Raw genomic sequence first — 55,385 nt, 5'->3', positions numbered from 1 at the left:
CGCCCTCGGCATGGACATCTACCGCTTCGGCTGACAGAAATCTAAATGTGGGGAGCGGGCTCGCTCCCACATTAACTTGGATACAGAGCCAAAACCTCAAATGCCAGACAAAAAAATCCCCGAACCAGTCGGGGATTTTTTATGTGCGATCAATCAGCCCAGAGGCGGATCAATCTTCGCGGTAGCGACGCAGCTTCAACTGCTTACCGGCAACGCGAGTGTCTTTCAGCTTGGCCAGCAGTTTTTCCAGACCATCTTCCGGCAGCTCCACCAGGGAGAAGCTGTCACGGACCTGGATGCGACCGATGGCTTCACGTGCCAGGCCACCCTCGTTGAGGATAGCGCCGAGCAGGTTCTTGGCAGCGATACCGTCACGCGCGCCCAGCGCGGTACGGCAACGAGCACGGCCTTCAGCCAATGGAACCGGAGCGCGACGCTCACGATCACCACGGTCTGGACGGTCGCCAGTACGCTCTGGACGATCACCGCGTGGCGCGTTGTTCGGCACCAGTGGGCGTTCTTTCTCGATGGCTGCCAGGGTCAATGCTTGACCGTTGGTCGCTTTACGCAGCAGGGCTGCAGCCAGGGCACGTGGGGTGCAACCGATATCGGCGGTCAGGCGGTCAAGCAATTCGCCGTGGGTCGATTCAGCGTCAGCCACCAGCGGCGACAGGCTGTTGGTCAGTTTCTTGATGCGAGCATCCAGAACGGCCTGGGCATCCGGCAGGCGGACTTCAGCGACTTTCTGACCGGTAACACGCTCGATCACTTGCAGCATGCGGCGCTCACGTGGAGTCACCAGCAGCAGTGCACGACCTTCGCGACCGGCACGGCCAGTACGGCCGATACGGTGAACGTAGGACTCTGGGTCGTACGGCATGTCAACGTTGAACACGTGGGTGATACGTGGAACGTCGAGACCACGCGCAGCAACGTCGGTCGCCACAACGATGTCCAGACGGCCATCCTTGAGGGAGTCGATCACGCGCTCACGTTGGTTCTGGGCGATGTCACCGTTCAGCGCAGCGGCTTTGTAGCCTTTGGCTTCCAGGGCACTGGCCAGGTCAAGGGTCGCTTGCTTGGTGCGCACGAACATGATCAGGGCGTCGAAGTCTTCGACTTCCAGCAGGCTCAATACAGCCGAGGTCTTCTGGTCAGCGTGAACCAACAGGTGAGCCTGTTCGATCGCAGTAACGGTCTGAGTCTTGGTCTGGATCTTCACGTGTTGCGGATCGCGCAGGTGGCGTTCGGCAATGGCACGGATCGACTGTGGCAGGGTGGCCGAGAACAGGACGGTCTGACGGGTCGGTGGCAGCGCCTTGAAGATGACTTCCAGGTCATCCATGAAGCCCAGCTTCAACATTTCGTCAGCTTCGTCGAGAACCAGATGGTTCACGGTCGACAGGACTTTCTCGTCGCGACGCAGGTGGTCGCACAGACGGCCCGGGGTGGCGACAACGATCTGTGCGCCGTTACGGATTGCTTTCAGTTGCGGGCCCATCGGCGCGCCGCCGTAAACAGCCACAACGGTAACGCCTGGCATTTGCTTGGCGTAGGTTTCAAAAGCGGTTGCTACTTGCAGCGCCAACTCACGAGTTGGCGCCAGGATCAGGGCTTGCGGTTCGCGCTTGGCAGGATCGATGCAGTGCAGGATAGGCAGGGCGAACGCGGCGGTTTTACCAGTACCGGTTTGCGCCTGGCCAATCATGTCCTGGCCGGCCATGATGATCGGGATCGATTGCTGCTGAATCGCCGAAGGTTCTTCGTAGCCGGTCGCGATGACGGCAGCGAGAATATTCGGGTTAAGATTAAAAGCGGCGAAGCCGCCGGTTTCCTGGGTCATGGGTCTGCCTCTAAGTGCATCCGCAAAGACCCATGCTCCAAAGCTGCGCATGCCGTGTTGAGACTCAAGAGTCGCCCTGGCTGCTTTGTCGGCGGGGATTTGCGAAAACGAATGAATGAAAAAGATTCGTCAAGGAAGAGTCCGCTGTGCGGACGTGCAGCCGAAGCTGACTTCGGGGAATTGCGCTACCTAAACGCGGCCCGGTTAAAGGCCGGCGCGCACTATACCGGAAATAGCTGAAAAAGGGAGCTTTTTTTATCGTAAAGCACTGATAAACCGCGCTGCGTCACAGTCTTTGCAGATAACACGCGTTAGGTCTATTTTTCAAAGGCCCGGCCCTGTTGGTCACAACGCTTAAACGGTTCACCCAACCCTTCCGACCCTTTGGTCTGAAACCCTTCCCCGCGCCCGAGGGCACACCCGATGAATCAAGCCAGCAGCCGCCGCGTCAGCCGAAAACTGCAGGGCCATGTCCTGCTGTTGGGCCTGGACCGGGTAGCCAAACGCAACGCTTTCGACCTGGACCTTCTCAACGAGCTGAGCCTGACATATGGTGAATTTGATCGAAATGCCGATGCGCGGGTGGCGGTGGTATTTGCCCATGGTGATCACTTCACTGCCGGGCTGGACCTGGCCAATGTCAGCGCGGTGATGGCCGTCGGCTGGCAACCACCGCTGGGTGTGCAGGCCACATTGATGTCGGCACGGCTGGCGCATATGGAAGGCGAAGCCGTCGCGGCGGCGGCTTTGCCGCCTGTGGTGGATAAATTGCTTAACAGCGAGGATGCCGAGGAAGGTGTACGGGCGATGATTGAGAAGCGGCCGGGGGTGTTCAAGGGTATATGAATAACCTGAATTAGCCGTCGACAGTGATGGCCTCTTCGACTTGCTTGCGAAAGCGTCAGAACAGGCGACTAGGTTGCCGGCCGAATCGCCTTAATCAGCGACTGCAGCGAATAGCCCAAACGCGGCGCCAAGGCTTCGGCGCGAGCGGACAGGCCCTCCCTATCCAACGCCTGATCCAGCTCCGAAGGCACCAACAGAATCACATTCCCCTCCTTCACCGGCAGTTCCCAGTAATGCCGGTGATACAACCCGCGCAACAACGCCGCACCCAACGGTTTGCCATCGTCGGTGGCCCATTGGTTGATCACCAGCCAGCCGCCGGGGTTGAGTTTTTTCTGGCAGCTTTCCAGGAAGGTCCAGGCCAGGTGCCCGACGCCGGGGCCGACGTCGGTGTAGAGGTCGACGAAAATCAGGTCGGCCGACTCAGCCGTGTCGAGCAATTGCAGCGCGTCGCCGACGCGGATATACAGCCGTGGGTCATCGTCCAGCCCCAGGTATTCGATGGCCAGGCGCGGCACGTCGGGACGCAACTCGATGGCCTCCACGTCTTCCAGCGGCAGGAACTTAAGGCACGCCTGGGTCAGCGTACCGGCGCCCAGGCCGAGGAACAGTGCGCTTTCCGGCTGTTCATGGCACAACGCGCCGATCAGCATCGCGCGGGTGTAGTCGTACTCCAGCCAGCTCGGGTCAGCCGTGAACACGCAGCTTTGCTCGATGGCATCGCCGAACTCGAGAAAACGGTAATCGGCCACTTCGAGCACACGGATCATGCCGAAATCATCATGGACTTCGGCGAGCAGGCGCTCGACACGCTCCTCGGTCATCATTACTCCTAAAGGGTTTGCTGCACGGCAAAGGCGTGATTGTCGGCCAACCGGCGGCAACAGGTCACGCACTAATTGCTGATAACATTGGCGCCCGACCGTCAATCAACAATCGAGTGCATGATGAGCCAACCCTGGAGCCCCGACAGCTGGCGCGCCCTGCCGATCCAGCAACAACCCCAGTACCCGGACGCTGCGCACCTGCTGCACGTGGAGCAGAGCCTGGCCAGCTACCCGCCGCTGGTGTTTGCCGGGGAAGCCCGCGAGTTGCGTCGCCAGTTTGCCGAAGTGACCCAGGGACGCGCGTTCCTGCTGCAAGGTGGCGACTGCGCCGAGAGCTTTGCCGAATTCTCCGCCGCGAAAATCCGCGACACCTTCAAGGTGTTGCTGCAGATGGCCATTGTGATGACCTTCGCCGCCGGCTGCCCGGTGGTCAAAGTCGGGCGCATGGCCGGCCAGTTCGCCAAGCCGCGTTCGGCCAACGACGAGACCATCGACGGCATCACCCTGCCCGCCTATCGCGGCGACATCGTCAACGGCATCGGTTTCGATGAAAAAAGCCGCGTGCCGGACCCGGACCGCTTGTTGCAGTCCTATCACCAGTCCACCGCCACCCTCAACCTGTTGCGCGCGTTTGCCCAAGGCGGGTTTGCCGACCTGCACCAGGTGCACAAGTGGAACCTGGACTTCATCGCCAACTCCGCTCTGGCCGAGAAGTACAGCCAACTGGCCGACCGCATCGATGAAACCCTGGCCTTCATGCGCGCCTGCGGCATGGACAGCTCGCCGCAACTGCGCGAAACCAGCTTCTTCACCGCCCACGAAGCACTGCTGCTCAACTACGAACAAGCCTTCGTGCGCCGTGACAGCCTGACCAACGACTACTACGACTGCTCGGCGCACATGCTGTGGATCGGCGACCGTACGCGCCAGTTGGACGGTGCCCACGTCGAATTCCTGCGCGGGGTGAACAACCCGATCGGCGTCAAGGTCGGGCCGAGCATGAACCCGTATGACTTGATCCGCTTGATCGACATCCTCAACCCGGACAACGACCCCGGCCGCCTCAACCTGATCGCGCGCATGGGCGCCGGCAAGGTCGGCGACCACCTGCCAGGCCTGATTCGTGCGGTGCAGCGCGAGGGCAAGCAGGTGCTATGGAGCTCCGATCCGATGCATGGCAACACCATCAAGGCCAGCAGCGGCTACAAGACCCGCGACTTTGCGCAGATCCTGGGCGAGGTGAAGGAATTCTTCCAGGTGCACCAGGCCGAGGGGACGTATGCCGGCGGGATTCATATCGAAATGACCGGGCAGAACGTCACCGAATGCATCGGCGGCGCGCGGCCGATTACTGAAGATGGTTTGTCGGACCGCTATCACACCCATTGCGACCCGCGGATGAATGCCGATCAGTCGCTGGAGTTGGCGTTTTTGATTGCCGAGACCTTGAAGCAGGTCAAGCGCTGAGATTTAAGTTGCCTTTAGGGCGCCATCGGGGACAAGCCCCGATAGCGCCCTAAAGCACAACATCCAAGCTGATCATTGCAACGCTTAACCGGTCGGCACTCGGCCTTTGGCAATTGAGCAGCACCTGCTCCAACCCCAGCCAATCAGCCATCTGCCGCAGATTCAGCGCCAGCGCCAACATCCCCTCCTCATCAAGCCCCGGCTCTTCCTCATACACCGCATGCACCGCCAAACGCCCATTGGCGCGCTCGGCGCGCAAGTCGATGCGCGCGGCGATCCGCTCGTTGTGCAAAAACGGCAGCACGTAATAGCCGTAGACGCGTTTGTCCTGTGGCGTGTAGATCTCCAAGCGGTAACGGAAATCAAACAAGCGCTCGGTGCGGCTGCGTTCCCAGATCAACGAATCGAATGGCGACAGCAATGCGCTGGCCGGGGCTTTGCGCGGCACTTTGGGTTCGGGCAGGCAGTACGCCGGCTGTTTCCAGCCTTGCACCTGGCAGGTCAGCAATTGGCCGTCCTCAACCAATTCGGCAAGGCGATTGCGGCTGTCGGCAGGGTCCAGGCGAAAATAATCGCGCAGGTCTTTTTCCGTACCCACACCTAACGCTGTCACACTGTGCAACAACAAGCCGCGCTGGGCTTCAGTTTCAGTCACAGAGGCTTGAAGCATCTCGCGGGGGATCACCCGTTCCGGCAAATCATAGAGCCGCTCAAACCCACGCCGCCCTGCGACAGTGACGAGGCCAGCAGCAAACAGCCATTCCAGCGCGTGTTTTTCATCACTCCAATCCCACCACGGGCCCGCGCGCTCTTCGCGGGTCGACAGGCTGCCGGCACCCAGTGCCCCCTGTTGTTCAACGGTCTGCAAAACACGCTGGATGGTGGCCTGCTGCTCCCGACCAAAACGCGCCATCTGTGAATAGATACCCTGCCCCTGCTGCGCCCGCACCATGCGCCAACGCATCAACGGGTAAAGCGCCAGCGGCAATAGTGACGCCTCATGCCCCCAGTATTCGAACAACGAACGCCGCCGGCCCTGGCTCCAGGCCGCCTGTTCAAGGAGCAAAGGGGAGTAATTGCCCAGTCGGGAAAACAGCGGCAGGTAATGCGAGCGCACCACGGCGTTCACCGAGTCGATCTGCAACACGCCGAGGCGTTCAATCATCCGGTTGAGCTGCGCAGCCTTAATCAGCGCAGGCGCCTGGCGCCCGGAAAAACCCTGGGCCGCCAGCGCCATGCGTCGAGCTTGCTTGAGTGAAAAAGACAGGTCGGCGGGCATGGAGGTCTCCGTGTGGGCGCGCCACCTACCCTACTGCATCCGCGATCATTTTCGCAGCGGGTCTTGCCAGAAATTCAGGTGTCGCTCCTGCTCTACGTCGCGGCGATTGAGCCCGATATCCTTGAGCGCCTCATCGCTCAAGGTTGCCAGCATCTGCCGCTCCGCGTGCACCACCTGCCAACGGGCGATCTTGTGAAACAGCCCGAAAAATGGACGTTTCACTAGCAATACAAAACCTCTTTGACCTTTCATCTTCTCGCCCTCCCGTGGGGATGGCGCAAGTGTGTGCCCGGGCTTATGATCAATCCAACGAATGTTTCTTATGCAATACATCTCAGAGATTGATCATTTGTCCAGCTTCCCAAGCATCGACACAGAAGTGCTGCGCACCTTCGTCGCCATCGCCGACCAGGGCGGTTTTACCCGCGCCGGGGAATTGGTCAACCGCACTCAATCGGCGGTGAGCATGCAGATGAAGCGCCTGGAAGAAGACGTGTTGCAGCGCAAGCTGTTCGAACGTGATGGTCGCCAGGTACGGCTCACACCCGAAGGCCAGGTGTTGCTGGGGTATGCGCGGCGCATCCTGAAACTGCACAGCGAAGTGTTCAACACCCTGCGTGAGCCGCACATGGTGGGGTTGGTGCGCATCGGCACGCCAGATGACTACGTGATGCGTTTCCTGCCTGGGATTCTGAAGCAGTTTTCCAAGGCCTATCCGCTGATCCAGATCGAGATGCACTGCGAATCCTCACCGGTGCTAATGCAGCGGCGGGATTTGGCGTTGACCGTTGTCAGCCGCGAGCCAGGCAATGAAATCGGTGAGCTGTTGCGCACAGAACGCATGGTGTGGGCGGCAGCGCCATGCTTTTGCACGGACGAGCATGAAGCCCTGCCACTGGCGATGTCCGGTGCCGATTGTCTCTACACCCAGTGGGCGCGGTCGGCATTGGAGGCGGCCGGGCGCGATTATCGCCTAGCCTATCACAGCTCCAACGTGGCGGCGATCCAGGCGGTGGTCAACGCCGGCCTGGCGGTGATGGTCAGCATGGAAAGCCTGGTGACTGACGACCTGCGCGTGCTTGGCAAGGACGAGGGCCTGCCACCACTGCCCTCGATGAACCTGCACTTGTTGCGCAACCCACAGATGAATTCGCCCATCACCGAATGCCTGGCGGACTACATCCTCGAAGGTTTCAGACTTTAAAGGTCAGCATCACCGCGCACACCACCAGGAAGCCACAGAACAAGCCGCGCAACACACGCTCCGGCAGCGCATGCGCCACCTTCACACCCCAACTGATACTGAGCAAACCGCCGACGGCCAACGGCACGCCGATCATCCAGTCCACTTCCTGGTGCCAGGCGTAGGTCACCAGCGTTACGCCGGTGCTGGGCAGCGCCAAGGCCAGCGACAATCCTTGCGCGATCACTTGGCTGGTGCCAAACACGCTGGTGAGTACCGGCGTGGCGACCACCGCGCCCCCCACGCCAAACAAACCGCCCATAGAGCCGGACGCCGCACCCAATACGCCCAGCCAGGGCCAGGAGTAACGCATCTGCGCGCTCGGGGGTGCGTTGCGGGTGAACATGCGCAGCAGGTTATAGGCCGCCAGCACCCCCAGAAAGACGATAAAGCCGATGCGCATCGCCCCCGCATCCAGGCCCACCGCCCAGATCGAACCGAGCCAGGCAAAACTGAACCCCATGATCGCCAACGGCAGCGCATGCCGCAGTTCGATGCGGTTACGTTGGTGATAGCGCCACAGCGCAAGCATCACGTTGGGCACCACCATCACCAGCGCCGTACCCTGGGCCAGTTGTTGATCCAGGCCGAACAATACGCCCAGCACCGGGATCGCAATCAGCCCGCCACCAATGCCAAACAGGCCACCCACCGTGCCGAGGGCTGCGCCCAAGATCAAATACATCACTACATCCAACACTGCGCGCTACTCCTCAATCCCATGCCTTGCATGCTACGCAGTCGGCTATGGCGTGGAAACGCACAGCAACGCACAATGGCTGTGCCAATCTCGCATAAGCGTTTGTGTAATGAACCCGAATACCTTGACCGATCAGCTTGGCCTGTTTCTCGATGTACTGGAGACCGGCAGCTTTTCCGCCGCCGCACGTCGCCACCCGCTGACGCCCTCAGCGGTGGCACGGCGCATCGACAGCCTGGAAAGCTCAGTGGGCAGCCGCCTGTTCCAGCGCAGCACCCACGCGGTGGTGCCGACCCCGGCAGGCCTGGCATTTGCCGAGCGGGCGCGACGGATTGTCAACGAGTTGCAATTGGCGCGCGCCGAAGCGGTGTCCCTCAGCCATGCGCCGGAAGGCTTGATTCGCGTGGACGCGCCGGCAGCGTTTGGGCGACGGCATCTGGCACCGGTGATTGCAGATTTTCTCAATGTGTATCCGGGGCTGGACGTGCACCTGCATTTGATCGACAGCTTTGTGGATATGCAGGGCGCGCACCTGGGCAAGGTCGATCTGGTGCTGCGCGCCGGGCATATCGTCGACACCCGGCTGATTGCCACGCCCCTGGCAAGCATCGTACGCATCGCCTGCGCCAGCCCGGCCTATCTGAAAAGCCGTGGCACGCCGCTGCATCCTCGCGAGTTAAGCGAACACGACGGGCTGGACTGGGATGGCTTGGCGCCGATGTTCGCCTGGCGCTTTGAGCTGGATGGGCGCCGCGCGACCTATCGCCCGCAGCGCATCCGCATGAGCGCCAACAACGCTGAAGCCTTGCTGTCCGGCGCGTTGGCGGGGCTGGGGATTGCCCATCTGCCCACATGGCTCGCCAGTGAGTACCTGGTGCGCGGCGAGCTGTTACCGTTGTTTTGCGAAAACGGCCTGCCCAGCCCCGAGACCACCGGGATCTATGCGCTGCGCCTGGAGCAGCAACCCAATGCACGTAGCCGCTTGTTGCTGGAATACCTCAAAACCCGTTTCAGCCCAGTGCCGCCCTGGGATCTGGCATTGCAAAGTGGCTTGGTCTGACCGCCCGCACGGAATTATCTGGCGCATTAAAGAATTGCCCGCTAGATTCCAGCCCAGACACGCTTTTTCGAGGCCCCGCCATGAGTAAAAACCCTGATCCGTGCGAATCGCTGATGCTGGACAACCAGTTGTGCTTCGCCCTGCACTCCACCTCGCTGCTGATGACCAAGGTCTACAAGCCTTTGTTGCAGGCCCTGGGCCTGACCTACCCGCAATACCTGGCGATGATGGTGCTATGGGAACAGGATGGTTTGACCGTCGGCGAAATCAGCAGCCGCTTGCTGACTGATCCGGGCTCCCTCACCCCGCTGCTCAAGCGCCTGGAGGTCGAAGGCCTGCTCAGCCGAACACGCAGTCGTGAAGATGAGCGCGTGGTGGTGGTGGAATTGACCGACGCCGGCCGGGCGTTACAGGACAAGGCCATGGGGATTCCTCAGTGCATTCTGGGCGCCAGCGGCTTGGAATTGGACCAGTTGCGCAAGCTGCAAGGCGACTTGATTGCGTTGCGTGCCAACCTGCAAGCCAGCCTCTAACGCGGTAGACCCGCCATCAAAAATCTAAAATGTGGGAGCGGGCCTGCTCGCGAAAGCGGTATGTCAGTCGATTGATTCAGTGACTGATCCACCGCTATCGCAGGCAAGCCAGCTCCCACATTTGGTTTGTGGCGCCAGAAAACGTCGCATTGCGAACTTTTTTAAAAATTTATCTTGCGCGCTAAACATTAGCGCTATACATTCACCTCACCAACTACTTAGCGCGCAAACATTTAGCGCTGAAAGCCAAGAGGAAAACACCATGCAAACGCTCTATACCGCAGTAGCCACCGCCACCGGCGGTCGTGATGGTCGTGCTGTTTCCAACGACAACATCCTCGACGTCAAACTCTCCACGCCCAAAGAACTCGGCGGTGCCGGTGGCCAAGCCACTAACCCTGAACAACTGTTCGCTGCCGGCTACTCGGCCTGCTTTATCGGCGCGCTGAAATTCGTCGCCAGCCAGACCAAACGCAAGATCCCGGATGATGCCTCGATCACTGCCCACGTCGGCATTGGCCAGATCCCCGGTGGTTTCGGCCTGGATATCGACCTGCACATCAGCCTGCCGGGCCTGGCCCAGGACGACGCGCAAAGCCTGGTCGACGCGGCTCACGACGTCTGCCCGTACTCCAACGCCACCCGTGGCAACGTCGATGTGCGCCTGCACGTGACCGTCTAATGACCTTGGCCGCCCCTGGAGAAAGACATGAACACAATGGGTAAAGCGCTCACCGGAACCCTGCTCGCCCTGTCCATCACCCACGCCTTTGCTGCGACGGGTGATGTGGAACACAACACCCAGGCCTTCCTGGATGCGTTGAACGCCGGCACCGGTAAACCGATAGAGCAACTGACGCCAAAGGACGCCCGTGCCGTACTCACTGGCGCCCAGGCCGGTGTCAAGCTGACCTTGCCCACTGCGGATGTGAGCCAGAAGACCATTCAGGTCGATGGAAAGCCGCTGGACCTGACCATCGTGCGTCCGGCCGGGGTCAAGGGCACATTGCCGGTATTCATGTTCTTCCACGGTGGCGGCTGGGTGCTGGGGGATTACCCGACCCACGAACGCCTGGTGAGGGATTTGGTGGCGGGCTCGGGTGCGGTGGCGGTGTTCGTCAACTACACGCCTTCGCCGGAAGCGCATTATCCGGTGGCGATCAACCAGGCCTACGGCGCTACTAAATGGGTGGCCGAGCACGGCAAAGAGATCAATGTCGATGGCAAGCGCCTGGCGGTAGCCGGCAACAGTGTCGGCGGCAATATGGCGGCCGTGGTCAGCCTGATGGCCAAGGACAAGGGCACGCCGGCGATCAGATTCCAGCTGCTGCTGTGGCCGGTGACCGACGCCAGCTTCGACACGGGGTCCTACAACGAGTACGCCGAAGGGCACTTCCTCACCCGCAACATGATGAAGTGGTTCTGGGACAACTACACCACCGACGCCAACCAACGCGCCGAGATCTATGCCTCGCCGCTGCGGGCCACCACTGCTCAGCTCGAAGGCTTGCCGCCCGCGCTGATCCAGACGGCCGGCGCCGATGTGCTGCGTGATGAAGGCGAGGCCTATGCCCGCAAGTTGGACCAGGCAGGTGTGCCGGTAACCGCCGTGCGCTACAACGGCATGATCCACGACTACGGTTTGCTCAATGTGGTCAGCCAGGTGCCAGCGGTGCGTTCAGCCCTGCTGCAAGCGTCGGACGAACTGAAGCAACACCTGAAGTAATCAATACGACGCGCACGAAAAAGCCCGACACAAGGTCGGGCTTTTTTTCGTATCGGCTGGGCCAGAATTACTTCTTGGCGCGACCTTTGTACGAACCGCCTTCGCGGGTATCGATCTCGATCAGGTCGTCGATTTCGATGAAATCGGCCACTTGCAGTTCGGTACCGTTGCTCAGCTTGGCAGGCTTCATCACCTTGCCGGAAGTGTCGCCGCGAGCGGAACCTTCGGTGTAGGCCACTTTACGCACGATGGTGGTCGGCAGCTCTACGGAAACCAGGCGCTCTTCGAAGAAAATAGCTTCGCAGACGTCTTCCATGCCTTCTTCGATGAACGGCAGAACGGCTTCGATATCTTCAGCGTTCAGCTCGTACATGGTGTAGTCGGTGGTGTCCATGAACGTGTAGGTGTCGCCGCTGATGAAGGACAGGGTCGCTTCTTTGCGGTCGAGGATCACGTCGTCCAGTTTGTCATCGGCGCTGTAGACGATCTCGGTCTTGTAACCGGTCAGCAGGTTCTTCAGCTTGGTCTTCATGATTGCGCTGTTACGACCAGACTTGGTGAACTCAGCTTTCTGAACCAGCCAAGGGTCGTTTTCGAGACGGATCACTGTACCGGGTTTCAGTTCTTTACCAGTTTTCATTGCATATATCCGAAATTTGGATGGGATTTACAAAATTCAAGGTGGCGTATCATATCCAACTTTCATAAAACTTCACCAGCGCCGTCGCAAGATCGGCCTGCAAGCCTTGTTCCAGACACCATGTTTCGGCGTGCCGGCTCACCTCCGGCCCGTGTTCCAGCAACATTTTCCACGGTTGTGCCATATCGCCCTCCGTGTTCCAGGCTTGCCAGAGTCCGATCAAGGCAGCCTTTGCCGCCGCTGATAAGCCGGCCGTGTACAGCGCCAGGAAGGCATCGAGCTTGTCGAGATGGATGTCTTCGTCCTGGCGATAGATGTGCCACAGCAACGGCCTGCCGGCCCATTGGGCGCGTACGAACGAGTCTTCGCCGCGTACGGCATTGAAGTCGCAGCACCACAGCAGGCGGTCATATTGCTCTTGGCGTACGAACGCGATGACCTGCACCGTCAGCGCTCCGCGTTGCTGGATGTCCCCCGCTGCCAGCCGGTCCAGGCCCAGCCAGCGCTGCACATCACCCAGAATCCGGCCCTCCGGAACCAACAGATGAGTGGCACGCCCATCCGTCGATAACACGTCCAGCCAACTGGCCAGCCCGGGATTTTCGTAGGCAAACAGTGAGATCAACCGCGCATCGGCTGCGGGAAATATGCCCAAGGCTTGCAGGAAGTCTCGCTGCGCACTGGCATCCTGCTGAAAGGCCCGACGCTGCTCCAGCAGCCCCGCCTCGCGCAACAAGCCGCCGGTGCCGGGACGAAACCCGGGAAAGAAAAAGTACTTCTGCACGCCTTTGAATTTCACCGACGGTAGCCCGTGACACCCCACCACCCAGTCTTCCGCGCTGAGGTAATCCAGGTTCATCCATAACGGCGTACGCTCGCATTCGGCCATGGCCTCCATATAGCCGGGCGGCAACTGGCAGGCGAAGGCGGCGATCACTACATCTGCCGCTGGCGCACCCACCCACTCGACCGGCCAATGACACACTTCGACGCCTTCCTGCCATTGCAGGTCTTGCTGCACATCAATTTCCGGGCACATGCGCTCGAAGGCGCGCAGGTCATCGACCCACAAACGCACAGCGCAAGCATGCTCCGCCACCAATTGCCGGGCCAGGCGCCAGGTCACGCCGATGTCGCCGTAGTTGTCGACGACGCTGCAAAAAATATCCCAGCGGGCTTTCATTCCGGGCTCCAACGATCAAAGGCTCGATTGTCCGCATAAATGCACCGATGCAGAAGGCTTGATCGCGATTATTCTGCACAGTGGCTGTGCGACAATCGCCACCACGCCGCAAATGCCTGCCAGGAGGCCGCCATGTCTGATCGTTCGTTATCGCTGCTCAAGCTCAGTGTTTCTATCGCGTTTGGCGTGTGGCTGGGGTTTATCGCCATCGTGCTGACCACTTGGCTGGCTTCGCGCTATCTGTTCCCGCAGAGCCTGGCGCCGGTGGCCCAGGCGGTCCAGCAATTGGGCAAGCCTGCGGTTGTGGAACCTGAGCCGCCGAACCGCCTGTTCGAGCAATATCAGCAGAACCTGCAGAAGCAGGAACAGGAGCAAACCCTGGATCAGGCCCGCAGCAATGCACGCAACCTGTCCAACCCCAAATGCCAGTTCTGGCTGCAACAGGACCAGAACGCTCCCAACGAAAAGACTCGGGCCAATGTCCTGCAATTCTGCGATTGATCACTATGAATAAACACGCTGTCCACCCGTTGGTCCTGGAAAAGCTCAGCGTCGACCTCGACATTGCCCAACGTGCCGCGCAGACCGCCTACGAAACGGCGACCCACGAAGAAAACATCGCCGAAAACAAATACGACACTCTGGGGCTGGAGGCGTCCTACCTGGCAGCCGGGCAAGCCAAGCGTGTAGAGGAAATCAAGCAGTCACTGGCGCGGTGCCAGAACATGGCACTGCGTGCCTACGATGATCAGCGGGGCATAGAAATCGGCGCGCTACTGGGCCTGACTGATGAGAGCGGTCGCCAGCAGTGGCTGTTTTTGGCGCCGGACGCGGCGGGTTTGAAAGTGGACGTGGTGGGGCAACCGGTGACCGTCATCACCCCGCGCTCGCCGCTGGGCAAAAGCCTGCTGGGCAAGTTTGAAGGTGATGAGGTGGAGATTCTGGTGGCAGGCGCTCGGCAACTGTTTACGGTTACCGAGGCCAAATAAACCACTCAGTGAACGGGCAGTTCAACGCCGTCGAACAGCTCTTCCAGTTCCTGCTTGTTGTGGCACTGGATCGCCTTGGCCATGACGTCACGGGTCAGGTGCGGCGCAAACTTCTCGATGAAATCGCACATGAACCCACGCAGGAAAGTGCCGCGACGGAAACCTATCTTGGTCACACTCGACTCGAACAGCTCGCTCGCATCAAGCACCACCAGGTCTTTGTCGAGGGCAGTGTCGACCGCCATCTTGGCGACGATACCGACGCCCAGGCCCAGGCGCACGTAAGTCTTGATCACGTCGGCGTCGGCCGCAGTGAACACCACTTTCGGCGTAAGGCCACGATGGCTGAAGGCTTCGTCGAGTTTGGAACGGCCGGTAAAACCGAATACGTAGGTCACGATCGGGTATTCAGCCAGGGCTTCCAGGGTCAGTTTCGGCAGCTTGGCCAACGGGTGACCTTGCGGCACGACCACGCAGCGGTTCCAGCGGTAGCACGGCATCATCACCAGGTCACCGAACAACTCAAGGGCTTCGGTGGCGATAGCGAAATCGACGGTGCCGTCAGCGGCCATCTCGGCGATCTGCATCGGCGACCCCTGGTGCATGTGCAGGGCCACGTCGGGGTACTGCTTGATGAAATCACGGATCACCGGCGGCAACGCATAACGTGCCTGGGTGTGGGTGGTTGCGATGGACAGGGTACCCTTCTTCTCGTTGGAGAATTCCTGGGCAATCTGCTTGATGCTCTCGACTTTGCGCAGGATCTCGCCAGCGGTGGTGATGATGCGTTCACCGGCCGGGGTGACACGGGTGAGGTGCTTGCCGCTGCGGGCGAACACTTCGACGCCCAACTCATCTTCGAGCAGGCGGATCTGCTTGCTGATACCAGGTTGCGAGGTGTACAGGCTTTGAGCGGTAGCGGAAACGTTGAGGTCGTGGTGCGCCACTTCCCAGATGTACCGCAGTTGTTGAAGCTTCATATGTGTCCCTCAAAGCAGATAGACGCCACGGGTATCAGCGACGTTATATAACTATATTAAAGGTTCGATGGATAAATCTAGAACTTTTTATTGGTTTACCCATCACGCATTATCACTGCGTCGACGCTGTAACGAAGGCACCAGGTACACCGGCACCGTAGACAACTGCAGCACCCGTGCAGCAGTGCGCCCCAACGGGGTGGCCGCCGCGATCGCGTGGCTATGACTGCCTACAATCAACAGGTCTACGGACAGTTTGCGCAGCTCGTCGAGTATCACCTCGCACGGGTCCCCCTGGATCACCCGCACCGAACGGATCAACTTCAGGTCTTGCTCCCCTTCCCCCAACTCCTCGCGAAAACTGTCCAGTACCCGCTGCTCAATCGTCGCCATCACCGTGGTCAGCCCCTGACTCTGCCACTCACTCAGGGCCTTCTCATCAAGGTAGCTCTGTAACACCGATTCGGCGAACAACCCGATGGGCTCGACCACATGGATCACATACAAATCTGCCTTGAACGTTCGGGCCAGCGCCAGCGCGTGCTGCATCACATAAGGTGCGTACAGACCAAGGTCCGTGGCGTACAGCATCGAACGAATCATAGAACCCCCCCGGAACTGCCAGGATGGCGGAGATGAAATGAGCTTAGCAGTGCCCGGGCGAATACGATTGGCTTAGATCTTCACCTCATTACTAATGCCATGGGGCACATGCCCGGTCGCTACAAACTCCCTGGCTTTCTCGCAATGCCCGGCCTGGTCATCGAAAAACACATCGGCAGCAAACGCCTCCAGAAACGCGGATTTTTGCAGGCCGCCGAGGAACAACGACTCGTCCAGGCGGATATCCCACTCACGCAAGGTGCGAATCACTCGCTCGTGCGACGGCGCCGAGCGCGCGGTGACCAAGGCCGTACGGATCGGGCAGGACTCATCGGAAAACTCGCGCTGCAGCAGGTTGAGCGCCGCCAAAAAACCCTTGAAAGGACCGCCGTGCAAAGGCCGGCGCGCCGACTCCCGCTCATTGGCCTGGAACGCTTCCAACCCACCAGCCTGGTAAACACGCTCCGACTCATCGGAAAACAACACGGCGTCACCGTCGAAGGCGATGCGCAGCTCTTCGCTGGAGGCACGGTTTGGACCGCCGGACAAAATCGTCGCCGCCGCAAAACCGGCATCCAAGGCACTGCGCACATCTTCAGCATGGGTCGACAGAAACAGATGGCAGCCAAACGCCGCCAAATAAGGATAAGGACTACGCCCGCCTACGAAAGCGGCGCGGGAAATATCCAGGCCGTAATGCTGGATCGAGTTGAATACGCGCAGGCCGGTATCGGCACTGTTGCGCGACACCAGCACCACTTCGACCCGGGCACGGCCCAGGCTGGCGTTGAGACTCAGCAGCTTCTTGACCAACGGAAAGGCATCGCCGGTTTCGAGGATTTCTTCCTCGTGTTCGATCTGGTATTTGCGGTAGGCCTCGACGCCCTGGGCGAGGTAGACCTTGTGGCTGTCGCTCAGGTCGAACAGGGCCCGCGACGAGATCGCCAGCACCAGCTTGTCGCCCAATTCCTTTGCCATGGTGTGTCCCCCGACTCAGCGGTTATGCCGATCAATAAAACTCAAGGCCTGGTACAGCGCCTGCATCCGCGGCAGTTCGCAACCGGCAGCTTTTGCCGCTGCGAGTGGCCGCGCATAGATCGCCGCCAGTTCCAGCGGGCGTTTGTGCACGTGGTCGTGGTACATGCTCGGCAGGTAGTCGACCATCGTTTCGGTCATGGCGAACATCTGCTCAGCGTAACTCTTGGGGATTTCATGGCCGCAGGCGTGGGCGCCTTGTACCACTTCGGCCATCAACGCCTGAATCAGCTCGCGGCTGGATTCATCCGCCATCATCGCCGTGGTGCCCGCGCCCAATAACACCGAGAGGCCGTTGTAGGGCACATTCCACACCAACTTATGCCAACGGGCCTGATGCACGTTCGCCATGGCCTGGGACTCGATACCCGCCTTGTGAAACAACGCGGCGCCGGCTTCGACGATCGCCTTTTGGCGGGCTTCATCATTGGCCGCCGAGCCACTGTGATAACCCAGGTTGACCCGGCCCAACGCCTGATGCTCGATAACGCCGGGGGCAGAACGATGCACGCCGATGTAGCACAGGCCGCCGAGCAAATGCAGCGATGCGGGCAGGTGCTCACGCAGGCTGTCTTCCACATCGAGGCCATTTTGCAGCAACACCACCTTGGCATCCGGCGCCGCAACCTGGGCGATGGTCGGGGCCAGGTCGACGTTGCCGGTGGACTTGGTGCCCACCAGAAGCCAGTCGCACGGTGGCATATCGGCAGCCCGGGCGTAGGCCTGCACCGGGTGCAGGTGCAAGGGGCCATGCACGCGGCTGTTAAGGTGAAGGCCGGTCTCGCTGACCGCTGCGTACTCACTGCGCAACAGGAAGTGCACATCAAAACCGGCGCGTGCCAGCATCAAACCGTAGAAACCACCGATGGCGCCGGTGCCGATGATGCCAATGCGGGTTGATTGTGCGGTCATGGCAGATCCTCTGGAGTGCGGGTAAGCGCATGTTTTATAGAGTCAGCAAGGTCAGAAGGTGTAAGACGCGTCTGTAATTGCCCGAGGAATTGACCCTCGCACACCACGAACAACGCCGGCAAATGAAAGATCTGGTAGCGTTCGACCGCACCGCCGTTGTGCCCGGCATCCACCCAGCACACCCGGTCCAGCGGCAACGTCCAGCCTGGTAATTGCTGGCGCGCCCAACGACAACTGGAACACCCTACGCTTGTGAACACGACAAGCGAAATACCTGGCAATCCCAGCAATTGCTGGTCAATATCCAGGTCGGTCAATTCCAGTTCCTTCACTATACTGCTGCTGCCGCCGTCAACTGGACGGTACTCGGAGTCCGTGTACATGGGTCGTTTTTTACCTCACCCTGATGATGTCGCTGTCGAGTTAATCCAACGCCCCTCTCCTGCCATCCCCCGCCAACGCCTGCACACTACCGGCCTGGGCGGTGTTGCCTGCCATTGGCCACGCGCCTGGCGCGAGGGCACGGCGGTTGATCTGCACATCCCTTCCCTGGGCGCCAGCGCGCGTTATCCAGGCTATGTGGCGTGGTGCCGCAAGGTGGAAAACGGCTACCGCGTCGGTGTCTCGTTTACCGATGAACATGCGCTGTTCGGTGCGCGAATGGGTGAGCAAGCATGCCGGATAGAGCGCTATTGCCGCCAGCACGACAACGCAGAACCCACCGCCCAGCAATTCGAAGCACTGGCCCGCGAGTGGGTATCGCGCCATGCCTGTGAGTTCTCCCATGAGGCGTTTGTGGCGCCAACGCTGGATTAAAGCGGGCTTTGCCCATTGTCGCGGGCCGGTGTTACGCGCTAAGGTTCCCTCCCCCTGCATCCAAATCATGCTGTGCTCCGCCGCACGGGGATGGCTGGCGGCCAGCACCCGTGACCCTGACGAGTAACACGATGGCTGATTTACCGATCAATGACCTAAACGTCGAATCCAACGAGACCCTGATCACACCTGATCAGCTCAAGCGCGAAATCCCTTTGAGCGACGCTGCCCTGCAGACCGTCACCAAGGGCCGCGAAGTCATCCGTGACATTCTCGACGGCACCGACCACCGCCTGTTCGTCGTCATCGGGCCCTGCTCGATCCATGACCTCAAGGCTGCCCACGAGTACGCCGAGCGCCTCAAAGTACTGGCGGCGGAAGTGTCAGACACCCTGTACCTGGTGATGCGCGTCTATTTCGAAAAACCGCGTACCACCGTCGGCTGGAAAGGCTTGATCAACGATCCGTACCTGGACGACTCGTTCAAGATCCAGGATGGCCTGCACATCGGTCGTCAATTGCTGCTGGACCTGGCTGAAATGGGCCTGCCCACCGCCACTGAAGCCCTGGACCCGATCTCCCCGCAGTACCTGCAGGACCTGATCAGCTGGTCGGCCATCGGCGCACGCACCACTGAATCCCAGACTCACCGAGAAATGGCGTCCGGCCTTTCCTCGGCCGTGGGCTTCAAGAACGGCACCGACGGTGGCCTGACCGTGGCGATCAACGCGCTGCAATCGGTCTCCAGCCCGCACCGCTTCCTGGGTATCAACCAGGAAGGTGGCGTGTCCATCGTCACCACCAAGGGCAACGCCTACGGCCACGTGGTGCTGCGCGGCGGCAACGGCAAGCCCAACTATGATTCGGTCAGCGTTGCGCTGTGCGAACAGGCGCTGAACAAGGCCAAGATCAAGCCGAACATCATGGTCGACTGCAGCCACGCCAACTCCAACAAGGACCCGGCCCTGCAACCGCTGGTGATGGAAAACGTCGCCAACCAGATCCTCGAAGGCAACCAATCAATCATCGGCCTGATGGTCGAGAGCCACCTGAACTGGGGTTGCCAGGCGATTCCAAAAGACCTGGCCGACTTGCAATATGGCGTTTCGATCACTGATGCCTGCATCGATTGGGCCGCCACTGAAAACACTCTGCGCAGCATGCACGCCAAGCTCAAGGACGTATTGCCGAAACGCAAACGCACCTGACACAACACTGCGCACACAAAAACGCCGGGCTGAGCCCGGCGTTTTTTATGGTGCTATTTGTGCCTTACAGCTTCGCGGCATGGCGCTGGTGGCGCTCCATGTAGCGTTCGACGTAGGAGCAGGACGGGATCACCGTATAGCCTGCCTGTTCGGCGAACTTCAAGGCTTCCTCGGTCAATGCCGCCGCAATACCACGACCCCGCAGTGCGTTGGGCACGAAGGTCCGATAGATATCCAGGGTCTGTTTGCCGAGGTCCATGTAGGTCAGATAGGCACGATAACCGTCCACATTGGTCTCGAACTGATGACCAGCCTGGTCATGGTGGATGGACAACGCCTCGCTCATCACTACTCCTCGCGGGTCTTGGTTTCTGACCCTACCTTACCGATGTTTTTCCGGCGAAGGAACATCTACGCCACCCCGTGCCGGTTCCGACAACGAGAAAACCCTGAGCGCTCACAACCAGCACGCAGGAAATAGTAGGCACCAATCCTGCGATTGCTCAAGGCGCACCTGCCATCCCCTGCCGCTGGTAGATATAGAAAGGGCCTCGATCAACCGATGATCGAAAGCCTGTACATTGCCGGCAGTTGAACCTTGAGACGAACAGGCGCTCTTAAAGTCACCTCTACATGCGCAAAAGATGCCGGGCAACGCAAAGCCGTGCTGAACGAAAGTGTCAGCTGTATATATAAATTTTCATCTATTTACAGCGCTTGACACATGCCGGCCGGCCTTTCCAGCCTGGATCCAATTGTCGCCTGATTGAAAAAAATTGGACGCTTTTTATACAAACCTTCAAAAGGTTAGCCAAAATAGATTCGGCACGAGAATTTTTTTTGCTTCTTGCGCTACGTCAGTTTACTTACTACAAGTAATGGGTAGTATGTACGCCGGCTATTAGCTCACTCTGGGCGAACTAGCCATCTAATAGAAAGTCCTTGAAGGGGAACACGATGAACAACGTTCTGAAATTCTCTGCTCTGGCTCTGGCCGCAGTTCTGGCTACCGGTTGCAGCAGCGTCTCCAAAGAAACCGAAGCTCGTCTGACTGCAACTGAAGACGCAGCAGCTCGCTCCCAGGCTCGTGCAGACGAAGCCTACCGTAAAGCTGATGAAGCGCTGGCTGCTGCTCAAAAAGCACAACAGACTGCTGACGAAGCTAACGAGCGCGCACTGCGTATGCTTGAAAAAGCTAGCCGCAAGTAATAATCCTTCGGGGTTGTTATCAAGCCGATCCATTTATGGGTCGGCTTTTTTATTGCCTGGTATGTGTATCTGAATAACGCGCAATAAAAAGCCCGCCGAGGCGCAAGGCCTTGACGGGCTTTTGAATGAACGCCTTATTGCTGCAGGTCGATCGGCGCGCTGGAGGCGATCGGTGCCGGGCCCGGCACACCGATTTCCGTCGGCAAACCGTCTTCCGCCGCGACGACGTCACGCACCTGATCCCAGTTCACTCGAAGTTGATTGGCCAAGTCTTCACGCTTGAGCAAGGCGTTGATCACCGCCGTGTGCTTGTCGACCACCGATGGCGTCCCGTCATCATTCAATGGCGTATGCGCTTCCAGATAGACCTTGCCGCCACTGCGACCGAACTTGTAGGCCTCGCTGATGATGCGCACCGACGTGCCCACCGGCACCATGCCGGCCATCTCCAGCACGTTGTTGTTGAACATACGGAAGCAGCCGTGACTGGTACGGGTGCCGATGCCGAACTTCGCGTTGGAGCCGTGGATCAGGTAACCCGGAGTACCCAGGGTGAACTTGAACGGGCCCAAGGGGTTGTCCGGGCCGGCCGGCACCACGTTGGGCAGCGGGTCACCGTTGGCGGCGTGCTCGGCCTTGATTGAGGCGGGCGGCGTCCAAGTCGGGTTCGGCGTTTTGGCAATGATGCTGGTATGGGCGATAGGCGAACCCCAGCCTTCACGACCAATGCCCAGCGGGAAGGTGTAGACCACGTTCTGGCCCTTGGGGTAGTAGTAGAGCCGGTACTCCGCCAGGTTGATCACAATACCTTCGCGCGGGCCCGGCGGCAGGATGAACCGCGTCGGCAGCACGATCTCGGTGCCCGCCCCCGGCAACCAGGCATCCACGCCCGGGTTCGCCGCGACCATCTCCGAATAGCCCAGGTCATAGGTGGTGCCCAGGTCGGCAAAGGTGTCCTCGTACTTGGCCTTGATCACTTGGACCTGACCGACGATGTCTTCACCCGGCGGTGGCAAGGGCAACTGCAAAGCTGACGCAGAACCGGCCGCACAGAGTGCGGCGAGAGACAGGCAGCAGGTGACGACGGAAAGGCGCGACAACATCCGGAAAATCCTTCGCAGAACGACGGGAGATAAAGATAGATTGTATACGTGAAGCGCGCTTCTAGCTGCCCCTTACAGCTCGAAACGCAGCTCCGGCCAGATCGGCGGCGTGCCACGCTTCTGGGATTCCAGGATCGCACGACACAACGGGCACAGGCGCTGGTCCTGGAAGATCGAGCGATCAACCCGCGACCAACGCGGTTGCGCCGGCAGCAGCGTGCCGCACAGGGTACGATCGATGGTGCCGCCCAGTTCCAGTTGACGCGTCACCAGATGCACCCGCACTTCCTGGCAGGCGAACAGATCCAGCTGCTCGTCCGGCTCGATCAGTTGGTAATTAAACAGGGACCAGGCAGGACGCGACATCAGGGGCTCCAAATCGGGGGGGCGCCACCTTAGCCGAAAGCCTGCCGGTAGAAAAGCGTCAAAGCAGCGGTTTTAGCGTCGGCCAGACATTTTCCAGCAACTTGCCCTGGGCGCCGACGGCCGGGTGCAGTTGATCGGCCTGCATCAGCTCCGGGTGCCCACCCACGCCTTCGAGGAAAAACGGCACCAGCGGGACGTTTTTTTCCTTGGCCAGTGCGCCAAAGACTTCGGCAAATGCCGTGGTGTAGCGCGGGCCATAGTTGGGCGGTAATTGCATCCCCAACAACAACACCTTGGCACCACCGGCCTTGGACTGGTCAATCATCGACGCAAGATTTTGTTTCAATTGCGCCGGGGGTTGTCCACGCAATCCATCATTGCCGCCCAACTCGATCACCACCACGTCTGGCTTATGCTCTGCAAGCGCCGCCGGCAGCCGCGCCAAGCCCCCGGCACTGGTATCCCCGCTGATGGAGGCGTTGATCACTTTATCGTCGAAACCTTCCTGCTTGAGCCGTTGCTCCAGCAGGGCAACCCACCCCTTGCGGGTATCCAGGCCGAAACCGGCACTGATACTATCGCCAACGATCAGGACTGTACCCGCCGCTGCGTTCTGGGCCATGCACATCAAGGCCAGGCCAGCACTCAAAAACCACATTCGCATCGGATTCTCCATGGGCGCAAGCATTCTCACCGCGCGGAACCTTAGCAAAGTGGTTCCCAGCGCGGAAGGTGAACTGACTATCCTGCACGAACTGAGCCTGGAACTGAACAAGGGCGATAGCCTGGCTATCGTCGGCAGCTCCGGTTCCGGCAAATCTACCCTCCTCGGCCTGCTGGCCGGCCTCGACCTGCCCAGCAGCGGCGAAGTCACCCTCGCCGGGCAAGCCTTGAGCACTCTCGACGAAGACCAGCGCGCGCGCATCCGTGCCGAGCACGTAGGGTTCGTGTTCCAGTCCTTCCAACTGCTCGACAGCCTCAACGCGCTGGAGAACGTCATGCTGCCGTTGGAACTGGACGGCCGCAAAGACGCCCGCGAGCGCGCCCGGCACCTGCTCGAACGTGTCGGCCTGGGCCAGCGCCTGACCCACTCACCACGCCAACTCTCAGGTGGCGAGCAACAACGCGTGGCGATTGCCCGCGCCTTTGCCGCCGAACCGGACGTACTGTTTGCCGACGAACCTACCGGCAACCTCGACAGCCACACCGGCGAGCGCATCAGCGACCTGCTGTTCGAACTCAATAAAGAGAGCGGCACGACCCTGGTGCTGGTCACCCACGACGAGCGCCTGGCCCACCGTTGCCGACGCCTGATCCGCCTTGAAGCCGGCCTGATGGTCGCGCCCCTGGAGCCTTGATGGCACGTTTGCCGCTGTTGCGCCTATTCAGCCTTGCCATGCGCCAATTGCTGCGCGATGCCCGCGCGGGCGAATTGCGTGTGTTGTTCTTCGCCCTGTTGGTGGCCGTGGCCGCCAGTACCGCCATCGGCTACTTCGGCGCTCGCCTCAATGGCGCCATGCTGTTGCGCGCCACCGAGTTTCTGGGCGCCGACCTGGTGCTGGAAGGCAGCTCGCCGGCCCGCCCCGAGCAAATCCAGTCCGGCACCGAACTGGGCCTCGATCACGCTCGCGTCGTGGAGTTCTCCAGCGTTATAGCCACTGATAACGGCATCCAGCTCTCCAGCATCAAGGCGGTCAACGAGCAGTACCCGCTGCGCGGCGAACTGAAAAGCGCTGCTGCGCCCTTCGGCGAGGAGACCCCTGGCGGCGGGCCCAAACCCGGGGAAGCCTGGGTTGAAGCCCGGCTGCTGACAGCACTGGACCTCAAGGTCGGCGACAGCATTGATGTGGGCATGAAAACCCTGCGCCTGGCCCGCGTGCTCACCTATGAGCCGGACCGCGCCGGCAACTTCTACAGCCTTACGCCCAGGGTGATGATCAACCTGGCGGACCTGGACGCCACCGGCGTCGTCCAGCCCGGCAGCCGCGTCAGCTATCGCGAACTGTGGCGCGGGCCACAGGGCAGCACGGTACTGCAAACCTATCGTGACCTGGTCAAGCCAGGACTCGCCGCCAACCAGCGGCTGCAGGATTCACGGGACGGCAACCAACAGATCGGCGGCGCGCTGGGCAAGGCCGAACGCTACCTGAACATGGCCAGCCTGGTCGCGGTGCTGCTGGCCGGTGTGGCCGTGGCGCTGTCGGCCAATCGCTTCGCCACCCGGCGCTTTGACGCCAGTGCCTTGCTGCGCTGCCTGGGATTGTCACGGCGCGAAGCCATGTTGCTGTTCAGTCTGCAACTGAGCGTACTGGGGCTGCTGGCAAGCCTGACCGGCGCCCTGCTCGGCTGGCTGGCGCAGTTTGGCCTGTTCTACTTTCTCCATGACCTGCTGCCGGCGGACGTTCCTCCCGGCGGGCTGTTACCGGCAATTGCGGGCATCGGCACCGGCCTGGTCGCCCTCGCCGGTTTCGCCCTGCCGCCCTTGGCCGCCCTGGGTCGTGTGCCGCCACTAAGGGTATTGCGTCGCGACCTGCTGCCGATTCCTTCCAGCACCTGGATGGTCTACGGCGCAGCATTGTTTGCATTGGGCCTTATCATGTGGCGCCTGAGCCTCGACCTGGTGCTGACCTTCGCCCTGCTGGGCGGTGGCGTGGTGGCTGCGCTGGTCCTCGGCGGCTTGCTCCTGCTGCTGTTGCAAAGCCTGCGCCGCCTGCTGGCACGCGCCTCCCTGCCGTGGCGCCTGGGCCTGGGCCAATTGCTGCGCCACCCGTTGGCGGCGGCCGGTCAATCCCTGGCGTTTGGCCTGATCCTGCTGTCCATGGGCTTGATCGCCCTGCTGCGTGGCGAGTTGCTCGACACCTGGCAAAACCAGCTGCCTAAGGATGCGCCCAACTATTTCGCGTTGAATATCCTGCCGGCCGACAAGGAGGCCTTTGGCGCCCGCCTGCTGGAACTGCAAGCGCAATCCGCGCCGCTTTATCCGGTGGTGCCGGGTCGCCTGATCAGTATCAACGGTGAACCGGTACAGGAAATCGTCAGCAAGGACTCAAGCGGCGATCGTGCGGTACAACGCGACCTGAGCCTGACCTGGGCTGCCGACCTGCCACCGGGTAATGCCCTGACGGCGGGCTCATGGTGGTCACAGCAGCCCACCGATGAAATCCCTGGCGTCTCCGTAGAAGCCAAGGTAGCGGAAAGCCTCAAGCTCAAGCTCAATGACCACTTGGTGTTCACGGTGGGCGGCGAAAATCGTGAAGCGCGGGTGACCAGCCTGCGGACCATCAACTGGGATAACTTCCAGCCCAACTTCTTCATGATTTTCCAGCCAGGCACCTTGAAGGACCTGCCGACCACCTACCTGACCAGCTTCTACCTGGCACCCGGGCATGACCAGCAAATCGTCGACCTGTCCCGGGCGTTCCCGGCGGTAACCATCCTGCAGGTCGAGGCGCTGCTGGAGCAGTTGCGCAGCATCCTCGCCCAAGTGACCCTGGCGGTGGAGTACGTGCTGCTGTTTGTCCTGGCAGCGGGGATGGCGGTGTTGTTCTCGGGCCTGCAGGCCACGCTGGACGAACGTATCCGCCAAGGCGCGCTATTACGCGCACTGGGCGCCGAACGCAAGCTGCTGGTCAAGGCCAGGCGTATCGAGTTCGGCTTGCTGGGTGCTGTCAGTGGGCTGTTGGCGGCACTGGGGACTGAACTGGTGACCTTTGTGCTGTACCGCTATGCATTTGACCTGGCCTGGCAGCCTCACCCATGGTTGTTGTTGCTGCCGGTGATTGGCGCCGTGCTGATCGGCGGTGCGGGTGTGTTTGGCACCCGCCGTGCACTGAACGCAAGCCCGCTGACTGTGTTGCGCGAAGGTTGAAGCGCCGTGTGGGAGCGCTTTAGCAACGCGGCGAAGGGATCACCGCGCGGTCTTTGCCAGACCGCAGCGCCGGCATCGCAGCCTCGCTAAAGCTCGACAGCTCCCACATTTGATCTCTGGTGTTTTCGCAGCCCCGCTCACTTCACATACTCGATCCCGGTGATCCACCAGCACACTTCACCACTCGGGGTCTGCACGAGGGCCTCGTCGTCTACTTCCTTGCGCAGCAGCGCACGGGCCATGGGTGAGTCGATGGAGATGTAGTCCATCCGATCATAGATCTCGTCATAGCCGACGATACGAAAACGCTTGGTCTCACCCTGTTCGTTTTCGATGTCCACCCAGGCGCCAAAAAATACCTTGCCCTCCTGCTCGGGCATGTACTCCACCACACGCATGTCTTCCAGGCGCTTGCGCAGGTAGCGCACGCGACGGTCGATCTCGCGCAGCAACTTCTTGTTGTACTGGTAATCGGCATTTTCGCTGCGGTCCCCCAACGAGGCCGCCCACGTTACTTTGCGCGTGGTGTCGGGGCGCTTCTCACGCCAGAGGTAATCCAGCTCCTTCTTCAGCGCTTCATGGCCTTCTTTGGTAATCAGCTTGGTACTCAAACGCTTGCATCCCCAGGCAATGTCCATAGGTGCCGATACGCCTGGGTTTCAGCCCCGGCGTTGGCTGGCTGGCGTTGATGATAAATGAACCCGGGAAAGTAGCCAGGCCAGTCTAGCTATCCAACGCCCGATCCAGCTCAAGCAGCATGCCTCTCAGGCTTTGCCGCAGGCCCGCCACCTGCGACGTCATCACCTTCAGGGCTTCGGTCCTCTGGCTGACCGCTAGCGACTGATCATGCAATTGAGCGGTGCGTTGTTCCAGTTCTCGAACCTTCTCGTCCAACTGGCTTTGCCCCTGCTGCAACCGCGCCTGCCATTGCTCAAGTGCCGTCTCCTGCTCGATTGCCGCGAGTTTTTGCTGGGTCAGCTCCTGGGCGACACGGGCAAGGTTGGTCAACGTACTGTCCACCTCGAACAACGTACTGTGGTCAGTTGACGCAGGGGGTTGCGGTTGTGCCGGTGCAACGGGTGCACGTGGGATTGCAGGTGGCGGCGGCGCCATGATCACGGGCGTTTCGACGGAAGCTGGCAGTGGCTCCTCAACCAGATGCTCATGCATCGGCCGGGGTGGCTCTGAGGGGCCCGCCCCTTTGGCCGGGGAGCTCATTTGCGACGAAAAACGAATGGACGGCACGATCAATGAAGCACTTTCGATAGCCGGCAGTGTCGAGGCCGACATGCCCAGGGTGATCACTTTCATCACCAGCGCTTTCTTGATAATCACCGAGTGATGATCCTCGGGCCTGGCGGGCGGCAGCTTGCAACCTTTCAAATCGACAAAATGATAGGGCTCCTGAGTCTCAGTAACGCCGCCCGCCTTAACCCCCGAAGCGGCCAATGTCAGTATTTGCTTAAAAACATGTAAGGCCACCTGCAAGTCTTCCTTGGACTCGACCCCGCCCAGGAAATACCGGTCAAGTTTCTTACGCAAGGCCGCGATATAGACCCTGGAACTTCCCGGCTCTACCTCCTCATCCAAACTGTAAACAAGAAAGTTGGAGGCCGTCTGACCTACAGCAAACCCACAGAGCAGTGCACCGTTAACCGGGGCATCTTGACCGTCGCGTTCAAGCACAAGGGTACGTAGCAGCATCATGGCATTCAGGCCTCATTATGCGGGGCAGAAAGTTTACATAAACAACAAATAAACATTCGAAAATTGGACACTTTTAAACACAACACATTGTTTCAGTGGCTTGACTGCCTCGCACGTAGGACTTGTCTTATTAATAGTTATCGGCGTTCCCAAAAACGGTCATTACCCGTACCCTTTTTTCACGCCCCCTACGTCATGCCAAACTTATTCGGTACAAAAATGATCGAAATAAGCAATCTGACAAAACACACGGGTAACACAACTCTAATCAGCGACTTTTCATTTAGCGCCCATCCACAAGAATGCCTGGGTTTATTCGGAGAGGATCATACGGTCAAAACAGCCCTGCTCAATCTAATAGCCGGTTCGACGCAGCCGTCCAGCGGTTATATAAATATCCAGGGCTTCAATACTCAAAGCCATGCACTTAAAGCGAGAAAACTCGTCGGCTACCAACTGTCAAAAGACCTCGGCCATCCAACAATGTCCGTCAACACATTCCTTGGCTTCATCGCGGCCGTGCGCGGCCTCCACGGCGCCGAAAAGCGCGCACGGTTGGAACACGTTGTTGCAAGACTGGAACTGTTTCCGGTGCTCAATGCCCCCCTCGACGCGCTCTCCATTGCCTGGAAACGCAAAGTCGCTATTGCCCAAGCCATCCTGCATGGTCCAGCCCTGTTACTGCTGGATGAGCCAACGGAAGGGTTCGCACCTGATCAGAAACATACATTCAGGGCGCTTATCCAATCACTGACGCAAGAAATGACAGTGATCATCGCCTCTCGTCACTGCGATGAATTGTCCGAATGGTGTACACGCGCGTTGGTCATAGCCGGCGGTCGCCTGGTGGCCGATACCCCACTGCCCGATCTACAGCGCGGCTCCCGTCACTTCCAGGCCGTCACACTTGCTGCCGACACACCATTGGATCTACTGGCCCTCGCCGTACTGCCAGGCGTGGCAGGCATCGAGGAGCATCGGCACGCACCCGGCACGGTGACCGTTCTCGCCATGCCGGGGCACACCATCTATCCCCATATCAGCACGCTGATTGCCAGTCGTCGCTGGAAAATCAACTCACTGAACCTGGAACCAGGTCGCCTCAATGATGTAGTCCACCAACTGAGCCAGGAGGCGTCGCTTTGAAACTATTGCCCATCATATTAAAGCGTCAACTTGCCAGCTTTGCCTGCACACCCAGTATTTACCTGAGCATTGCGATCTTCCTGATACTGTCAGTGACGTTGGGCATGGACATAAGCTCGTGGCCGGAACAAAACGACAGCGACTTGCAGGTCTTTTTCCAGTTCCACCCCTGGCTGTACTTACTGTTGATTCCCGCCCTGGCCACGCAACTATGGTCGGATGAGGCCAATGCAGGTTTTTTCGGCCTGATGAAAACCATGCCCATCACGACACTTGAATGGGTTATCGGGAAATTCCTAGCCGCTTGGTTCGTCGCAGGCACCACGCTGCTCCTGATGTTTCCTCTCGTCATCATTGCCAACTACTTGGGCAGGGCAGACAACAGCGTTATCGCTTCACAATTTTTGTCGAGTTGGCTGCTCGCGGGCAGCTACCTGTCCGCCGGTTGCTTTATTTGCACACTTGTATGCCAGCGCACTGTCATTTTCGTACTGACCCTTGTCTTGCTGCTAACAGCCAGTGGGCTCTCTACTGTATTGGATGCGCTTGAGCATCAAGCCCCGATAGGATTGATCGACAGCCTGGCCACCCTCAGCCCTGCTTTACGATTCAGCAGTATCGATGATGGAAAACTTACACTTCGCGACACGCTTTACTTCATTAGCATGATCCTCGCCTTTCTCGCTGCGGCGACCGTCACACTCAACTACAAACACAGCTGAGAAGGGAAACCCTTAATGCGGTCCACTCTGCGCACCGGCATGACACTCACCGTCACCTTGTTGCTTTTTCTGGCGTTCAATCTGGTTTGGATAGGTAAACTTCCTGATATTCAGTGGGATTTTTCTCAACAAAAAGTTCACACTTTATCGTCTTCAGCACAACATCTAGCTTCCACATTGGAAAGCCCCGTCGACCTGTATTACTTCAACTCGAACAACGCCCCTAAAAGAAGCAACGCCGTGCAACGCTACAGCAAGCGTATTGAGGAACTGCTCAAGGCGTACGAAAAAACCGCCAATGGCATGATTAACCTGCACCTTATTAAACCTGCACCTTTTTCCGAGGACGCCTACAAAGCGCGGCTATCCGGACTCGACCACACCGCTGGGTTTCTCGGCCTTATCGGCACCCGCGCCGGTCACAGTGTGCGCCGTATTGGTTCCTTCAGCCTCGACCGGGAGCCTTTGCTCGAGTATGAAATCAGCCACCTGCTCTATAAGTTGCAGCACCCGGAGCGCCCGGTCGTTGCACTGCTGTCGGGGCTGGCGATGGACGAAGCTGCAGGTCGGCTGTTGCAGGATCTACGACGTGAATTTGATCTGGTCAACCTGGAGTCGACTGCCGCGCACGTCCCCGAGCGCATAAAAACGCTGATGGTTGTGCACCCACAGGCGTTATCTGAGCGAACCCTGTATGGGATTGAACAATTTGTATTGAAGGGCGGCAGATTGATGATGTTTATTGATCCCTTGAGCGAGCAACGCTCGACCGCAGCCCCTGCGAACACTCGCCTGGACCAATTACTGGCTGCCTGGGGTATCCAGATGCCAGCGGACAAGCTGCTGGCCGACGACCTCTATACGCCTTGGGAAACGCCAGGGGCGCCCACTCAGGTCCGATTGAATCTGCCTCGGCAGGCGATGAACACAAACGATATCAGCACATGGAACCTCAACAGGGTGACGGTATCGAGCAGTGGTGCCCTCTCACGACTGAGTAAAAGTCGCACGACCTTCACCCCTCTCCTGCACAGCTCCGAGCAATCGGTGCTGCTGGATGCCAATAGTTTCACACGCGCAACCACGGTCGACTCATTGATTGAACAGGCATCGGGCCAAGCGCGACGTCATGTGATAGCCGCACGTATCGAGGGGCCGAGCTATTCTGTCTTTCCAGATGGCCTCAAGGGGCAACCGCCCGGTGTGCAGAAAGCAGCGCAGATACAGGTCGTGGTCATTGCTGACACGGACTTGCTTACGGACAAGGTCAGCAATTCGGCACCTGACAGCAACGCGTTGTTTGTCTTGAATACATTGGACAACCTGTCCGCCCCCGACACACTCGCCGCAATCCGCCCTCGCGTGCCGCAGGACCGGGAGCCGACAGTGCTGGAGCGCATGCGCGAGGTCGCGAAGCACGCCTATCGCGCGAAGGCCAGCGACCTGGAACGACGCCTGCAACGAACGGAGCAGAAATGGCAACGGCTGAACCCGTGGTCCACTGCCCTCGGCACCCAGGCGGTGGACACCACCACCCAGTTGCAAGCCCTCAACAAGGAACGCCTGCGCTTGCCCATGGAGCTGCATGCCTTACAACGCGAAGCCTATGCCCAGGTGCGTGACCTGGAACTGGCGATAAAACTGGTCGTGACCTTTGCCATTCCGCTGACGTTATGCCTGATCGCCTGGGGGGTCTTCCGGGGTCATCGCCGTCGTCGGCTGCACGCTGGCAGCCTGATTCACTGAACGATTAACGTCGGGCGATCAGCCCTTGTCGAGCGATGCGGGTCAATTGGCGGATGACTTCTTCGGCGTCGCCGGCGCTGGGGGCCTGGATGACAGCGAGGTCAAAGCTGTTGCTGGCAAAACGCGCAAGGGAATCGCCATCTTCGACAAACTGGATCAGGAACGCTGAGGGTCGGCCAGTGCGGCGCGGCCAGCCATCCAAGTAACGCAAGAGCGTAGGCTGGTGCTTGCCGCCAAGGAGAATTTTAGGATTGCGTTGAGTGAGGTCCGCGGTGATCGGGGCCAGGCGTATCAGGGGGCGTAGTGCATTCATCGTGTCGTGTCTCTGCCTCAAAAGTCTGCGGGCAGGTGAGAGGCAACACCGAACCAGCGCTTTAGCGGAATTTCAAAGCATGGAACATGCTTCTGTCGGGACCGATAACGATCACCCATGGCGCCCCGCAATTAGCTGTTTAAATCGGCGCATGAACGGCATCCTAGAGAAGCCGATGGGGCGGTGTCAACAATCCCGAGCAACGAAAAGGCCCGCACATGGCGGGCCGATTCAAGGTTTTGCAGAACGATCAGTTGGCGATAGCGCGGTCGGCAGACAGTTTGCCCGCACCTTCCAACAACACCGCCAGGGTGCCGCCGAGCAAGGCCAGTGCGAACTCATAACCGTTGTTGGCCATGAACAGACCGTTATGGATGTGCACCGAGAAGATCGCCACCAGCGTCAGGATGGTCAAGCCGAGTGCCGCCGGACGCGCCAGCAGACCAACGATCAGTGCCAGGCCAGCGAAGAACTCGGTACCACCCGACAGCAGCGCCATCAGCGTACCCGGCGCCAGGCCGATGCTTTCCATCCACTGGGCAGTGCCCGCCAGGCCATAGCCGCCAAACCAGCCAAAGAGTTTTTGCGAACCGTGGGCGGCGAAGATAATGCCGACAATAATACGCAGGATGGTCAGGCCGTAACCGGCACGGGTGGACAGGACGCTTTTGATCAGTGGGCTCATGGTGATAATCCTTTTCAAAGTAGGGGTTGGTTGGCCGCTATATTAATCAGTTTAAACAATGATAAAAGCCGAAAAAATGCCTGATTAATATCGATGAAATCGATTACTTCCGTGAAATGATTTTCGGCGCTGGCGGTTCCAGGGACTCCCGCTCCCGATCGAACGCCAAATAGTACTTGTTGACGCTATTAACATAGCTGACGCCGCCCATGCCTACTTGCTCCATGGCAATGCGTTCAACCTGGAAGAACCACTGGTTGGGGTTGAGCCCCCGGCGCTTGGCCTCTGTGCGCATGCCCTGCACCCGCTCTGGCCCCATGTTGTACGCCGCCAGCACAAAGGCCATCCGCTCGCGCTCGTTGAGCTTGGGGCTGGCGAAGAACTTGCGGCGGATCATCGCCAGGTAGCGCGCACCCGCCTGCACATTATTGTCGAGACTTTCGATATTGTTGATCCCCACGCGCTGCGCTGCCGAGGGCGTGATCTGCATCAGGCCGGTGGGCCCGCCGCTGTTGCGTGCGCCAGGGTCAAGTGCGGATTCCTTGAAGGCCAGCGCGGCAAGGTTCAACCAATCCATGCCCTGCTCGCGGGCATGTTTTTGCAACACCGGGCGCAATTTTTCCAGGCGCTGGCGGTCGGCGCGGGCCAGCGGATTACGTACTTGGTAGAGGCGACGGTAGATGCGTTGAAACGCCACATCCTGGTCTGCGGGGGTTCGATAGGTCTTGAGGAAGCGATCAATGCTGGCCCGCAGCATCGAGGCATCCTGGCGCACAAACCAATACTCGTCGCCCGGCTCGCTGATGACCACCTGTTTATCGAAACGCAACTTGGGCAGGATCTTCGACCAGCGCTCGGCAATCGGCTTTTCGACAATGGTCAGGTGGAAAATGCCAGCCTGGACCATCTCCAGCACATCCTCCACCGCCAGGGTCGGGTCAACCCACTCCACCTTGATGGGTGGTTGCTTGTGCAGGGCCAGTTTCTGATTAACCTGGCTGATGGCGTCCGCCGCCGCACTCCCGGTGGTCAGCGCCAGGGTGCGTCCGGACAGCTGCTCAACCTTGGTAAACCGCCGCTCGCCTTTCACACCCACCAGCCATAGCGGCACACCGCTGGCAATCGGATCGCTGGTGCTGATCTTGTGCGCAGCCTTGACATCCAGCAGCTCACCGGGCGCCACCAGGTCACCTTCACCACGGGCCAGCGCGCCGAGCAACTGGTCCTTGGCCTTGGGAATGATCTTGAGGTTGATTTCCTGGCCGTTACGAGCATGGCCATTGAGGTATTGCTCGAAGGCGCGCAAACGATGGTATTCCACACCGATGGCCTGACCCTGAACCTCGCCGGAACTGTTACGGCTCTGGTTGACCAATACACGCAGGGTGCGGCTGGAGCGGATCTGCGCCAGGTCGCGCACTTTGCCGGGCTTGGTCACTTCCAGCGGCCCGTCCAGACGCGCAACCGCGGCCATGGGCAGCAGCAGCGTCAGGCACAACATAAGCAACGCCGAGGGTCGGATCATCCGCTCTCCGGAAAAGAATACTGGCCAACATCCTCGCGAAAAACGAGGCGGTGGGGTCAGAAACAGAGCGCTTTAAGCGCAGGCTTTGCGCGCAACGGTGGCACAGGGCAAGGCGTTCGACCAAGCCCAGTGTCACTTGCGACGTTCAAAGACAGCTATAACTCGTTGTAGTTCTTAGTTTTTCTTATAAATCTACAGCTCTGATATGCTTTCCGGCCGCAGGCGGAGGTAGCACCATGCAACTCATTGATATCGGCGTCAACCTGACCAACCCCAGTTTCGACGAGAAACACCAGGCTGTGCTTGAGCGTGCCTATGCCGCCGGCGTGCAACAATTGGTGCTCACCGGCACCAGCGTCGAGGGCAGCGAACACGCCCTGGAGCTGTGCGTAAAACTCGATGAAAGCGGCCAGCGCCTGTTCAGCACCGCCGGTATTCACCCCCACTCTGCCAGTGACTGGAACGGCGACAGCGCCCAACGCTTGCGCGGTTTGCTCAGCGAAAGCCGCGTGCGAGCAGTGGGTGAATGCGGGCTGGACTTCAACCGGGATTTTTCACCGCGCCCGCAGCAGGAAAAAGTACTGGAAGAGCACCTGGCACTGGCCGTCGAGCTGAAACTGCCAGTGTTTCTCCACGAGCGTGACGCCAACGTGCGCCTGCTGGAAATCCTCAAGGACTACCGCGACCAACTCACCGCCGCCGTGGTGCATTGCTTCACCGGCGAACAAACGGCGCTGTTCAGTTATCTCGACCTCGACCTGCACATTGGCATCACCGGCTGGATTTGTGACGAACGCCGTGGGACACACCTGCACCCACTGGTCAGGGAAATTCCCCGTGGCCGTCTGATGCTGGAAAGCGATGCGCCCTACCTGCTGCCACGTACGCTGCGCCCCAAGCCGAAAAATGGCCGAAATGAACCTGCGTATCTGCCGGAAGTGCTGCGCGAAGTCGCCCTGCATCGCAACGAGAGCGTGGAAGATCTGGCCCGGCACAGCACTGCCTGCGCCCGCACCTTTTTCGGGCTGCCTGAAGTGGATTGATGCGGCGCGTTGACCCATGTCAAAACCGGTTTCCTCGATAGCGGCACAATAATGGCACCTTGCCAATGCTGTTTCCGCTATCAGAGAAAACCTTCCATGGGTGCCTGGCTTAGCAATATCTCGCTGAAGTACAAATTCTGGGCCGTCAACGCGGTCGCCTTCATTACCACCCTGTTGCTGGTGCTGTACGCCCTGCAGCTTGAACAACAGGCCCGCAGCAGCGCGTCCCATGCCTCGGCGCAGGCCCAAGCACGGTTGCTCAGCGCCTGGCCGGCTGGCGAAGCGCTGCCCAAGGGCGAGCAATGGCTGACGTTCAAGCGCGGCCAAGTCCCACAAATGGCCGACCAGGACCTGTCAGCCCTGGGTAGCAGCGTTGGCTGGGTCGAACTCAATCACATGCCGTTATTCGGCGAGAACGTACTGATGGGGGCTGAAGTCATCGCCCGCACTGACGGTCAATACGTGGCCGTACTCGCTTACGCGCCAAGCCTGAGCCAGGTGTTCGGCGAACGCTTCGCCAACTATGCGGTGGCGGTATTGATCCTGATGCTCGCGATGCTCGGTGCCTCGCAATTGCTGATCCGCTTCCTGCTCAGCCAACTCAACACCCTCAAGGACGTGATGCTGCACGTTGAGAAAACCGGCGACCTGTCGGCCCGTGTGCCTTTGGCGTGCAAAGACGAAGTCGGCCAGATGGCCAGCGCCTTCAACGCCATGCAAGCGGGCTATCAACGTGTGGTCAACACCGTCGCGCGTACCGCCAAGCAACTCGATGATGGCGCCGCGCGCCTGGCCAGCAGCATGAACGAGGTGCAGCACGGCATGCTCGGCCAGCAGAGCGAAACCGACCAGGCCGCCACCGCCATCAACGAGATGACCGCCACCGTCCACCATATTGCCCAGCACGCCGGCGCCACCCGGGATCTGTCGCAGACCGCCGACACCCTTGCCGGCAGCGGCCGGGAAGTGGTCACCCGCGTACAACGCTCGATTGCCGGCCTGTCGACCGGCGTGCAGCAAACCGCCGAAATGATCCAGAGACTCGCCGAGGACAGCCAGAAAATCAACGGCGTGGTCAGCGTGATCCACAGCATCGCCGAGCAGACCAACCTGCTCGCCCTCAACGCCGCCATCGAAGCGGCCCGAGCCGGCGAAATGGGTCGGGGGTTCGCCGTGGTTGCCGACGAAGTGCGCAACCTCGCCAAACGCGTCCAAACCTCCACCGACGAAATCACCCGCATGGTCTCAGCCCTGCAAGCCGGCACCCGCGACGCGGTGGACTTCATGCAGGAAAGCTCGTTCAAGGCCGACGACTGCGTCCAACAAGCCCAGGAAGCCGGCGCCGCCCTCGCCGAAATCACCGGTGCTGTGGCGCAGATGCGCGAAAGCAACACCCAGATCGCCGTCGCCGCGGAACAACAAAGCCACGTCGCCGAAGAGATGAACCGCGCGGTCGTGAGCATTCGTGACGTGACCGAGAACACCGTGCAGCAGACTGTGGACTCGGCGACTACCAGCAATGAACTGGCGGCCTTGGCCGGGGAGCTGAGCAAAGCGATTGGACTGTTGAAGCTGTAGGAATGATCAGCCTGTAATCCCTTGCCTACAACGAAGCCTCGGTTTGCCCGAGGTTTTGGTGAAACTTCCTAGCTATCCCGGCGAATAACGCCGACTTCTTTTCACTACCAACCTCTCCAAAGTCTCTCGCCTGATCAATCAGCGCGAGGGACCGCCGATGTACTTCTCCGTTAACACCGTGCCCCGTTGGACGGCCTCTTGATTCCGGTCATTGGCAAGTTTGTCCTGTCGCCGATGAATGCCAAAGCGCCAGACGTCGAAAGCGTCTTTCGTGACTTTCGGGATTGCCTGAATACTTTTGACGAATGGGCCGAGAGCGTCTGGAGTGGCTCGTCGCTGGAAGTCGAGCAGGTATTCAAGGTGGGGGAAGAGGTTTCTCTCGTCGCTCCGGCGTCCTCCAAAAAACCCAATCGCACGGTTGCCGTCTGCAAAGCCCAGGGCGCGTTGACCTTGGTGCATATGTTCGAGAGCACACGCTTTGTGCCCATCGGCAATACGCCGGTGATGCTACAAGCGATTGCTCCCGATGGCCGCCCATCAGCAAAACCATCGACGGCCTAACCACCGAGTTCTTCTGGCAAGGCGACAAACTCATCGCCGAACACCACGCGGACCGCCACCGCAGTTACCTCTACGAACCCGACAGCTTTCGCCCGTTGGCGCTGCTGGAAGGTTTCGGTCCAAAAGAAACGAAGCCCTACCATTACCAACTCGACCACATCGGCACGCCACAAGAACTCACCGCCCCAGATGGCGAAATCATCTGGTCCGCGCACTACCGCGCCTACGGTGAAATCAGCCGCCTGGACATAGGAAAAGTCGACAACCCGCTGCGCTTCCAAGGCCAATACTTCGATCAAGAAAGCGGGCTGCACTACAACCGCCATCGCTATTACAATCCGGATGTTGGTCGCTACCTGACGCCAGATCCAGTTAAGTTGGCGGGTGGGATTAACGCCTACCAGTACGTGCCCAACCCTACGGGTTGGGTGGATCCGCTAGGGCTGAGCAGGTGTCCGGGGGAGGATGGATGTAAACCCACAAATCGCCCAGAAAATCCGGGGGAAAACGTTGAAATCAATGAGGGTGACGTTGAGCTACCCAAAGGCTTTGATACCAGACTTTCTAGAAATGGAGCTTTTAAAAGAGCAAAAGCAATCGGAGGTGTACCTAAGACTCAGCATCCCAAAAATGTTTACCGAGAAACCATCACCGATCAAGATCGCTACATTCAAGGAAGGGTTTACGAATTCGAATTACTTTATAGAGATGTAGAAATTCGTGAGCATTCATTAGGTCATGAAAAAGGCAATCATGCTCCACACTTCAATACCGAGGTTACCGTTGAGGGGTAAAAGTTCCGTTAACCATCGGCAATGACTCCCATACGCATTTTAAAAGGTGATTAATGGACACAGTCTTCATACACGAAACCGGCATACACCCCTGGGCACACCTACACCCTACAGAAGAACGAGGGTATGCCACGTTTACACTCCTTAATCCAGACTTTGAAAATGTGTGGAACACTTGGCTCGCCCTCGCATCGCTGTTGACACATGAATGGCCACTGATACTAACTTGGTATACCACTAGGACTCCCAAGTACAACAAGACACAGGAGTACCTAGCGTTAAGGCGCTTTGCGAAAAACTCAGGCCCCAAAGACATATTCAGAAAAAATGAAGCAACCTCAATTTATTCTGGAGTAGAGTATTTGGACACCCGTCCAGACCATATAGATCCAAACAAACTAAAGGCATACCGTAGCCGTGCAACTTTAATGACAAGACAAGACTACCAACCAGAGTCGTTATGGCAACGACTAAGCCATTTAGAGTACATATCCACAACGGACGACTTTAAATTAATATTGGCAGACGAAGAAAATCTGTTATTCAAATTTCATGACACTGAAACGCATGGCGTCGCTCAAATCATATGTCACGCTATACATTCAGAGAAATTAGAGTTTGCGATCAGCACCTTAGACATCAGGAAAATCTTCTATCCAGAGGTATACGAGTACATTCACAGCTAGACTCGCCCAGAACATTTAGCCTCGACATCCGCTAAAAAATGCTCTTGCAGACTTTAGGTGAGTATTCCCTATGCCCCCCATAGGCAACCCCAATTCGCCCACTCGCCCCGCCCCACCTAAACTCTGTCCATAGCATTTCAACGGACAGAGGATTCACCATCATGGGCAAACGTCACCCCAACCTCCCCGCCTGGCAATGGCGTAGTTACCCGCAGAACCACCAGCACCCGACCAACCAGGCATTGCGCCTGATTGCGGTGCCGCTGTTCATTATCGGGTTTCTGTTGATCGTATCCGGGGTATTCAGCACAAGCCCTGCCAGTGTCGCCGTCGGCATTGTCGGTGTCCTGGCTGGTCTGGCCTTGCAGCGGCAGGGTCATAGCGTGGAAGTCCAAGCCAGTTTGTGTTGAACAGCAACGCCACCGACATTTAGGTCAGGCGAAGACCACTACGGTCTGGCGGCTGATGGCGATCAACTCGCCGGTGGGGCTCCATAGCGCGGCAGCGGCATGGCCGTAGCCGTCGCGGGCGTGCTCGATGTTGACATGGTACTGGCACCAGTCGAGCGTCGTGAGATTTTGCAAAGGTTGGATGAACTCGATGGTCCAGGTCAGGGTGCTGCCCGGTGCCGGCTTTTTCAGGTGCGGCAGTAGGGCCGGTGGCCAGGCGTCGACCAAGGCGAGGATATGCGCCTCGGTCAGTGGCTCTTCTTTTACATCCCCGCGTAAACGTACCCACCCGCCCATGTCGCGGGATTTGTTGCCGGTAAATGGCAAGCCGCCGACGCTCCATCGCATCGCCAGGTGGCGCATGAATTCAGGGGTGACCCCCTTGATATAGGGCAGTTCCTGACACTCATCCCAGTGTTTGAACACGGGCGGTGCTTCACTCTCGACAGCGATTTCCGACGCTCGCGACGCGCCGAAACTGGCTTGTACCAGTGTCGCCACTTCACCGTTCTGCGTCACGCGGCCGAGCAATTGGCTAACGGCCTTGCCTTCGCGCAACACTTCGACTTGATAACTGGCAGAAACGTCCGGCGCTACCGGGCCAACAAAGGTGATTGCCATTGATCGTAAAGGCCGATCGGCTGGCACCTGGGCGCGCAGGGCTTCGTATTGCAATGCGGCGACCAGCCCACCAAACGTTGCGCGGCCCTGGGCCCATTCCGCGGGGATGGTTACATCCAGCGGGTTGCTTCGTGCGGCGTCGAGCAAATCACTAAAGCGCATGGCGCGTCTCACATCAGAAGGAACAGATGGGTGATCTTAATCATCGGGCCCGTGACGTGCAGCGCCTATTCCGGCCAAAAGCCGGACCGGCTCAGAAACAATCGGCGCTGAATTTGGCGAGCACGCGATCGGCCTGCCCTTGCGCCTTGGCCATGGTGCGATGCCATACCGCAACACAAGGTTGCAGATCGGCCTGGTGCTCGGCCAGGGCCAACCACTGCCAGCAGTCATGCCAATCCCCGAGGGCAGCTTGGGCTTTTTTCAAGCGTGACAGGGCGTTGGCAGGCAATTTGTCCAGCTCGGGATACGCTTGCGCAGCGTAGCGCACGCGCTTGATCAGCAACCGCAGGCGGTGACGATCATGGTCGGGGTCTTTCAACGCTTCACCGAGTTTCTGCCATTGCTTGGCCAGACGTTTCTCGATGCGCGGGCGCAGGCCTTTGAGCAGTTTCTGGTGTTCAGAGGCACGAATAAAACGTGGGAAGGCGTCGAGTATCTGCAGCAAATGGGCAACTTCCGGGCTTTGCGCCACCTGGCGATAGGCATCGGGTTGCAAACGCAGGCGCCGGCTCGCGGCTTCGTGATGGCCATGCTGATGCAAATACGCCGCCAGCACCTCGCGGTCGCGTAGCGGCGTAGTCAGTTGGCCGACCTTGCTGGCTGCCAATTCAAGCTGTTCTACCCCAGGTAGACCGCGCAAGGGACGCAACAGGCTGCGCAGTCGGCGCACGGTGGTGCGCAAGTCATGCAAGGCTTCATCGTCGGTGACGGCGGCGAGGCGAGCCTGGCAGCTCAGTAACCCTACTTCCAGGCTAATGACCTGAGCGACTAACTGATCGACCAAAGCTGACATCCCTTCCTCCCCCTGACGACGAAAATTCCCAGATAACTCATGGCCGCCGATGCAGCCTCGTTGCACTCGACAGCCGCTACGCGTCAACGCCCGGCGCGAGACTCACGAATATAGAACCGCGCTTTCTCGGCTTTAGTGGAGCAGCCTTCGAACGCTTCAAATTGTTGCTGGGTTTTGGCGCCGGTCAACAAAGACAAGGCCTTGGAGTAGCTCACCGTGCCGGCAAAACCCTCAGCCTTGGCCAGGTCGAGCTCCTTCCAGGCAGCGTCCAATTGCGAGCCGCAACTGTCGCGGTACGCGGTTTTACCGGCACAACCGGCCAGGGCCAACACGATCACAGGCACACACATCCAAGCTTTCATCGATGACACCTCAAGATAAAGAAAAAACAGTCGTACGTTGTAGACGTTGCCTACATGGAAAAGTGCCTAATCCTTAGCCTGAAATCGACAGTACCTATACACCCGAGCATACCCGAGCGCCGCGAGTATTCAGGAAAAATATTACATGCCTAGCGAAGATTGAAGCTGCCACCTCAATGGGTGCATTGTGGGCGCCTGCATTAGGAAGGACATGGACCATGAAAAAACGTGTTGCCTTGGTGCTGGGCTCCGGCGGGGCCCGGGGCTACGCCCATATTGGGGTTATCGAGGAAATCGAACGGCGCGGCTACGACATCGCCTGTATCGCCGGGTGCTCCATGGGGGCCGTGGTCGGCGGGATCTACGCCGCCGGCAAGCTGGAGGCGTATCGAAACTGGATTGAAAGCCTCGACTATCTCGACGTGCTGCGCCTGGTCGACGTGAGTTTTCGCCTGGGGGCAATTCGCGGCGAGAAGGTCTTCGGGCAGATCCGCAAGATCGTCGGTGAGATCAATATCGAAGAACTGCGCATCCCCTACACCGCCGTCGCCACCGACCTGACCAACCAACAGGAAATCTGGTTCCAGGAAGGCTGCCTGCACCAGGCCATGCGCGCTTCCGCGGCGATTCCCAGCCTGTTTACCCCGGTGATGCAAGGCAACCGCATGCTGGTGGACGGCGGCCTGCTCAACCCACTGCCCATCGTGCCGGTGGTGTCGAGTCATTGTGACTTGATCATCGCGGTCAACCTCAACGCCACCAACCAGAAGCAGTACCGGTTGCCGGTGATCCAACGCCCGCCAGCGTTCAAGAGTCGGTTCAACAACCTGGCCAAATCACTCGGTTCGCACCTGCCGTTTCGCCGCAAGCAGGCCGAACAATTGCTGAAGCTGGAGCAAGAGGCATTGGAGGCGCAAGCGGCAGAGATCAACCCGTGGCTGGACTCGGCCGAGCCGGAATCCCAACAACCCAACGCCGCACCGGAAAAACCCGGTGCACCGAAGTCGGCGACCGGGTCTTTCATCATCGATAACGTCGGCCCGGCGTCGCTGCTGGACCTGATCAACCAGAGCTTCGAGGTGATGCAAACCTCGCTGGCTCAGTACAAAATCGCCGGCTACCCGCCGGATGTGCTGATCAACGTGCCGAAGCGGGTGTGCCGGTTTTTCGAGTTCTACAAAGCGCCGGAGTTGATTGCGCTGGGGCGAGAGATTGCCAGTGATACGTTGGATCGGTATGAGCGTGAGCAGAGTTGAGGGTTAAGGTGCTGCTGATGACACCATCGCAGGCAAGCCAGCTCCAACCTTTGGAATGCACTCCCCTGTGGGAGCCGGGCTTGCCCGCGATGGCCTCGGAGCCGACGCCAAACATCTAAGCACTCAACAACCGATACCCTACCCCCGCCTCGGTCACGATAAACCTCGGCTGTGTCGGATCATCCGCCAGTTTCTGCCGCAGATGCCCCACCACAATACGCAGATAGTGGCTGTCCTCAGTATGGGTCGGCCCCCAGATATCCTTGAGCAATTGCTGCTGGGTAATCACCCGCCCCGGATGCCGGGCGAGCTGCGCGAGCACCGCATACTCCTTGCGCGTCAGCGCCACTTCGGCACCGTCCAGCAGCACGCGGCGATAGGCCAGGTCGACCGTCAATGGGCCAAACCGCAAGGCCGCTTCCTGGGCTTCACCCGCGGGCGCCTGGCGCAGCAGCGCACGTACCCGGGCGAGAAACTCCTGGATGCCGAAGGGTTTGGTCACATAGTCATTGGCGCCACCGTCGAGCGCCTCGACTTTTTGCCCTTCACTGGCGCGGACTGACAGCACCAACACCGGCACCGTCGACCACTCACGGAATTCGCGCAGCACTTGCTGGCCGTCCATGTCCGGCAAGCCAAGGTCGAGTACCAGCAGGTCCGGCTTGCTCAGTGCCGCCTGGGCCAGGCCTTCGTTGCCGGTGCCGGCCTCAATCACTTTGTAGCCCTGGGAGGCCAGGCTGATGCGCAGAAATTTGCGGATCTGCGGTTCGTCATCAATGACCAAAATCGTCGCGGTCTGGCTCATGGTGTCCAATCAAAATCCGTGAAGAAAACAGGGTAGCTCATGCCTCGCGCTCCAGGCCAGGCTGTGTCGGCAAGGGCAGGAACAAGGTGATGCAGGTGCCGCGCCCGTCAATGCCGTCGGCCACGCTGATATGCCCGCCGTGGGCACCGACCATGCCCTGGCAGATTGCCAGGCCCAAGCCTGTGCCCTGCCCGCCTCGATCACCCCGTGCGGCGGTGTAGAACATGTCGAAAATCTTTGCGCGCTCGTCTTCGGGAATGCCTGGGCCTTCATCAGCGACGGCAAAAAACAGCTGGTTATCCAGCACGCCCGCGCTCAGTTGCAAACGCCCTTGAGACGGTGAAAAACGCGCGGCGTTTTCCAGCACATTAACCAGCGCTTGTTCGATCAGCGCAGCATGCACATACAACAGTGGCAACTCAGGCGGCACGTCGGTACTCACCTTCAACGGCGCCAGCACCGCACGCAAACGACCGAGGGCGCTGCCGACGATATCGCCCGGCGACACCCAATCCCGCGCCAGTTTCAAAGCGCCATGGCCGAGGCGCGTCATGTCGAGCAAGTTCTGGATATAGCGATCGAGACGTTCGGCCTCATCGCGGGTGCCTTCAAGCAACTCGCGGCGATCTTCCAGCGGGATGGCCTCACCGAGCGCCAACAGGCTGTCGATGCTGCCGCGCATGGAGGTCAGCGGCGTACGCAAATCGTGAGACACCGAGGCCAGCAAGGCGCTGCGCAGTTGCTCGGTCTCACCGTGCAACCGCGCGGACTCCAACTCCTGGGCCAGTTGCGCCCGCGCCAGCGCCTGGGCCAATGGCTGGCTCAAGGCAGTCAGCAAGCGACGGCGTTGGCCGCCCAGTTCCTGGCCGGGTTTTGGACTGACGCCCAGCAAACCCAACGGGCCCTCTTCGGCTGACAACGGCCACCACCACCAACGCCCGAACGGCAAGGTGCCAGTGCCCATGCCCGCCGGTTGGTCATGCTGCCAGGCCCAATCAGCAGCGGCGCGCTCGGCTTCGGTAAGCGTCAGCGGGCCGCCGGTCTCAATCGCCCAACCGCCCTGGCCATCGCGGTTGACCAGGCACAGGTCCAGGTCACTCCAGCCTTCCAGGTGATGCGCCGCGGCGCTGATCACCGCCTGGCGATCGGTGGCGGCGGTCAGTTTGCGTGACAGGTCGAGCAGTTCGCTGGTTTCTTCCTGGGTGTCGCGCAACGCCTGCAACTGACGGCGTTGACGTGCGGCGAGGTTGCCGGTCAACGCCGCCATCAACAGGAAGAACAACAGGGTCAGCACGTCCTCTTCGCGCTGGATGGCGAAGGAAAATTTCGGTGGGATAAACAGGAAGTCGTAGGTTATGAACGACAACGCCGCACACACCAGCGACGGCCCCAGGCTGCTGCGCACGGCCACCAGCAATACCGCCGCCAGGAACACCAGCGAGATATTCGGCAGCGGCAAGACGCTGGACACCGCCCAAGCCAATGCCGCAGCAACCACCGTCGCCACGACCGCAAGCGCATAGTCGAACCACACCAGGCCGCGCACGTCCGGCAAGCGTGACGGTGCGGGGATGTCATCGCTGTCGAGGACGTTGATTTCCAAGCTACGGGCATTACGCAGCAAACGCGCAGCCAGGCCGCCACCGAACAACCGACGCCGCCAACGCATCCGCGACTGCCCCACCAACACCAGGCTGGCGCGGCGTTCGGCGGCATGCTGGATCAGCGTTTTGGCCACCTCGCCGGCTCGCAGCAACACCACTTCACCGCCAAGGCGTTCGGCCAGTTGCTGGGCATTTTGCAGGCGCAATCGGAACTGCTCATCCCGCGCACGGCCGTTATCGATGTGCACCAGGCTCCACGGCAAATGCCGGCGTTGGGCAACACGGCTGGCATGGCGCACCAGGCGTTCGGCCTGTGCATCGCCGTCCACGCCGACCAACAAACGCCCACGTACTGCCGGCGCGGCCTGGCCGAGTTGGCGGTAGCCTTGGGCCAAATCATCGTCGACATGGGCGGCGGCGGTTTGCATCGCCAACTCGCGCAAGGCCATGAGGTTGGTCTGGGTGAAGAATGCATCAATGGCCGCGCGGGCCTGCTCCGGCACATAGACCTTGCCGTCGCGCAGGCGCTCCAGCAACTCGCGAGAGGGCAGATCGATCAGCAGCAGTTCGTCGGCCTCTTGCAGCACCCAGTCCGGCAGGGTTTCACGCACCTGCACGCCGGTGATGCCGCGTACTTGGTCGTTGAGGCTTTCCAGGTGCTGGACGTTGACCGTGGTGAACACGTTGATGCCGGCGGCGAGCAGTTCCTGGATGTCTTGCCAGCGCTTTTCATGGCGGCTGCCGGGGGCGTTGCTGTGGGCCAGCTCGTCCACCAGCACCAGCTTGGGCTGGGCGGCGAGCAGGCCGTCGAGGTCCATTTCTTCAAGCATCACGCCGCGATATTCGGTGCGCAGCGACGGTTGCTGCGGCAGGCCGCTGAGCAAGGCTTCGGTCTCGGCGCGGCCGTGGGTCTCGACCACGCCGGCGATCAACTTCACGCCCTGGCGCAACTGGGTATGGGCGGCCTGGAGCATGGCGTAGGTCTTGCCCACGCCGGGCGCGGCGCCAAGGAAGACTTTGAGCCGGCCACGGCCGTTGCGGGGCAGATCGGCTAGCAGGGCATCGGCGCGGCCGGAGTCGCTCATGCTTGGGGGTTCCTTCAGGTATTCAAGTATTCAGGCCCACTGACGATCCAATGTGGGAGCGGGCTTGCTCGCGAAGGCGGTCTATCAGTAACAGATACATTGGCTGATACACCGCTTTCGCGAGCAAGCCCGCTCCCACAGGGGGTTACAGTTTTTCCAGAGCCATGTTCAATGCCAGCACATTCACCACCGGCGGCCCTACCAACGGGCTTTCGATATGCTCATCCAGCAACCGCTGCAAGGTTGACACCGGCACACTCCGCGCCGCCGCCACCCGCGCCAGTTGATAGGCAATCGCTTCCGGTGGCAAGTGTGGATCAAGACCGCTGCCAGAGGTAGTCAGCGACGCCAAAGGCACCGGCCCTTGGCTGGGCACGCGCTGTTTATTCGCATCATCAAAGATGCGCGTCGCCAGCGCCGGGTTACTTGGGCCAAGGTTGCTGGCGCTGCTGGAAACCGTCGCGAAAGCGCCGGCCGAGGGGCGCGGGTGGAACCAGCTGTCACCGGTAAAGTCCTGGGCGATCAAGCTGGAGCCGCGCACTTTGCCGCTGGCGTCGCGTACCAGGCTGCCATTGGCTTGATCCGGGAAGGCGACTTGGGCGACGCCGGTCACCACCAGTGGGTAAGCGACGCCGGTGATCAGGGTCATGAGCACCAGCAGGCTCAGGGCCGGACGGATTAGGTTGGACATTTTGGATTCCTCAATTTGTGGGACGCTCTGCCGTGTTGCAATGGGGCTGCTTCGCAGCCCGGCGCGGGGCAAGCCCGCTCACTACAAAGAGCAGGTTCGGTTACACCAGGTGCAACGCCGTCAGCAGCATGTCGATCGCCTTGATGCCCACGAACGGCACCCCAAGCCCGCCCAGCCCGTAGATCAGCAGGTTGCGCCGCAGCAAGGCCGCCGCGCTCGCCGCCTGCACGCGCACACCGCGCAGCGCCAGCGGGATCAGCACCACGATGATCAGCGCGTTGAACACGATGGCCGAGAGAATCGCGCTTTGCGGGCTCTGCAAGTGCATCACGTTGAGCACGCCGAGTTGCGGGTAGATCGAAGCGAACAGCGCCGGCAAAATCGCAAAGTACTTGGCCACGTCGTTGGCGATGGAAAAGGTGGTCAGCGCACCGCGCGTCACCAGCAATTCCTTGCCGATCTGCACCACGTCCAGCAACTTGGTGGGGTCGCTGTCGAGGTCGACCATGTTGGCGGCTTCGCGAGCGGCCTGGGTGCCATCGTTCATCGCCATGCCAACGTCCGCCTGGGCCAGGGCCGGAGCATCGTTGGCGCCGTCGCCGCACATCGCCACCAGGCGACCGTCGTTCTGCTCATGACGAATACGGGCGAGTTTTTTCTCCGGCGTGGCTTCGGCCAGCACGTCGTCCACGCCGGCTTCGGCAGCAATCGCAGCAGCGGTCAGCGGGTTGTCGCCCGTCACCATCACGGTCCGAATGCCCAGTTTGCGCAACTCGGCGAAACGCTCGCGGATGCCGGGCTTGACCACGTCCTTCAGGTGAATCGCACCGAGCAACTTGCCATCGGCACACACCAGCAATGGCGTGCCACCGCTCTGGGCGATCTTGTCGATTTCCCGCGACAGTGCTGGTTGCAGGTCGCTGCGTTGTTGGCCGATAAACGCCAGCAGCGAATCCACGGCGCCTTTGCGGAACACACGGCCCTGATAATCGACGCCAGACAAGCGGGTTTCAGCACTGAACGGCACGGCCGTCAGCTCATCCGCAGTCGGCTCGGCTTGCGGGTGCAAGGCGCGCAGGTATTCGACGATGGATTTACCTTCCGCCGTGTCATCCGCCAGGGAGGCAAACAACGCGCCTTCGGCCACTTCCTTGCCGCTGACGCCAGGCGCCGCGACCACCGCCGTACAGCGACGGTTACCAAAGGTGATGGTGCCGGTCTTGTCCAGCAGCAGCACATGCACGTCCCCCGCCGCTTCCACGGCGCGGCCGGACTTGGCGATCACATTGAGGCGCACCAGGCGGTCCATACCGGCGATACCGATCGCCGACAATAAGCCGCCAATGGTCGTAGGAATCAGCGTCACCAACAGTGCGACCAAGAACACCAACGGCAAGCTGCCATTGGCAAAGTGGGCGAACGGTTGCAGGGTCACCACCACCAGCAGGAAGATCAGGGTCAGGCCGATCAGCAGGATATCCAGCGCGACTTCGTTGGGGGTTTTCTGGCGTTTGGCGCCTTCCACCAGGGCGATCATGCGGTCCAGGGTCGACTCACCCGGGTTGGCGGTGATGCGGATCAGCAGCCAGTCCGATACCAGCCGGGTGTTGCCGGTGACGGCCGAACGGTCGCCACCGGACTCGCGGATCACGGGGGCGGATTCGCCAGTGATCGCCGCTTCGTTAACCGCCGCGATGCCTTCAACGACTTCGCCGTCACCGGGGATCATTTCCCCAGCGGTAACGCGCACCACATCACCTTTGCGCAGGCTGGTGGCCGGCACCACTTTGAAGCTGCCATCGGCCTCTTTGCGGCATGCGCTCAGGCCTTCGCTGCCGGCCTTGAGGCTGTCGGCACGGGCTTTGCCACGCCCTTCGGCCAAGGCTTCGGCGAAGTTGGCGAACAGCACGGTGAACCACAGCCACACAGCGATTTGCACCGCGACGTAAGTCGGCACCGTCGTGTCCGGCACAAAGCACAGCACGGTGGTGAGGATGGCGGTCAGCTCGACCACCAGCATCACTGGCGAGCGTTGCAGTTGGCGCGGGTCCAGCTTCACGAACGCCTGGACCAGCGCCGGGCGCCACAGGGCGGAAATCGCGGTTTTGGCGGGCTCTTGGGTTTGCACCGGAGCCGCGTTTTTTGCAGGCATATTCATTTTCATATCCCCTTCGCTCTTCATTTAGAAGCAGCCATGCTCAGATGTTCAGCAATAGGGCCCAGTGCCAGCGTCGGCAGGAAGGTCAAGCCGCCCACCAGCAAAATGGTCACGGTCAACAGGGTCACGAACAGCGGGCCATGGGTAGGGAAGCTGTTCTGACCAATCGGTGCGGCCTTCTTCATCGCCAGGCTGCCGGCCAGGGCCAGTACCGGAAGGATGTAGCCGAAGCGACCGATCAACATGCCCAGGCCCAGCATCAGGTTGTGGAACGGTGTGTTGGCGCTGAAGCCACCGAACGCCGAGCCGTTGTTGGCACTGGCCGAGGTGTAGGCGTAGAGCAACTGGCTGAAGCCGTGCGGACCTGGGTTGCTGATGGCACCGGCCGGGCCTGGCAGGCTCGCGGCGATGGCACCGAGCACGAGCACGCCAACCGGCATGACCAGCAGCGTCACCACCAGCAATTGCACTTCCTTGGCCTGCAGCTTCTTGCCGAGGTATTCCGGGGTGCGGCCGATCATCAGGCCGGCGAGGAACACCGCGATCAACACATTGAGCAACATGCTGTACATGCCGGCACCGACGCCGCCGAAGATCACTTCGCCGACCATCATGTTGACCAGCGCGACCATCCCACTGAGAGGGCTGAGGCTGTCCTGCATGCCGTTGACCGAACCGTTGGACGCTGCGGTGGTGGTCACCGACCACAGCACCGTGCCGGTGGTGCCGAAGCGCGCTTCCTTACCTTCCAGCGGCGCGGCCTGCTCCACGGCAGGGTTGTTCAGGGTCGGGTTGGGCTGGTATTCGGACCACAACGAGGTCGCGCCACCGATCAGGAACAACGCCAGCATGCAGCCGAGAATCGCACGGCTCTGACGCAGGTCTTTCACGTAGTGGCCGAAGGTGAACACCAGCGCCACCGGGATCAGGATGATCGATGCCACTTCGAAGAGGTTGGCCCAGGCAGTCGGGTCTTCGAACGGGTGCGCCGAGTTGACACCAAAGAAGCCACCGCCGTTGGTACCCAACTGCTTGATCGCAATCTGGCTGGCCGCCGGGCCCAGGGGGATCACTTGATCCACGCCTTGTATCGTCACGGCATCGACGTAATGGGCGAAGGTTTGCGGAACGCCCTGCCACACCAGGAACAACGCCAGCACCAGGCACAACGGCAACAGGCCGTAGAGGGTGGCGCGGGTCATGTCGACCCAGAAGTTACCCAATGTCTGCGCCGATTTGCGACCGATCCCACGGCAAAGAGCAACCAGGACTGACAGGCCAGTGGCAGCGCTGACGAAGTTCTGCACGGTCAGGCCGGCCATCTGGCTGAGGTAGCTTAAAGACGCCTCACCGCTGTAGGACTGCCAGTTGGTGTTGGTCATGAAACTGACCGCCGTGTTGAAGGCCTGCGTCCATTCCTGACCCGGCAACTTCTGCGGGTTCAGTGGGAGATAGTCCTGGAACAACAGGATCGTGAACAACAGCAAAAAGCTCGCTAGATTGAACGCGAGCAAGGCCAGCATGTATTTCTGCCAGCTTTGTTCCTGCTGCTCGTCCACGCCCGCCAGGCGATAACAGGCTTTCTCCACAGGCCCCAGAACCGGGCTCAGCCAGGTGCGCTGCCCTTCCATCACTTTGTAATAGAACCGCCCCAGGAACGGGGCCGGCACCAGCACCAAGGCAAAAAAGGCAATGATCAGCCAATAGTCATAACTGTGCATGGCCAGCTCCTAGTTCCGATCCGCGCGTAACAGCGCAACCAGCAGATAAATGAACAGCGCCACGGCCAATACCAGTGACACCCCGTCCAGAACGCTCATGGAAGTCTCTCCGTTTAGCGGCGAGTGCCGCGTGTGGGTCAATTGTCGGCAGGAGTGGTGTAAAGGAACGAGAGCGAGGGTATGGGCGGGGCGTAAAGACGGCGTAAAGAGTGGGTTTATGCGGGGTTTACAGCGGGATTTGCCGTGGATGGGAGGGCCTCATCGCGGGCCAGCTCAGTCAACACAGCACTTATCTGGTGCAACGCAGGGCAAATTCAAACGCCAAACCGTTCCCATGGCGACAGTTGCACGGCTTTACGACAATGATTCTCAAGCTGGCATGCACGCTGCAACACCTTGAATCATTCAAAACCGTTCAGGGAGCAGCACAATGAACACACAACTCAAACCCACCTTGGGCACCCTGCACTTGTGGGGCATCGCCGTCGGCCTGGTGATTTCCGGCGAATACTTCGGCTGGAGCTATGGCTGGGGCGTCGCCGGGACCTTGGGCTTTTTGGTGACCTCGTTGATGGTCGCCGCCATGTACACCTGCTTCATCTTCAGTTTCACCGAGCTGACCACCGCGATTCCTCACGCGGGTGGGCCGTTTGCCTACAGCCGTCGTGCCTTTGGTGAGAAAGGCGGTTTGATCGCGGGGCTCGCGACCTTGATCGAGTTTGTCTTCGCGCCGCCTGCGATCGCCTTGGCCATCGGCGCATATCTGAACGTGCAATTCCCGGCGCTGGACCCGAAACACGCGGCCGTCGGCGCGTACATCGTGTTCATGGGCCTGAACATCCTTGGTGTGAAACTCGCCGCCACCTTCGAATTGGTGGTATGCGTACTCGCCGTCGCCGAGTTGCTGGTGTTTATGGGCGTCGTAGCGCCCGCCTTCAGCTTCAGCAACTTCGCCCTGAACGGCTGGGCCGGTTCCGACACCTTTGGCGCCCCGGCGATTGCCGGCATGTTTGCCGCGATTCCCTTTGCCATCTGGTTCTTCCTCGCCATCGAAGGCGCCGCCATGGCCGCCGAAGAAGCGAAAGATCCGAAACGCACCATTCCAAAAGCCTACATCAGCGGCATCCTGACCCTGGTGATCCTGGCCATGGGCGTGATGTTCTTTGCCGGCGGTGTGGGCGACTGGCGCACCCTCTCCAATATCAACGACCCATTGCCACAAGCCATGAAAACCGTGGTCGGCGACAGCTCCGGCTGGTTGCACATGCTGGTGTGGATCGGCTTGTTTGGCCTGGTAGCGAGTTTTCACGGCATCATCCTGGGCTATTCGCGCCAGTTCTTCGCCCTGGCCCGCGCCGGATACCTGCCGTCTTTCCTCGCCAAACTGTCGCGTTTTCAGACACCGCACCGGGCAATCATCGCCGGCGGCGTGGTCGGCATCGCCGCGATCTACAGCGACGGCCTGATCAACCTGGGCGGCATGACACTGACCGCAGCGATGATCACCATGGCCGTATTCGGCGCCATTGTGATGTACATCATGAGCATGCTCAGCCTGTTCAAACTGCGTAAGACCGAACCGTTGCTGAAACGCACCTTCCGCGCACCGGGCTACCCCATCGTGCCGGGCATTGCGCTGGTGCTGGCGGTGGTGTGCCTGGTGGCCATGGCGTGGTTTAACACGCTGATCGGGCTGATCTTCCTGGGCTTTATGGCCGTTGGGTTCGTTTACTTCCAGATGACCGCGCAAGACCGCGCGGATGCACCTGCGGATGCGATGTTGACCGGACTCTGAGGTTAACGAGGCGGAATAGGCCTACACTGAACTCCTGAGAAAGCCTGTTACTCAAAGCAGTTATCCCCGTGGGAAAATTCTCCCACGGTGATCTGCCTCAAGGAGAGCCTTATGCCGTGGTATGCGTGGTTGATTATGGTGGTCGCGATCGGGTCGATCGTCGGTGGGCTGATGATGCTGCGAGACAGCGCCAACAAGGTCGAACTCACCGACGAACAACGCAAACGCGTGGCCGAGCGTAACGCCCAAGCGGATGCGAAGGACGCGCAGGATCGCTGAGCCTTGGGTTACTCCCAAGCCGCCTTGGCAATCTGCAAACCGTGCTGCCCCTTGTAGGCAGCACGCTCCGGCTGGCTCCAGCCGTTCAGCAACTCATCTTCCAACTTATAAATTTCAACCCCCAACGGACGGCATACCGTCAGAGGGTCCTGCGCCTCCGGCCCCCACATCGGCAACGATAAATCCCCGCCCGGGCACGTCGACAGCGCACACAGCAAATCAATCTCTGCAAAGAACTCCAGGTAATCGCCCTTCTGCGCCGGGCAAGCCTTCATGAAATACATGTCGTCATGATTCAGGCCCGTGCACTGGAAAATGTTCAGCACGTCATGCACGTCGAACTCCGTCAGACCGTGGGGTAAAACCGCGCGCGTCAGGTTCGAATGGCAATGGTGATGGAAGTCCTCGCCGGTGAGCATCCGATTCACATACGGATCGCAACGCGTGCCGAGCAAATCATGCAAGCGCCCGCCATGCTCATCGGTGCCGTAACTGGCCAGGCTGTCATCGGTGATCGTCACCAGCGGTCTTAAAAATGGCAGATTCGACCACAACCGGTCATGCGTGCTCACATGGGCACCCTGCAATTGACGCGTGCGCGCTGCCCACAGGCGTTCGCGAGGGTCGTTGGCGTTCCACACATTGAAGTCACCCACCTGTGGACCGACCGGCGTGGTCACACGAAACACATGCCCGGCCGGCACCTTCCACGCCCTGCCCGTTCGGATCGGCACCTCGAACTGCTCGATCAACGTACGTTGCTGTTTATGGTCACGGATGCGCTCGTATAAGCGGCCGGATAGTCTTTGTACATGGTGCGGATCCTCGATCAGGGGTGATTAAACAAGGCCAACGACAAGCGTTCCGAATCAGCCAGGTACAGGCTCATCGCCTGCCCTGCCGCAGCCTTATTATTTTCGAGCAGAAGCTGGTAAATCTCACGATCACGCTCCAGCCAAGGCGACTGGAAACGCTGCTCATCCGGCGCCGCACTGCGCGATGACCTGCGCGAAAAACCCATCGAATAGCGGGCTGCGCATCAACCCCGACAATCTGCTGATGAAATATCAGACATGCCGGGCAACAGCCGCCCGCCGATGATGTCGGCGCGCAGTTCCAGAGCGATTTGGTCGGCCAGGGATAGGCTGAGGTCATGATTACCTCGGGATTGTTGAACAATCTATTTTGTAGAGGTAATCACGTTTCATGCCAAGGCGTTTTGAATTTGACCTGCAGGATTCTGAGTAAGAAAAAGGCCGGTCACTGACCGGCCTCCTCGGCCGCTTAATTGAGCACCAGCCTCTCGCGGTTCTTTTCCAGCAACGCTTTGCCGATCCCCTTCACTTCCAACAATTCATCCACTGCCGTGAACGGGCCATTGCTCTCGCGGTAGGCCACGATCGCCTTGGCTTTCGCGGCACCGATGCCGAAGAGATCACGGCGCAGAGTTTCGGCGTCGGCGGCGTTGAGGCTAACCTTGGCGGGTTGCTCGGCCTTGGACATCTGGGCGGTGATGGGGGTTGGGGCTTCGGGTTTGATGGACGGGGCTGCGGTGGTGGTGACGGAGAGGCTGGTGAGGAAGGCGAAGATTAGAGAGGTGAGGTAGGTGTTTTGCATTGGTGACGCTCCATGACATGGGTGAGGAAAAAGCAGCTTTTCCGAAGCTGCTTTTCAAACTTAGGTCATGTTGGAGATTCGTCAAAAATGCTTGAGTAACAGGGTGTGAAGGGAGTATCAGTTTTTTTGTGTTCGGGCTGGTTAGGGCCTGCCGTCAGGCAGGCCGTTGTTTTACCAGCTCGGTCTGGTAAATCGGTCTCCGTACAGGATCGCAAATTGATTCATTGCCACTTTCCAGTCGTGTGCCGCGTGGCCCCAATTGGCTGTGATGTTGCGCAACCCGCCGGGAAGACAAAAAAAGGTATAACCCGATCCCAGGCTCGACGCCATGCAGCAACTACAGTCGGATACTGCTTACCCCAAGGCCCCGCTTCAAAGGCGTTAAGCTCTTGCTCGGCCACATCGGCATTGATTGCCTGGTAGATAGGCTTGAGCGCTTTGGCCAATGCCCGACGCTTATCCTAAGCGGCATAGTCCAAGCTGTTGCGGATCAGATGCACGATGCAGGTTTGCAGCGTCGTGGCAGGAAAAACCGCTTCCAAGGCCTCCGGTATCCCTTTGAGGCCATCCGTGACGGCGATCAGAACATCTTCTATCCCAGGGGTTTTAAGGTCGTTGAAGACCTTCATCCAAAACTTGGCCCCCTCGGTGTTCTCGATCCAGATTCCCAGAATGTCGCGCGTGCCATCGGGTAATACGCCCAGCGCCAGATAAATAGCCTTGTTACGCACTAACCCCTCGTCCCGGATTTTGACCCGTAGCGCATCAAAGAAGATGACCGGATACATAGGCTCCAAGGGACGCTGCTGCCAGGCGCCGACTTCTTCCATGACTGCATCGGTGACTGAGCTGATGAAGTGTAAGCGATCCACCATGTACACATTCAAAACTGCCCGTTGAAGCCTGATGCTGTGCTCCCGATTCCCATCAGGAGCCCGCAGTTATGATGCGCCCCGACGCCAAAGTTGAAAAAGTCTACCTCTAC

Annotated in this window: 55 protein-coding genes and 4 pseudogenes (1 of these 59 running past the window's edge); 26 read left to right on the top strand and 33 right to left on the bottom strand. The window is 59.7% G+C overall.

What is annotated here, in order from left to right:
• Positions 1-34, top strand: the end of a protein-coding gene (locus tag AACY36_RS18200) for a DODA-type extradiol aromatic ring-opening family dioxygenase (RefSeq protein ID WP_339414759.1). 734 nt of this gene lie to the left of the window's left edge; only the last 34 of its 768 coding nucleotides appear in the window; the start codon falls outside the window, past its left edge; the stop codon is at positions 32-34.
• Positions 35-169: 135 nt separating this feature from the next.
• Here AACY36_RS18200 and AACY36_RS18195 read toward each other — a convergent pair whose 3' ends face one another.
• Positions 170-1,843 (bottom strand): DEAD/DEAH box helicase, encoded by a 1,674-nt coding sequence (locus AACY36_RS18195; RefSeq protein WP_053255160.1) that lies wholly within the window; start codon positions 1,841-1,843, stop codon positions 170-172.
• A gap of 423 nt (positions 1,844-2,266) precedes the next feature.
• Here AACY36_RS18195 and AACY36_RS18190 point away from each other — a divergent pair, with 423 nt between their 5' ends.
• On the top strand, positions 2,267-2,689 hold the full coding sequence (locus AACY36_RS18190; protein WP_339414760.1) for a hypothetical protein: 423 nt from the start codon (positions 2,267-2,269) through the stop codon (positions 2,687-2,689).
• Between the two features lie 68 nt (positions 2,690-2,757).
• Here the strand turns inward: AACY36_RS18190 and AACY36_RS18185 are convergent, their stop codons facing one another.
• The gene (locus AACY36_RS18185) at positions 2,758-3,513 is read right to left on the bottom strand and encodes a spermidine synthase (RefSeq protein WP_339414761.1); all 756 of its coding nucleotides are present in this window, start codon (positions 3,511-3,513) and stop codon (positions 2,758-2,760) included.
• Positions 3,514-3,636: 123 nt separating this feature from the next.
• Between AACY36_RS18185 and AACY36_RS18180 the strand changes: the two genes are divergently transcribed.
• Positions 3,637-4,983: a class II 3-deoxy-7-phosphoheptulonate synthase gene (locus tag AACY36_RS18180; protein ID WP_339497400.1), complete on the top strand. Its 1,347-nt coding sequence runs from the start codon at positions 3,637-3,639 to the stop codon at positions 4,981-4,983.
• Between the two features lie 49 nt (positions 4,984-5,032).
• Here AACY36_RS18180 and AACY36_RS18175 read toward each other — a convergent pair whose 3' ends face one another.
• A complete protein-coding gene (locus AACY36_RS18175) occupies positions 5,033-6,262 on the bottom strand; it encodes a winged helix-turn-helix domain-containing protein (protein ID WP_339456901.1) in 1,230 nt (409 codons plus the stop codon).
• A 45-nt stretch (positions 6,263-6,307) separates the two neighbouring features.
• Positions 6,308-6,514 (bottom strand): DUF1127 domain-containing protein, encoded by a 207-nt coding sequence (locus AACY36_RS18170; RefSeq protein WP_339427785.1) that lies wholly within the window; start codon positions 6,512-6,514, stop codon positions 6,308-6,310.
• Positions 6,515-6,584: 70 nt separating this feature from the next.
• Between AACY36_RS18170 and AACY36_RS18165 the strand changes: the two genes are divergently transcribed.
• The gene (locus AACY36_RS18165; protein ID WP_339414767.1) at positions 6,585-7,466 is read left to right on the top strand and encodes a LysR substrate-binding domain-containing protein; all 882 of its coding nucleotides are present in this window, start codon (positions 6,585-6,587) and stop codon (positions 7,464-7,466) included.
• Here the strand turns inward: AACY36_RS18165 and AACY36_RS18160 are convergent.
• On the bottom strand, positions 7,456-8,205 hold the full coding sequence (locus AACY36_RS18160) for a sulfite exporter TauE/SafE family protein (protein WP_339414768.1): 750 nt from the start codon (positions 8,203-8,205) through the stop codon (positions 7,456-7,458). The genes AACY36_RS18165 and AACY36_RS18160 overlap by 11 nt on opposite strands.
• Before the next feature lie 109 nt (positions 8,206-8,314).
• Here AACY36_RS18160 and AACY36_RS18155 point away from each other — a divergent pair, with 109 nt between their 5' ends.
• From AACY36_RS18155 to AACY36_RS18140, 4 genes are all read left to right on the top strand, one after another.
• Positions 8,315-9,265, top strand: a complete 951-nt coding sequence (locus AACY36_RS18155) for a LysR family transcriptional regulator (protein ID WP_339414769.1) — start codon at positions 8,315-8,317, stop codon at positions 9,263-9,265.
• Positions 9,266-9,345: 80 nt separating this feature from the next.
• Positions 9,346-9,798, top strand: coding sequence for a MarR family winged helix-turn-helix transcriptional regulator (locus AACY36_RS18150; RefSeq protein ID WP_339456899.1), 453 nt, complete (start codon positions 9,346-9,348; stop codon positions 9,796-9,798).
• A gap of 262 nt (positions 9,799-10,060) precedes the next feature.
• Positions 10,061-10,480: an organic hydroperoxide resistance protein gene (locus AACY36_RS18145; protein ID WP_339456897.1), complete on the top strand. Its 420-nt coding sequence runs from the start codon at positions 10,061-10,063 to the stop codon at positions 10,478-10,480.
• 27 nt (positions 10,481-10,507) lie between these two features.
• The gene (locus AACY36_RS18140) at positions 10,508-11,524 is read left to right on the top strand and encodes an alpha/beta hydrolase (RefSeq protein WP_339414772.1); all 1,017 of its coding nucleotides are present in this window, start codon (positions 10,508-10,510) and stop codon (positions 11,522-11,524) included.
• Between the two features lie 67 nt (positions 11,525-11,591).
• On the opposite strand, the gene AACY36_RS18135 is transcribed toward AACY36_RS18140, so the two are convergent.
• Together AACY36_RS18135 and earP are read right to left on the bottom strand one after the other, a co-directional pair.
• The gene (locus AACY36_RS18135; RefSeq protein WP_003172723.1) at positions 11,592-12,164 is read right to left on the bottom strand and encodes an elongation factor P; all 573 of its coding nucleotides are present in this window, start codon (positions 12,162-12,164) and stop codon (positions 11,592-11,594) included.
• A 49-nt stretch (positions 12,165-12,213) separates the two neighbouring features.
• Positions 12,214-13,347: an elongation factor P maturation arginine rhamnosyltransferase EarP gene (gene earP / locus AACY36_RS18130; RefSeq protein ID WP_339414773.1), complete on the bottom strand. Its 1,134-nt coding sequence runs from the start codon at positions 13,345-13,347 to the stop codon at positions 12,214-12,216.
• Between the two features lie 132 nt (positions 13,348-13,479).
• On the opposite strand from earP, the gene AACY36_RS18125 reads away from it, so the two are divergent.
• Positions 13,480-13,848, top strand: coding sequence for a hypothetical protein (locus AACY36_RS18125; RefSeq protein WP_339414774.1), 369 nt, complete (start codon positions 13,480-13,482; stop codon positions 13,846-13,848).
• A gap of 5 nt (positions 13,849-13,853) precedes the next feature.
• A complete protein-coding gene (locus tag AACY36_RS18120) occupies positions 13,854-14,336 on the top strand; it encodes a GreA/GreB family elongation factor (protein WP_339414775.1) in 483 nt (160 codons plus the stop codon).
• 5 nt (positions 14,337-14,341) lie between these two features.
• Here the strand turns inward: AACY36_RS18120 and cysB are convergent, their stop codons facing one another.
• The 5 genes from cysB to AACY36_RS18095 all read right to left on the bottom strand — a co-directional run bounded on the left by cysB (position 14,342) and on the right by AACY36_RS18095 (position 18,249).
• Entirely contained in the window at positions 14,342-15,316 is a 975-nt protein-coding gene (gene cysB / locus AACY36_RS18115) for an HTH-type transcriptional regulator CysB (RefSeq protein ID WP_339414776.1), read from the bottom strand.
• A 102-nt stretch (positions 15,317-15,418) separates the two neighbouring features.
• On the bottom strand, positions 15,419-15,919 hold the full coding sequence (locus AACY36_RS18110; RefSeq protein WP_339414777.1) for a universal stress protein: 501 nt from the start codon (positions 15,917-15,919) through the stop codon (positions 15,419-15,421).
• 72 nt (positions 15,920-15,991) lie between these two features.
• Positions 15,992-16,897: a 5'-nucleotidase gene (locus tag AACY36_RS18105; RefSeq protein ID WP_339414778.1), complete on the bottom strand. Its 906-nt coding sequence runs from the start codon at positions 16,895-16,897 to the stop codon at positions 15,992-15,994.
• 15 nt (positions 16,898-16,912) lie between these two features.
• The gene (locus AACY36_RS18100; RefSeq protein WP_339414779.1) at positions 16,913-17,866 is read right to left on the bottom strand and encodes a putative 2-dehydropantoate 2-reductase; all 954 of its coding nucleotides are present in this window, start codon (positions 17,864-17,866) and stop codon (positions 16,913-16,915) included.
• Positions 17,863-18,249, bottom strand: a complete 387-nt coding sequence (locus AACY36_RS18095; RefSeq protein WP_339414780.1) for a thioredoxin — start codon at positions 18,247-18,249, stop codon at positions 17,863-17,865. Before AACY36_RS18095 ends, AACY36_RS18100 begins: the two co-directional genes overlap by 4 nt.
• Between AACY36_RS18095 and AACY36_RS18090 the strand changes: the two genes are divergently transcribed.
• Together AACY36_RS18090 and AACY36_RS18085 are read left to right on the top strand one after the other, a co-directional pair.
• Entirely contained in the window at positions 18,248-18,682 is a 435-nt protein-coding gene (locus AACY36_RS18090) for a PilZ domain-containing protein (RefSeq protein WP_339414781.1), read from the top strand. The two genes, AACY36_RS18095 and AACY36_RS18090, sit on opposite strands and share 2 nt — an antisense overlap.
• 131 nt (positions 18,683-18,813) lie before the next feature.
• Positions 18,814-19,890 (top strand): 3-deoxy-7-phosphoheptulonate synthase, encoded by a 1,077-nt coding sequence (locus AACY36_RS18085; RefSeq protein ID WP_016975370.1) that lies wholly within the window; start codon positions 18,814-18,816, stop codon positions 19,888-19,890.
• A 64-nt stretch (positions 19,891-19,954) separates the two neighbouring features.
• Here the strand turns inward: AACY36_RS18085 and AACY36_RS18080 are convergent, their stop codons facing one another.
• Positions 19,955-20,236, bottom strand: coding sequence for a GNAT family N-acetyltransferase (locus AACY36_RS18080; protein WP_339414782.1), 282 nt, complete (start codon positions 20,234-20,236; stop codon positions 19,955-19,957).
• A gap of 611 nt (positions 20,237-20,847) precedes the next feature.
• Here AACY36_RS18080 and oprI point away from each other — a divergent pair.
• Positions 20,848-21,099 carry an outer membrane lipoprotei OprI gene (gene oprI, locus AACY36_RS18075; protein WP_003172710.1) on the top strand — a complete coding sequence of 84 codons (252 nt, stop codon included), beginning with the start codon at positions 20,848-20,850 and terminating at the stop codon, positions 21,097-21,099.
• 134 nt (positions 21,100-21,233) lie between these two features.
• Here the strand turns inward: oprI and AACY36_RS18070 are convergent, their stop codons facing one another.
• The 3 genes from AACY36_RS18070 to AACY36_RS18060 all read right to left on the bottom strand — a co-directional run bounded on the left by AACY36_RS18070 (position 21,234) and on the right by AACY36_RS18060 (position 23,232).
• Positions 21,234-22,202 carry a L,D-transpeptidase family protein gene (locus AACY36_RS18070; protein WP_339437445.1) on the bottom strand — a complete coding sequence of 323 codons (969 nt, stop codon included), beginning with the start codon at positions 22,200-22,202 and terminating at the stop codon, positions 21,234-21,236.
• 72 nt (positions 22,203-22,274) lie between these two features.
• Entirely contained in the window at positions 22,275-22,568 is a 294-nt protein-coding gene (locus tag AACY36_RS18065) for a hypothetical protein (RefSeq protein ID WP_065872740.1), read from the bottom strand.
• A 58-nt stretch (positions 22,569-22,626) separates the two neighbouring features.
• On the bottom strand, positions 22,627-23,232 hold the full coding sequence (locus AACY36_RS18060; RefSeq protein ID WP_339414784.1) for an arylesterase: 606 nt from the start codon (positions 23,230-23,232) through the stop codon (positions 22,627-22,629).
• A 10-nt stretch (positions 23,233-23,242) separates the two neighbouring features.
• On the opposite strand from AACY36_RS18060, the gene AACY36_RS18055 reads away from it, so the two are divergent.
• Positions 23,243-23,926 carry an ABC transporter ATP-binding protein gene (locus tag AACY36_RS18055; protein ID WP_005786391.1) on the top strand — a complete coding sequence of 228 codons (684 nt, stop codon included), beginning with the start codon at positions 23,243-23,245 and terminating at the stop codon, positions 23,924-23,926.
• A complete protein-coding gene (locus AACY36_RS18050; protein WP_339437443.1) occupies positions 23,926-26,436 on the top strand; it encodes an ABC transporter permease in 2,511 nt (836 codons plus the stop codon). The genes AACY36_RS18055 and AACY36_RS18050 overlap by 1 nt, the downstream gene beginning before the upstream one ends.
• Before the next feature lie 137 nt (positions 26,437-26,573).
• Here the strand turns inward: AACY36_RS18050 and greB are convergent, their stop codons facing one another.
• Both greB and AACY36_RS18040 read right to left on the bottom strand, forming a co-directional pair.
• On the bottom strand, positions 26,574-27,047 hold the full coding sequence (gene greB / locus AACY36_RS18045; protein WP_192298729.1) for a transcription elongation factor GreB: 474 nt from the start codon (positions 27,045-27,047) through the stop codon (positions 26,574-26,576).
• Positions 27,048-27,159: 112 nt separating this feature from the next.
• Complete coding sequence (locus AACY36_RS18040) at positions 27,160-28,143, bottom strand: hypothetical protein (RefSeq protein ID WP_339437442.1); 984 nt, start codon at positions 28,141-28,143, stop codon at positions 27,160-27,162.
• Positions 28,144-28,362: 219 nt separating this feature from the next.
• On the opposite strand from AACY36_RS18040, the gene AACY36_RS18035 reads away from it, so the two are divergent.
• The 3 genes from AACY36_RS18035 to AACY36_RS18025 are packed head-to-tail and all read left to right on the top strand — an operon-like array spanning position 28,363 to position 31,757.
• On the top strand, positions 28,363-29,289 hold the full coding sequence (locus AACY36_RS18035) for an ABC transporter ATP-binding protein (RefSeq protein ID WP_339414787.1): 927 nt from the start codon (positions 28,363-28,365) through the stop codon (positions 29,287-29,289).
• Positions 29,286-30,011: an ABC transporter permease gene (locus tag AACY36_RS18030; protein ID WP_339427777.1), complete on the top strand. Its 726-nt coding sequence runs from the start codon at positions 29,286-29,288 to the stop codon at positions 30,009-30,011. Before AACY36_RS18035 ends, AACY36_RS18030 begins: the two co-directional genes overlap by 4 nt.
• Positions 30,012-30,026: 15 nt before the next feature.
• Complete coding sequence (locus tag AACY36_RS18025) at positions 30,027-31,757, top strand: Gldg family protein (protein ID WP_339427776.1); 1,731 nt, start codon at positions 30,027-30,029, stop codon at positions 31,755-31,757.
• A 4-nt stretch (positions 31,758-31,761) separates the two neighbouring features.
• Here the strand turns inward: AACY36_RS18025 and AACY36_RS18020 are convergent, their stop codons facing one another.
• The 3 genes from AACY36_RS18020 to AACY36_RS18010 form a co-directional block, all read right to left on the bottom strand.
• Positions 31,762-32,070, bottom strand: a complete 309-nt coding sequence (locus AACY36_RS18020; protein WP_056857201.1) for a hypothetical protein — start codon at positions 32,068-32,070, stop codon at positions 31,762-31,764.
• A 250-nt stretch (positions 32,071-32,320) separates the two neighbouring features.
• A complete protein-coding gene (locus tag AACY36_RS18015) occupies positions 32,321-32,755 on the bottom strand; it encodes a DoxX family protein (protein WP_339414790.1) in 435 nt (144 codons plus the stop codon).
• A 103-nt stretch (positions 32,756-32,858) separates the two neighbouring features.
• Entirely contained in the window at positions 32,859-34,280 is a 1,422-nt protein-coding gene (locus AACY36_RS18010) for a transglycosylase SLT domain-containing protein (RefSeq protein ID WP_339427775.1), read from the bottom strand.
• 236 nt (positions 34,281-34,516) lie between these two features.
• On the opposite strand from AACY36_RS18010, the gene AACY36_RS18005 reads away from it, so the two are divergent.
• From AACY36_RS18005 to AACY36_RS17985, 5 genes and pseudogenes are all read left to right on the top strand, one after another.
• Positions 34,517-35,323 (top strand): TatD family hydrolase, encoded by an 807-nt coding sequence (locus tag AACY36_RS18005; RefSeq protein WP_339427774.1) that lies wholly within the window; start codon positions 34,517-34,519, stop codon positions 35,321-35,323.
• Positions 35,324-35,419: 96 nt separating this feature from the next.
• Positions 35,420-36,901 (top strand): methyl-accepting chemotaxis protein, encoded by a 1,482-nt coding sequence (locus AACY36_RS18000; protein ID WP_339414793.1) that lies wholly within the window; start codon positions 35,420-35,422, stop codon positions 36,899-36,901.
• 198 nt (positions 36,902-37,099) lie between these two features.
• Complete coding sequence (locus tag AACY36_RS17995) at positions 37,100-37,462, top strand: hypothetical protein (protein ID WP_339415054.1); 363 nt, start codon at positions 37,100-37,102, stop codon at positions 37,460-37,462.
• Positions 37,438-38,256, top strand: a pseudogene (locus tag AACY36_RS17990) (RHS repeat domain-containing protein); the annotation flags it as partial. The gene AACY36_RS17995 and the pseudogene AACY36_RS17990, both read left to right, overlap by 25 nt.
• A gap of 847 nt (positions 38,257-39,103) precedes the next feature.
• Positions 39,104-39,343, top strand: a pseudogene (locus AACY36_RS17985) (terminase); the annotation flags it as partial.
• Positions 39,344-39,376: 33 nt separating this feature from the next.
• Here AACY36_RS17985 and AACY36_RS17980 read toward each other — a convergent pair.
• The 3 genes from AACY36_RS17980 to AACY36_RS17970 all read right to left on the bottom strand — a co-directional run bounded on the left by AACY36_RS17980 (position 39,377) and on the right by AACY36_RS17970 (position 41,389).
• A complete protein-coding gene (locus AACY36_RS17980; RefSeq protein WP_339437439.1) occupies positions 39,377-40,174 on the bottom strand; it encodes an acyl-CoA thioesterase in 798 nt (265 codons plus the stop codon).
• Between the two features lie 91 nt (positions 40,175-40,265).
• Entirely contained in the window at positions 40,266-41,027 is a 762-nt protein-coding gene (locus AACY36_RS17975; protein WP_339497398.1) for a CHAD domain-containing protein, read from the bottom strand.
• An 83-nt stretch (positions 41,028-41,110) separates the two neighbouring features.
• A complete protein-coding gene (locus AACY36_RS17970; protein ID WP_339414796.1) occupies positions 41,111-41,389 on the bottom strand; it encodes a hypothetical protein in 279 nt (92 codons plus the stop codon).
• 218 nt (positions 41,390-41,607) lie between these two features.
• Between AACY36_RS17970 and AACY36_RS17965 the strand changes: the two genes are divergently transcribed.
• Complete coding sequence (locus AACY36_RS17965) at positions 41,608-42,645, top strand: patatin-like phospholipase family protein (protein WP_339414797.1); 1,038 nt, start codon at positions 41,608-41,610, stop codon at positions 42,643-42,645.
• A 115-nt stretch (positions 42,646-42,760) separates the two neighbouring features.
• On the opposite strand, the gene AACY36_RS17960 is transcribed toward AACY36_RS17965, so the two are convergent.
• From AACY36_RS17960 to kdpF, 6 genes are all read right to left on the bottom strand, one after another.
• A complete protein-coding gene (locus tag AACY36_RS17960) occupies positions 42,761-43,450 on the bottom strand; it encodes a response regulator (RefSeq protein ID WP_010211910.1) in 690 nt (229 codons plus the stop codon).
• A gap of 37 nt (positions 43,451-43,487) precedes the next feature.
• A complete protein-coding gene (locus tag AACY36_RS17955; protein WP_339438624.1) occupies positions 43,488-46,139 on the bottom strand; it encodes a sensor histidine kinase KdpD in 2,652 nt (883 codons plus the stop codon).
• A 145-nt stretch (positions 46,140-46,284) separates the two neighbouring features.
• Complete coding sequence (kdpC, locus tag AACY36_RS17950) at positions 46,285-46,830, bottom strand: potassium-transporting ATPase subunit KdpC (RefSeq protein ID WP_339414799.1); 546 nt, start codon at positions 46,828-46,830, stop codon at positions 46,285-46,287.
• Between the two features lie 100 nt (positions 46,831-46,930).
• A complete protein-coding gene (kdpB, locus tag AACY36_RS17945) occupies positions 46,931-48,988 on the bottom strand; it encodes a potassium-transporting ATPase subunit KdpB (RefSeq protein ID WP_339497397.1) in 2,058 nt (685 codons plus the stop codon).
• 20 nt (positions 48,989-49,008) lie between these two features.
• Entirely contained in the window at positions 49,009-50,709 is a 1,701-nt protein-coding gene (gene kdpA / locus AACY36_RS17940; protein ID WP_339497395.1) for a potassium-transporting ATPase subunit KdpA, read from the bottom strand.
• Positions 50,710-50,718: 9 nt separating this feature from the next.
• Complete coding sequence (kdpF, locus tag AACY36_RS17935) at positions 50,719-50,808, bottom strand: K(+)-transporting ATPase subunit F (protein WP_339427768.1); 90 nt, start codon at positions 50,806-50,808, stop codon at positions 50,719-50,721.
• 331 nt (positions 50,809-51,139) lie between these two features.
• Between kdpF and eat the strand changes: the two genes are divergently transcribed.
• Together eat and AACY36_RS17925 are read left to right on the top strand one after the other, a co-directional pair.
• Positions 51,140-52,504, top strand: coding sequence for an ethanolamine permease (gene eat / locus AACY36_RS17930; RefSeq protein WP_339497394.1), 1,365 nt, complete (start codon positions 51,140-51,142; stop codon positions 52,502-52,504).
• A 111-nt stretch (positions 52,505-52,615) separates the two neighbouring features.
• Positions 52,616-52,783, top strand: a complete 168-nt coding sequence (locus AACY36_RS17925) for a DUF2897 family protein (RefSeq protein ID WP_003172675.1) — start codon at positions 52,616-52,618, stop codon at positions 52,781-52,783.
• 8 nt (positions 52,784-52,791) lie between these two features.
• On the opposite strand, the pseudogene AACY36_RS17920 reads toward AACY36_RS17925, so the two are convergent.
• The 3 genes and pseudogenes from AACY36_RS17920 to AACY36_RS17910 form a co-directional block, all read right to left on the bottom strand.
• A pseudogene (locus AACY36_RS17920) lies at positions 52,792-53,597 on the bottom strand (urea carboxylase-associated family protein).
• A gap of 470 nt (positions 53,598-54,067) precedes the next feature.
• A complete protein-coding gene (locus tag AACY36_RS17915) occupies positions 54,068-54,400 on the bottom strand; it encodes a ComEA family DNA-binding protein (RefSeq protein WP_339497392.1) in 333 nt (110 codons plus the stop codon).
• Positions 54,401-54,571: 171 nt separating this feature from the next.
• A pseudogene (locus AACY36_RS17910) lies at positions 54,572-55,257 on the bottom strand (IS256 family transposase); the annotation flags it as partial.
• Positions 55,258-55,385: the final 128 nt, after the last annotated feature.

Source organism: Pseudomonas sp. EA_15y_Pfl1_P101, assembly GCF_963970835.1.
Classification (GTDB): Bacteria; Pseudomonadota; Gammaproteobacteria; order Pseudomonadales; family Pseudomonadaceae; genus Aquipseudomonas; species Aquipseudomonas tritici.
This window is presented reverse-complemented; position numbering and strand designations above follow the sequence as displayed.

Excerpts from the sequence above, each read along its gene's own strand:
- AACY36_RS17955 (WP_339438624.1), bottom strand. The coding sequence starts at position 46,139 with ATGAGCGACTCCGGCCGCGCCGATGCCCTGCTAGCCGATCTGCCCCGC.
- AACY36_RS18125 (WP_339414774.1), top strand. The coding sequence starts at position 13,480 with ATGTCTGATCGTTCGTTATCGCTGCTCAAGCTCAGTGTTTCTATCGCG.
- AACY36_RS18015 (WP_339414790.1), bottom strand. The coding sequence starts at position 32,755 with ATGAGCCCACTGATCAAAAGCGTCCTGTCCACCCGTGCCGGTTACGGC.
- AACY36_RS18080 (WP_339414782.1), bottom strand. The coding sequence starts at position 20,236 with ATGAGCGAGGCGTTGTCCATCCACCATGACCAGGCTGGTCATCAGTTC.
- kdpB (WP_339497397.1), bottom strand. The coding sequence starts at position 48,988 with ATGAATATGCCTGCAAAAAACGCGGCTCCGGTGCAAACCCAAGAGCCC.
- AACY36_RS18170 (WP_339427785.1), bottom strand. The coding sequence starts at position 6,514 with ATGAAAGGTCAAAGAGGTTTTGTATTGCTAGTGAAACGTCCATTTTTC.
- AACY36_RS18090 (WP_339414781.1), top strand. The coding sequence starts at position 18,248 with ATGGGTCGTTTTTTACCTCACCCTGATGATGTCGCTGTCGAGTTAATC.
- AACY36_RS18120 (WP_339414775.1), top strand. The coding sequence starts at position 13,854 with ATGAATAAACACGCTGTCCACCCGTTGGTCCTGGAAAAGCTCAGCGTC.
- AACY36_RS18070 (WP_339437445.1), bottom strand. The coding sequence starts at position 22,202 with ATGTTGTCGCGCCTTTCCGTCGTCACCTGCTGCCTGTCTCTCGCCGCA.
- AACY36_RS18165 (WP_339414767.1), top strand. The coding sequence starts at position 6,585 with ATGCAATACATCTCAGAGATTGATCATTTGTCCAGCTTCCCAAGCATC.
- AACY36_RS18100 (WP_339414779.1), bottom strand. The coding sequence starts at position 17,866 with ATGACCGCACAATCAACCCGCATTGGCATCATCGGCACCGGCGCCATC.
- oprI (WP_003172710.1), top strand. The coding sequence starts at position 20,848 with ATGAACAACGTTCTGAAATTCTCTGCTCTGGCTCTGGCCGCAGTTCTG.
- AACY36_RS18140 (WP_339414772.1), top strand. The coding sequence starts at position 10,508 with ATGAACACAATGGGTAAAGCGCTCACCGGAACCCTGCTCGCCCTGTCC.
- AACY36_RS18005 (WP_339427774.1), top strand. The coding sequence starts at position 34,517 with ATGCAACTCATTGATATCGGCGTCAACCTGACCAACCCCAGTTTCGAC.
- AACY36_RS18150 (WP_339456899.1), top strand. The coding sequence starts at position 9,346 with ATGAGTAAAAACCCTGATCCGTGCGAATCGCTGATGCTGGACAACCAG.
- AACY36_RS18110 (WP_339414777.1), bottom strand. The coding sequence starts at position 15,919 with ATGATTCGTTCGATGCTGTACGCCACGGACCTTGGTCTGTACGCACCT.
- earP (WP_339414773.1), bottom strand. The coding sequence starts at position 13,347 with ATGAAAGCCCGCTGGGATATTTTTTGCAGCGTCGTCGACAACTACGGC.
- AACY36_RS17915 (WP_339497392.1), bottom strand. The coding sequence starts at position 54,400 with ATGCAAAACACCTACCTCACCTCTCTAATCTTCGCCTTCCTCACCAGC.
- AACY36_RS17970 (WP_339414796.1), bottom strand. The coding sequence starts at position 41,389 with ATGAAAGCTTGGATGTGTGTGCCTGTGATCGTGTTGGCCCTGGCCGGT.
- AACY36_RS18105 (WP_339414778.1), bottom strand. The coding sequence starts at position 16,897 with ATGGCAAAGGAATTGGGCGACAAGCTGGTGCTGGCGATCTCGTCGCGG.
- AACY36_RS17980 (WP_339437439.1), bottom strand. The coding sequence starts at position 40,174 with ATGCGCTTTAGTGATTTGCTCGACGCCGCACGAAGCAACCCGCTGGAT.
- kdpF (WP_339427768.1), bottom strand. The coding sequence starts at position 50,808 with ATGAGCGTTCTGGACGGGGTGTCACTGGTATTGGCCGTGGCGCTGTTC.
- AACY36_RS18195 (WP_053255160.1), bottom strand. The coding sequence starts at position 1,843 with ATGACCCAGGAAACCGGCGGCTTCGCCGCTTTTAATCTTAACCCGAAT.
- eat (WP_339497394.1), top strand. The coding sequence starts at position 51,140 with ATGAACACACAACTCAAACCCACCTTGGGCACCCTGCACTTGTGGGGC.
- AACY36_RS18180 (WP_339497400.1), top strand. The coding sequence starts at position 3,637 with ATGAGCCAACCCTGGAGCCCCGACAGCTGGCGCGCCCTGCCGATCCAG.
- kdpC (WP_339414799.1), bottom strand. The coding sequence starts at position 46,830 with ATGTCCAACCTAATCCGTCCGGCCCTGAGCCTGCTGGTGCTCATGACC.
- AACY36_RS18020 (WP_056857201.1), bottom strand. The coding sequence starts at position 32,070 with ATGAATGCACTACGCCCCCTGATACGCCTGGCCCCGATCACCGCGGAC.
- cysB (WP_339414776.1), bottom strand. The coding sequence starts at position 15,316 with ATGAAGCTTCAACAACTGCGGTACATCTGGGAAGTGGCGCACCACGAC.
- AACY36_RS18065 (WP_065872740.1), bottom strand. The coding sequence starts at position 22,568 with ATGTCGCGTCCTGCCTGGTCCCTGTTTAATTACCAACTGATCGAGCCG.
- AACY36_RS18035 (WP_339414787.1), top strand. The coding sequence starts at position 28,363 with ATGATCGAAATAAGCAATCTGACAAAACACACGGGTAACACAACTCTA.
- AACY36_RS17925 (WP_003172675.1), top strand. The coding sequence starts at position 52,616 with ATGCCGTGGTATGCGTGGTTGATTATGGTGGTCGCGATCGGGTCGATC.
- kdpA (WP_339497395.1), bottom strand. The coding sequence starts at position 50,709 with ATGCACAGTTATGACTATTGGCTGATCATTGCCTTTTTTGCCTTGGTG.
- AACY36_RS18060 (WP_339414784.1), bottom strand. The coding sequence starts at position 23,232 with ATGCGAATGTGGTTTTTGAGTGCTGGCCTGGCCTTGATGTGCATGGCC.
- AACY36_RS18155 (WP_339414769.1), top strand. The coding sequence starts at position 8,315 with ATGAACCCGAATACCTTGACCGATCAGCTTGGCCTGTTTCTCGATGTA.
- AACY36_RS18000 (WP_339414793.1), top strand. The coding sequence starts at position 35,420 with ATGGGTGCCTGGCTTAGCAATATCTCGCTGAAGTACAAATTCTGGGCC.
- AACY36_RS18145 (WP_339456897.1), top strand. The coding sequence starts at position 10,061 with ATGCAAACGCTCTATACCGCAGTAGCCACCGCCACCGGCGGTCGTGAT.
- AACY36_RS18040 (WP_339437442.1), bottom strand. The coding sequence starts at position 28,143 with ATGATGCTGCTACGTACCCTTGTGCTTGAACGCGACGGTCAAGATGCC.
- AACY36_RS18135 (WP_003172723.1), bottom strand. The coding sequence starts at position 12,164 with ATGAAAACTGGTAAAGAACTGAAACCCGGTACAGTGATCCGTCTCGAA.
- AACY36_RS18050 (WP_339437443.1), top strand. The coding sequence starts at position 23,926 with ATGGCACGTTTGCCGCTGTTGCGCCTATTCAGCCTTGCCATGCGCCAA.
- AACY36_RS17960 (WP_010211910.1), bottom strand. The coding sequence starts at position 43,450 with ATGAGCCAGACCGCGACGATTTTGGTCATTGATGACGAACCGCAGATC.
- AACY36_RS17965 (WP_339414797.1), top strand. The coding sequence starts at position 41,608 with ATGAAAAAACGTGTTGCCTTGGTGCTGGGCTCCGGCGGGGCCCGGGGC.
- AACY36_RS18185 (WP_339414761.1), bottom strand. The coding sequence starts at position 3,513 with ATGACCGAGGAGCGTGTCGAGCGCCTGCTCGCCGAAGTCCATGATGAT.
- AACY36_RS18085 (WP_016975370.1), top strand. The coding sequence starts at position 18,814 with ATGGCTGATTTACCGATCAATGACCTAAACGTCGAATCCAACGAGACC.
- AACY36_RS18190 (WP_339414760.1), top strand. The coding sequence starts at position 2,267 with ATGAATCAAGCCAGCAGCCGCCGCGTCAGCCGAAAACTGCAGGGCCAT.
- AACY36_RS18175 (WP_339456901.1), bottom strand. The coding sequence starts at position 6,262 with ATGCCCGCCGACCTGTCTTTTTCACTCAAGCAAGCTCGACGCATGGCG.
- AACY36_RS17975 (WP_339497398.1), bottom strand. The coding sequence starts at position 41,027 with ATGTCAGCTTTGGTCGATCAGTTAGTCGCTCAGGTCATTAGCCTGGAA.
- AACY36_RS18095 (WP_339414780.1), bottom strand. The coding sequence starts at position 18,249 with ATGTACACGGACTCCGAGTACCGTCCAGTTGACGGCGGCAGCAGCAGT.
- AACY36_RS18025 (WP_339427776.1), top strand. The coding sequence starts at position 30,027 with ATGCGGTCCACTCTGCGCACCGGCATGACACTCACCGTCACCTTGTTG.
- AACY36_RS18010 (WP_339427775.1), bottom strand. The coding sequence starts at position 34,280 with ATGATCCGACCCTCGGCGTTGCTTATGTTGTGCCTGACGCTGCTGCTG.
- AACY36_RS18055 (WP_005786391.1), top strand. The coding sequence starts at position 23,243 with ATGGGCGCAAGCATTCTCACCGCGCGGAACCTTAGCAAAGTGGTTCCC.